At 73.9% G+C, this 56,478-nt stretch carries 51 protein-coding genes and 1 pseudogene (2 of these 52 running past the window's edge); 22 read left to right on the forward strand and 30 right to left on the reverse strand.

The features are described 5' to 3' along the window. The 8 genes from ACIQZN_RS09045 to ACIQZN_RS09080 all read right to left on the reverse strand — a co-directional run. Positions 1–92, reverse strand: the 5' portion of a protein-coding gene (locus ACIQZN_RS09045; RefSeq protein ID WP_073964902.1) for a LysM peptidoglycan-binding domain-containing protein. 598 nt of this gene lie to the left of the window's left edge; 92 of the gene's 690 nt are visible here — the first part of the coding sequence; it begins with the start codon at positions 90–92; its stop codon lies beyond the left edge, outside the window. Between the two features lie 85 nt (positions 93–177). After that, entirely contained in the window at positions 178–603 is a 426-nt protein-coding gene (locus ACIQZN_RS09050) for a phage tail protein (protein ID WP_403989768.1), read from the reverse strand. Positions 604–619: 16 nt separating this feature from the next. Next, positions 620–3,733, reverse strand: coding sequence for a hypothetical protein (locus tag ACIQZN_RS09055; RefSeq protein ID WP_403989770.1), 3,114 nt, complete (start codon positions 3,731–3,733; stop codon positions 620–622). Positions 3,734–3,737: 4 nt separating this feature from the next. Then, positions 3,738–3,896 (reverse strand): DUF6760 family protein, encoded by a 159-nt coding sequence (locus ACIQZN_RS09060; protein WP_018101391.1) that lies wholly within the window; start codon positions 3,894–3,896, stop codon positions 3,738–3,740. Then, positions 3,893–4,384: a hypothetical protein gene (locus ACIQZN_RS09065; protein ID WP_403989772.1), complete on the reverse strand. Its 492-nt coding sequence runs from the start codon at positions 4,382–4,384 to the stop codon at positions 3,893–3,895. Before ACIQZN_RS09065 ends, ACIQZN_RS09060 begins: the two co-directional genes overlap by 4 nt. Beyond that, entirely contained in the window at positions 4,381–4,821 is a 441-nt protein-coding gene (locus tag ACIQZN_RS09070) for a phage tail protein (protein ID WP_018101393.1), read from the reverse strand. The genes ACIQZN_RS09065 and ACIQZN_RS09070 overlap by 4 nt, the downstream gene beginning before the upstream one ends. A 66-nt stretch (positions 4,822–4,887) precedes the next feature. After that, a complete protein-coding gene (locus ACIQZN_RS09075) occupies positions 4,888–6,414 on the reverse strand; it encodes a phage tail sheath family protein (RefSeq protein WP_403989774.1) in 1,527 nt (508 codons plus the stop codon). 470 nt (positions 6,415–6,884) lie between these two features. Then, a complete protein-coding gene (locus ACIQZN_RS09080; RefSeq protein WP_403989921.1) occupies positions 6,885–8,192 on the reverse strand; it encodes a hydrolytic protein in 1,308 nt (435 codons plus the stop codon). 224 nt (positions 8,193–8,416) lie between these two features. Between ACIQZN_RS09080 and ACIQZN_RS09085 the strand changes: the two genes are divergently transcribed. From ACIQZN_RS09085 to ACIQZN_RS09110, 6 genes are all read left to right on the forward strand, one after another. Beyond that, a complete protein-coding gene (locus ACIQZN_RS09085) occupies positions 8,417–9,163 on the forward strand; it encodes a LuxR C-terminal-related transcriptional regulator (RefSeq protein WP_403989776.1) in 747 nt (248 codons plus the stop codon). A gap of 181 nt (positions 9,164–9,344) precedes the next feature. Continuing rightward, positions 9,345–10,751 carry a DUF4157 domain-containing protein gene (locus ACIQZN_RS09090; RefSeq protein ID WP_403989778.1) on the forward strand — a complete coding sequence of 469 codons (1,407 nt, stop codon included), beginning with the start codon at positions 9,345–9,347 and terminating at the stop codon, positions 10,749–10,751. Between the two features lie 127 nt (positions 10,752–10,878). Beyond that, positions 10,879–14,064, forward strand: a complete 3,186-nt coding sequence (locus tag ACIQZN_RS09095; protein WP_403989780.1) for a hypothetical protein — start codon at positions 10,879–10,881, stop codon at positions 14,062–14,064. After that, entirely contained in the window at positions 14,061–14,774 is a 714-nt protein-coding gene (locus ACIQZN_RS09100) for a DUF4255 domain-containing protein (protein WP_403989782.1), read from the forward strand. Before ACIQZN_RS09095 ends, ACIQZN_RS09100 begins: the two co-directional genes overlap by 4 nt. Further along, positions 14,771–16,876 (forward strand): ATP-binding protein, encoded by a 2,106-nt coding sequence (locus ACIQZN_RS09105; RefSeq protein ID WP_403989784.1) that lies wholly within the window; start codon positions 14,771–14,773, stop codon positions 16,874–16,876. The genes ACIQZN_RS09100 and ACIQZN_RS09105 overlap by 4 nt, the downstream gene beginning before the upstream one ends. A 31-nt stretch (positions 16,877–16,907) precedes the next feature. After that, a complete protein-coding gene (locus ACIQZN_RS09110) occupies positions 16,908–17,486 on the forward strand; it encodes a DUF1707 domain-containing protein (protein ID WP_403989786.1) in 579 nt (192 codons plus the stop codon). Positions 17,487–17,492: 6 nt separating this feature from the next. On the opposite strand, the gene ACIQZN_RS09115 is transcribed toward ACIQZN_RS09110, so the two are convergent. Next, the gene (locus ACIQZN_RS09115; protein ID WP_018101402.1) at positions 17,493–18,275 is read right to left on the reverse strand and encodes a thioesterase family protein; all 783 of its coding nucleotides are present in this window, start codon (positions 18,273–18,275) and stop codon (positions 17,493–17,495) included. A 173-nt stretch (positions 18,276–18,448) separates the two neighbouring features. Here ACIQZN_RS09115 and ACIQZN_RS09120 point away from each other — a divergent pair, with 173 nt between their 5' ends. The 3 genes from ACIQZN_RS09120 to ACIQZN_RS09130 all read left to right on the forward strand — a co-directional run bounded on the left by ACIQZN_RS09120 (position 18,449) and on the right by ACIQZN_RS09130 (position 21,850). Then, a complete protein-coding gene (locus ACIQZN_RS09120) occupies positions 18,449–19,639 on the forward strand; it encodes a flavin-containing monooxygenase (RefSeq protein ID WP_403989788.1) in 1,191 nt (396 codons plus the stop codon). A gap of 64 nt (positions 19,640–19,703) precedes the next feature. After that, positions 19,704–21,143, forward strand: coding sequence for a sensor histidine kinase (locus ACIQZN_RS09125; protein WP_403989790.1), 1,440 nt, complete (start codon positions 19,704–19,706; stop codon positions 21,141–21,143). A gap of 20 nt (positions 21,144–21,163) precedes the next feature. Beyond that, the gene (locus tag ACIQZN_RS09130) at positions 21,164–21,850 is read left to right on the forward strand and encodes a response regulator (protein WP_403989792.1); all 687 of its coding nucleotides are present in this window, start codon (positions 21,164–21,166) and stop codon (positions 21,848–21,850) included. A 42-nt stretch (positions 21,851–21,892) separates the two neighbouring features. Here the strand turns inward: ACIQZN_RS09130 and ACIQZN_RS09135 are convergent. The 3 genes and pseudogenes from ACIQZN_RS09135 to ACIQZN_RS09145 form a co-directional block, all read right to left on the reverse strand. Beyond that, positions 21,893–22,534: pseudogene (locus ACIQZN_RS09135) on the reverse strand (phosphatase PAP2 family protein); the annotation flags it as partial. A gap of 90 nt (positions 22,535–22,624) precedes the next feature. Further along, positions 22,625–23,602, reverse strand: coding sequence for a hypothetical protein (locus ACIQZN_RS09140; RefSeq protein WP_403989794.1), 978 nt, complete (start codon positions 23,600–23,602; stop codon positions 22,625–22,627). A gap of 29 nt (positions 23,603–23,631) precedes the next feature. Continuing rightward, positions 23,632–24,945 (reverse strand): MFS transporter, encoded by a 1,314-nt coding sequence (locus tag ACIQZN_RS09145; RefSeq protein WP_403989796.1) that lies wholly within the window; start codon positions 24,943–24,945, stop codon positions 23,632–23,634. Positions 24,946–25,090: 145 nt separating this feature from the next. On the opposite strand from ACIQZN_RS09145, the gene ACIQZN_RS09150 reads away from it, so the two are divergent. Next, positions 25,091–25,423 (forward strand): hypothetical protein, encoded by a 333-nt coding sequence (locus ACIQZN_RS09150; RefSeq protein ID WP_403989798.1) that lies wholly within the window; start codon positions 25,091–25,093, stop codon positions 25,421–25,423. A gap of 10 nt (positions 25,424–25,433) precedes the next feature. Here ACIQZN_RS09150 and ACIQZN_RS09155 read toward each other — a convergent pair whose 3' ends face one another. Continuing rightward, entirely contained in the window at positions 25,434–26,711 is a 1,278-nt protein-coding gene (locus tag ACIQZN_RS09155; protein WP_403989800.1) for an MFS transporter, read from the reverse strand. 103 nt (positions 26,712–26,814) lie between these two features. Between ACIQZN_RS09155 and ACIQZN_RS09160 the strand changes: the two genes are divergently transcribed. Next, a complete protein-coding gene (locus ACIQZN_RS09160) occupies positions 26,815–27,807 on the forward strand; it encodes a GlxA family transcriptional regulator (RefSeq protein WP_403989802.1) in 993 nt (330 codons plus the stop codon). Between the two features lie 13 nt (positions 27,808–27,820). Here ACIQZN_RS09160 and ACIQZN_RS09165 read toward each other — a convergent pair whose 3' ends face one another. The 3 genes from ACIQZN_RS09165 to ACIQZN_RS09175 form a co-directional block, all read right to left on the reverse strand. Then, positions 27,821–28,291 carry an ATP-binding protein gene (locus ACIQZN_RS09165; protein WP_403989804.1) on the reverse strand — a complete coding sequence of 157 codons (471 nt, stop codon included), beginning with the start codon at positions 28,289–28,291 and terminating at the stop codon, positions 27,821–27,823. Between the two features lie 384 nt (positions 28,292–28,675). After that, positions 28,676–29,197 (reverse strand): EF-hand domain-containing protein, encoded by a 522-nt coding sequence (locus tag ACIQZN_RS09170; RefSeq protein ID WP_403989806.1) that lies wholly within the window; start codon positions 29,195–29,197, stop codon positions 28,676–28,678. Between the two features lie 93 nt (positions 29,198–29,290). Further along, a complete protein-coding gene (locus ACIQZN_RS09175) occupies positions 29,291–29,665 on the reverse strand; it encodes an STAS domain-containing protein (protein ID WP_018101410.1) in 375 nt (124 codons plus the stop codon). A 236-nt stretch (positions 29,666–29,901) separates the two neighbouring features. On the opposite strand from ACIQZN_RS09175, the gene ACIQZN_RS09180 reads away from it, so the two are divergent. Both ACIQZN_RS09180 and ACIQZN_RS09185 read left to right on the forward strand, forming a co-directional pair. After that, positions 29,902–30,489, forward strand: coding sequence for an RNA polymerase sigma factor (locus ACIQZN_RS09180; RefSeq protein WP_403989808.1), 588 nt, complete (start codon positions 29,902–29,904; stop codon positions 30,487–30,489). Then, entirely contained in the window at positions 30,486–31,742 is a 1,257-nt protein-coding gene (locus ACIQZN_RS09185) for a zf-HC2 domain-containing protein (RefSeq protein ID WP_403989810.1), read from the forward strand. The genes ACIQZN_RS09180 and ACIQZN_RS09185 overlap by 4 nt, the downstream gene beginning before the upstream one ends. Before the next feature lie 9 nt (positions 31,743–31,751). On the opposite strand, the gene purU is transcribed toward ACIQZN_RS09185, so the two are convergent. Both purU and ACIQZN_RS09195 read right to left on the reverse strand, forming a co-directional pair. Then, entirely contained in the window at positions 31,752–32,621 is an 870-nt protein-coding gene (gene purU / locus ACIQZN_RS09190) for a formyltetrahydrofolate deformylase (RefSeq protein ID WP_403989812.1), read from the reverse strand. A gap of 28 nt (positions 32,622–32,649) precedes the next feature. Further along, positions 32,650–33,096 (reverse strand): hypothetical protein, encoded by a 447-nt coding sequence (locus ACIQZN_RS09195; protein WP_403989923.1) that lies wholly within the window; start codon positions 33,094–33,096, stop codon positions 32,650–32,652. Between the two features lie 174 nt (positions 33,097–33,270). Here ACIQZN_RS09195 and ACIQZN_RS09200 point away from each other — a divergent pair, with 174 nt between their 5' ends. Continuing rightward, entirely contained in the window at positions 33,271–34,551 is a 1,281-nt protein-coding gene (locus tag ACIQZN_RS09200; protein WP_403989814.1) for an ABC transporter substrate-binding protein, read from the forward strand. A gap of 37 nt (positions 34,552–34,588) precedes the next feature. Here the strand turns inward: ACIQZN_RS09200 and ACIQZN_RS09205 are convergent, their stop codons facing one another. Next, a complete protein-coding gene (locus ACIQZN_RS09205; protein ID WP_403989925.1) occupies positions 34,589–35,983 on the reverse strand; it encodes a hypothetical protein in 1,395 nt (464 codons plus the stop codon). 220 nt (positions 35,984–36,203) lie between these two features. Next, positions 36,204–37,586: a transcriptional regulator gene (locus ACIQZN_RS09210; RefSeq protein WP_403989816.1), complete on the reverse strand. Its 1,383-nt coding sequence runs from the start codon at positions 37,584–37,586 to the stop codon at positions 36,204–36,206. Positions 37,587–37,908: 322 nt separating this feature from the next. Between ACIQZN_RS09210 and ACIQZN_RS09215 the strand changes: the two genes are divergently transcribed. From ACIQZN_RS09215 to ACIQZN_RS09225, 3 genes are read left to right on the forward strand one after another with little or no spacing between them, the layout of a single operon-like run. After that, positions 37,909–38,568 carry a bifunctional DNA primase/polymerase gene (locus tag ACIQZN_RS09215; RefSeq protein WP_403989818.1) on the forward strand — a complete coding sequence of 220 codons (660 nt, stop codon included), beginning with the start codon at positions 37,909–37,911 and terminating at the stop codon, positions 38,566–38,568. A gap of 42 nt (positions 38,569–38,610) precedes the next feature. Continuing rightward, positions 38,611–39,423: an ABC transporter ATP-binding protein gene (locus tag ACIQZN_RS09220; protein WP_403989820.1), complete on the forward strand. Its 813-nt coding sequence runs from the start codon at positions 38,611–38,613 to the stop codon at positions 39,421–39,423. Continuing rightward, positions 39,420–41,072 (forward strand): transporter, encoded by a 1,653-nt coding sequence (locus ACIQZN_RS09225; protein WP_403989822.1) that lies wholly within the window; start codon positions 39,420–39,422, stop codon positions 41,070–41,072. Before ACIQZN_RS09220 ends, ACIQZN_RS09225 begins: the two co-directional genes overlap by 4 nt. A 25-nt stretch (positions 41,073–41,097) precedes the next feature. On the opposite strand, the gene ACIQZN_RS09230 is transcribed toward ACIQZN_RS09225, so the two are convergent. Both ACIQZN_RS09230 and ACIQZN_RS09235 read right to left on the reverse strand, forming a co-directional pair. Further along, positions 41,098–41,985 carry an alpha/beta fold hydrolase gene (locus tag ACIQZN_RS09230; RefSeq protein WP_403989927.1) on the reverse strand — a complete coding sequence of 296 codons (888 nt, stop codon included), beginning with the start codon at positions 41,983–41,985 and terminating at the stop codon, positions 41,098–41,100. Positions 41,986–42,493: 508 nt separating this feature from the next. Next, a complete protein-coding gene (locus ACIQZN_RS09235; RefSeq protein ID WP_403989824.1) occupies positions 42,494–43,186 on the reverse strand; it encodes a metal-dependent transcriptional regulator in 693 nt (230 codons plus the stop codon). A 184-nt stretch (positions 43,187–43,370) separates the two neighbouring features. On the opposite strand from ACIQZN_RS09235, the gene ACIQZN_RS09240 reads away from it, so the two are divergent. Continuing rightward, entirely contained in the window at positions 43,371–44,126 is a 756-nt protein-coding gene (locus tag ACIQZN_RS09240) for an SIS domain-containing protein (RefSeq protein ID WP_018101423.1), read from the forward strand. A gap of 3 nt (positions 44,127–44,129) precedes the next feature. Here ACIQZN_RS09240 and ACIQZN_RS09245 read toward each other — a convergent pair whose 3' ends face one another. After that, entirely contained in the window at positions 44,130–45,467 is a 1,338-nt protein-coding gene (locus ACIQZN_RS09245; protein ID WP_403989826.1) for a PAS domain-containing protein, read from the reverse strand. Positions 45,468–45,822: 355 nt separating this feature from the next. Continuing rightward, the gene (gene pdxH, locus ACIQZN_RS09250) at positions 45,823–46,458 is read right to left on the reverse strand and encodes a pyridoxamine 5'-phosphate oxidase (RefSeq protein ID WP_403989929.1); all 636 of its coding nucleotides are present in this window, start codon (positions 46,456–46,458) and stop codon (positions 45,823–45,825) included. 131 nt (positions 46,459–46,589) lie between these two features. Here pdxH and ACIQZN_RS09255 point away from each other — a divergent pair, with 131 nt between their 5' ends. Next, positions 46,590–47,693 (forward strand): citrate synthase 2, encoded by a 1,104-nt coding sequence (locus ACIQZN_RS09255; RefSeq protein WP_403989828.1) that lies wholly within the window; start codon positions 46,590–46,592, stop codon positions 47,691–47,693. A 72-nt stretch (positions 47,694–47,765) separates the two neighbouring features. On the opposite strand, the gene ACIQZN_RS09260 is transcribed toward ACIQZN_RS09255, so the two are convergent. After that, positions 47,766–48,116: an acyl carrier protein gene (locus ACIQZN_RS09260; RefSeq protein ID WP_403989830.1), complete on the reverse strand. Its 351-nt coding sequence runs from the start codon at positions 48,114–48,116 to the stop codon at positions 47,766–47,768. A 203-nt stretch (positions 48,117–48,319) separates the two neighbouring features. On the opposite strand from ACIQZN_RS09260, the gene ACIQZN_RS09265 reads away from it, so the two are divergent. From ACIQZN_RS09265 to ACIQZN_RS09275, 3 genes are read left to right on the forward strand one after another with little or no spacing between them, the layout of a single operon-like run. Further along, positions 48,320–49,081, forward strand: coding sequence for a thioesterase II family protein (locus tag ACIQZN_RS09265; protein ID WP_403989832.1), 762 nt, complete (start codon positions 48,320–48,322; stop codon positions 49,079–49,081). A 35-nt stretch (positions 49,082–49,116) separates the two neighbouring features. Further along, the gene (locus ACIQZN_RS09270) at positions 49,117–49,695 is read left to right on the forward strand and encodes a hypothetical protein (RefSeq protein ID WP_403989834.1); all 579 of its coding nucleotides are present in this window, start codon (positions 49,117–49,119) and stop codon (positions 49,693–49,695) included. Beyond that, entirely contained in the window at positions 49,692–50,426 is a 735-nt protein-coding gene (locus ACIQZN_RS09275) for a 4'-phosphopantetheinyl transferase (protein WP_403989836.1), read from the forward strand. The genes ACIQZN_RS09270 and ACIQZN_RS09275 overlap by 4 nt, the downstream gene beginning before the upstream one ends. Here the strand turns inward: ACIQZN_RS09275 and ACIQZN_RS09280 are convergent. The 5 genes from ACIQZN_RS09280 to ACIQZN_RS09300 all read right to left on the reverse strand — a co-directional run. Then, positions 50,399–51,646, reverse strand: a complete 1,248-nt coding sequence (locus ACIQZN_RS09280; protein WP_403989838.1) for a cytochrome P450 — start codon at positions 51,644–51,646, stop codon at positions 50,399–50,401. The genes ACIQZN_RS09275 and ACIQZN_RS09280 overlap by 28 nt on opposite strands. Positions 51,647–51,724: 78 nt before the next feature. Then, complete coding sequence (locus ACIQZN_RS09285) at positions 51,725–52,471, reverse strand: SDR family NAD(P)-dependent oxidoreductase (RefSeq protein WP_403989840.1); 747 nt, start codon at positions 52,469–52,471, stop codon at positions 51,725–51,727. Beyond that, positions 52,468–53,490: a guanitoxin biosynthesis L-enduracididine beta-hydroxylase GntD gene (gene gntD / locus ACIQZN_RS09290; RefSeq protein WP_403989842.1), complete on the reverse strand. Its 1,023-nt coding sequence runs from the start codon at positions 53,488–53,490 to the stop codon at positions 52,468–52,470. Before gntD ends, ACIQZN_RS09285 begins: the two co-directional genes overlap by 4 nt. Then, positions 53,487–53,705: an MbtH family protein gene (locus tag ACIQZN_RS09295; protein ID WP_403989844.1), complete on the reverse strand. Its 219-nt coding sequence runs from the start codon at positions 53,703–53,705 to the stop codon at positions 53,487–53,489. The genes gntD and ACIQZN_RS09295 overlap by 4 nt, the downstream gene beginning before the upstream one ends. A gap of 158 nt (positions 53,706–53,863) precedes the next feature. Then, positions 53,864–56,478, reverse strand: partial view of an amino acid adenylation domain-containing protein gene (locus ACIQZN_RS09300; RefSeq protein ID WP_403989846.1) — the final stretch only. Its footprint extends 3,886 nt past the window's final position; only the last 2,615 of its 6,501 coding nucleotides appear in the window; the start codon falls outside the window, past its right edge; the stop codon is at positions 53,864–53,866.

Raw genomic sequence — 56,478 nt, forward strand, 5'->3', positions numbered from 1 at the left:
TTGCGCAGCGAGAGCGTCGCCGGGTTGAACTGGAGCGTGAGCCGGGCGAGAGTCCCGCCCGGCTTGGCGCCGACGTCGGACGGCGGCTCCATGATGGTCAGCTGTGCGCGGGCACGGCTCGTGCGGGCTGCGGCGGGCACGGGTTCCCTCCTTCCGGGGCGTTTCTGCGGCGGCGCATCAGGAGGGCACCAGCCCTTCGTGCGCGATCTCCAGCGTCTCGACGGCCGCCTGGGAGTTGGCCGGGTCGAAGGACGGCCCCTGCCAGCGGACCGGGACGATGCCCTGCACCTGCCAGCTGACGATCCGGCTGAGGTCGGGGCGCAGGGCGACGATCTCGCCGTCCTTGCGCTCTACGCGTTGCGTCGTCTCGTTCAGCCAGCGGGCGATCTTGAGCGTGTCGGCGGTGACGGGGCGCGTCAGCGTGATGTTGGTCCAGGTGATCCGCCCCGGCAGCTGCCAGGTGTACCCGTTGTTCCCGCCCTCGGCGTACTGCTCGATCTCCACCTCGGCGCCGAGACCCGAGCAGGTGTGGAACGCGCCGAGGTCGCTGCCGCCGATGGTGAGCTTGAAGAACACGCTCGTCGCGAAGATGTTGTCCGTCATCTGCTGCTTTCTCTCTTCAGCGCCGGCCGTCGTACGGGCGTCCGGAACGTTCCCTGCCCCGCCGCAGGTCCGCCCGGAGCAGCCGGGCGACGGGGTCGATGAGGCGTCGGGCGAGGTCTTCGACGTCGAGGTCCGGGGCGGGCTCGGCGGGCCGCTCGGGCGCGGGCCGCTCGGGCGCGGGGCTCTGGGCGGGCTTGCGCTGGACGACGGTCACCGGCACGCCGGCGAGGCCCGCTTGGGCGACGGCGCGCTGGACGGCCTGCGCGTTGCCCTGCGGGGCGGTCGGCCGTACGGCGGCGGGGCGGGGGGCCTGCGCCACCTCGGGGAGCGGGGGCTCCTGGCCGGCGGGCGGGGCGGTGCGGGCCGGGAGCGGCGCGTGCGGGCGCGGCGGGGCGACAGGGGCGGCGGCGACGCGCTGGACGACGGGGGTGCTTTCCGCGCGGGGGGTGTCGCGCCGCCAGGTCGCCGGTACGACGGGCCGGGTGGTCCCGGCGGACGGCTTGGCGGTGAACCCTTCGGCCGCCCCGGTGCGCACGGCGAGCGTCCGCCCGGTGAGCAGAGCACGGGCGCGCTGCACGGGGGCGGGGCGGGGGGCGCGGCGCGAGGGGACGGGTCGGACGCGGACGGGGGCGTCGGTGGTGCGTTGTACGGCGGGGGCGGCGCTGCGTTGCGCGGCGGGGGCGGTGCGCAGGGGCATCGCGGGCGGCGCGGCGGGGCTGGGCTGCGCGCTCGGCTGGGCCTGGCGCGGTGCGTCGCTCGCGGTGCCGGCGGTGGGCGGGAGGGCGGACAGGGGCGCGCCGAGCCCGCCCCGGGTTCGGGCGTGGGAGCCGGGGCCGGGGCTGGCAGGAAGGGCGCCCGGGTGCGTGGAGCCGGCGCTGTCCGCCGTCTGCCGCTGGACGACGGGCAGCGCGGGGCCCGCTTCGCGGGCGGGCGGGGCGAAGGGAGCCGCGTCTGCGGGGAGTTCACGCAGGGGTTTGCCCAGGGTGGGCCGCGCGGTGCGCCCGGGGGGCGCGGGTGCGCTGGGGGCGGGGCGCACCGGGGTCACGGCGGCGGGTGAGTCCGCCCGGCGCTGGACGACGGGCGGGGTGGGGGCGGCCGGGGCGCCCGGGTGCGTGGGGGCGGACGCGTCCGCCCGGCGCTGGACGACGGGCGGGGTGGGGGCGTCCGCCTGGCGCTCGACCACCGGCGGGGTGGGCCCGTCCGGGGTCGCCCCGGAGGGCCGGCCGCCCAGGGTCGGCCGTACGGAGGAGGGGGCTTCCGCCTGCCGCCGCCCACCCGGCGTGGACGGACCGGCCGCCGGTCCGGTGGACGTGTCCGCCTGGCGCTGAAGCCCGGTCCGGGCACCCGGAGTGGCGGACGTGTCCGCTTGGCGCTGAACCACCGGCCGGGCGGGATCGGCCGGGGCACCCGCGTCTCCGGCCGGCACGGCCACGGGCGGCCGCCCACCCGGCGTGGACGGACCGGCCGCCGGTCCGGTGGACGTGTCCACCTGGCGCTGAACCACCGGCAGGGCGGGAACGGTTGCGCTCGGCTGCCCGTCCGGGGTGGGGCGTACGGCAGGCGCGGCCGGACCCGCCACGGACGGCTGCCCGCCCAGCGTCGGGCGCACGGACGGACCGGTGGACGCGGACGCGTCCGACTGGCGCTGGACCACCGGCAGGCCGGGTCCGTCCGGGGTGGCCGACGGGTCCGTCAGCCGCTCGACCACCGGCAGACCGGGGGCACCCGCCTCTCCGGCAGGGACAGCCCCGGGCAGCGTCGGGCGCACGGAGGGACCGGCAGCCGGTCCAGCCGACGCGGACGTGTCCGACTGGCGCTGGACCACCGGCAGGGCGGGCCCCGCGTGAGCACCCGGCGCGGACTGCCCCGGGGTGCCGGGCGCGTCCATCTGGCGCTGGATCACGGGCAGTTCCGGCCCCACCTGGGCACCCCGCGAGGGCTGACCGCCCGGCGTCGGGCGCACGGACGGGCCGACCGCCGGCGCGGACGCGTCCACCTGCCGCCGCACCACCGGCAGCGCGGGCCCCGCCTGGGCACCCGGCGCGGGCTGCCCCGGGGGGACGGGCGCGTCCACCTGGCGCTGGATCACTGGCAGTTCCGGCCCCACCTGGGCACCCGGAGCGGGCTGACCGCCCGGCGTCGGGCGCACGGACGGGCCGACCGCCGGCGCGGACCCGTCCACCTGCCGCCGCACCACCGGCAGCGCGGGCCCCGCCTGGCCACCCGGCTCGGGCTGCCCCGGGGTGCCGGGCCCGCCCGGTGCCGCCACGGGCGGCTGCCCGTCCAGGGTCGGGCGTACTGAGGTACCGGCGGACGCGGACGGGTCCGCCCGCCGCTGAACCACCGGCAGGTCGGGACCCGCGGGCCCGCCCGAAGGGGCGTCCACGGACGGCGGTTCGCCCACGGGCTCGCCCAGCCCAGGACGTACCGCAGGACCGGCGGACCGGGCCGCCTCGGGCACCCCCGGCACCAAGGGCTCGCCAAGCCCACGACGCACCGCCGTGGAGGCGACAGCCGACACCGTGCGCGGGGGTGTCGCCGGGCGCCGGGCGACGATCAGCGGGGGGCCGGTGCGGCGGGCGCGTACCGGTGTGGAGGGCGCCTGCGGGGGCGCGGGCGTCCCACCGCCCCCGGACGCCGATCCGGGCACGGCGCGGACCACGCGCCGGGACGCACGCGCACCCCGGGCCTCCGGAGCCGAAGGCGCCACGGGCGCCACGGGCGCAGCCGGGCTCGGGGCCGTACCACCGGCGTCCGGGTCCACGGCGCGCAACACCAGCGGCGTCCCCGAGGGCGCACTGCGCGGCGTGCCCGGCGTCCGGGTCACCCCGTGGACGAGCCCCACCGGGGCGGACGGCAGCACCGCGTGGCCGAGCTCGCCGTCGCTGTAGGACACGTTCTGCCAGGACGCGAGGCGGGACCGGAAGCGGAGGCCGTCGCTGACGCCGATCGAGGACCGGGCGACGGTCACCGTCGGCGGCGCGACCCGGCGCCACCCGCCGTCCCAGTCCGCACCGGGACCACCGGGACGCGGGGAGGCGTCGGCCGCTCCCGGGTCCGGAGCGGCCGCCGCCTCCCCGGACTCCGGCCCGCTCGCGGGCCCACGCCGGAACCAGCCCCTCAACTCCACGCCCTCACCCGCTCTCGTTCACGCGGGTGTTGATCCGCGCTATCTCCCTCACCCATTCCTGCCGCTCACCATGCGTGAGGTCGAGGATCTCCTCGCGCTGCCAGTGGAAGTGGTAGGCGATGTACGCGATCTCCTCCCGCAGCCGGGAAGGCGCGTACGTCACGATTCCCCCAGGCGCTCACCCGACAGGTCCACCTCGAACGAGCCCTGGCACAGCGGGCAGGTGACCGCCGCGTGGGTGTGGCCCTCGCTGTTGATGCGGCGGTAGAAGTCCTGGAGGAACGCCACGTCGGTCGCGTACATCCGCTCGACCACCCCGGCGTGCACATCGGTGATCGTGCCGAGGCGGGTGATGACCTGGCTGAGGAGCACCACGCTCAGGTACGCGGGGTTCTCCTTGACCCGGAGGTCGATCTGCGGACGCAGCTCGTCGCGGGCGGTGGCGAGCCGCATGGTCCCGGTCCGGTGGGTCCGGCCCTCGTCGTCCACGTAACCGCGCGGCAGCTCGAAGTCGAACTCGTCCGGACGGCGAGCGGCGGCCGGGGCCGGGGCGGGTGCGGGTGCCTCGGCCGGCGCGGGCGCCGGCGTCGCGGCGGCGAGGGTGTCCAGGACCTGGTCGAGGTCCCCGCCGGAAACGGTCCTGCGCCTCATTCGACCACGATCTCCTCGAAGGTGATGGTCACCGTCTCGGTCGCCGCGCTGGACTCGCCGGCCTTCAGCGAGGGGCCCTCCCAGCGGCTGGCCCAGCCCTGCATCAGCTGGATGCGGCGGACGGTGTCACCCTTCGAGTCCTTGATCTCGATGGTGAGGTTCTGCCGCGCGGTGTCGACGGCGCCGTTGTTCAGCGTCTCCTTGATCCACTTGGTGAACTCGCTGCTCTTGTCGAGTCCCCGGGTGATCGTCACCTCGCCGGCCTGCCGCGCGCCGGGCTGCTTGCGGATGATCTGCTTGCCGGTGGAGGTCACCTGCCGGACCTCCACCACCTCCTCCTCGACGGTGAGGCCGCTGATCTCCTGGATGGACTCCACGAGATAGCCGCCGAGCTGCACGCCGAAGACGTGGGTGGAAAGAGCGTCGCCCTCTGCCATGACTGTCTGTCACCTGTTCCGTTCGCTGTCGTCGTCTGCTGAGTTACTGCGGGAGAGGGACTGCCGTCACTCGTCCACGAGGCTCGTGCTGTCCGAGAACTGGGAGAGGCGGAAGACGACGAACTCCGCCGGCTTCACCGGCGCGACGCCGATCTCGCAGATGACCTGGCCGAGGTCGATGGACGACTGCGGGTTGTTGTCCCGGTCGCATTTGACGTAGAACGCCTCCTCCGCCGTACGGCCGAAGAGCGCGCCCCGGCGCCACTCCTCGGAGAGGAACGCGGTGACGTTGCGCCGGATGCTCGACCAGAGGCGGTCGTCGTTGGGCTCGAAGACGACCCACTGGGTGCCCAGGAGGATGGACTCCTCCAGGTAGTTGAAGAGCCGGCGGACGTTGAGGTAGCGCCAGGCCGGGTCGGAGGAGAGGGTGCGGGCGCCCCAGATCCGGATGCCCCGGCCGGGGAACGCGCGCACGCAGTTGACGCCGATCGGGTTGAGGAGGTCCTGCTCGCCCCGGCTCAGCCGGAGTTCGAGGTCGAGCGCGCCCCGGATGACCTCGTTGGCGGGCGCCTTGTGCACTCCGCGTTCGCCGTCGCTGCGGGCCCAGACGCCGGCGACGTGGCCGCTCGGGGGCATCAGGGTCTGGCGGCCGGTGGCCGGGTCGAGGACCTTGAGCCAGGGGTAGTACACGGTCGCGTACCGCGAGTCGTAGCCGGCGTCGTCGTTGCGCCAGGTGCGGACGCGCTGGGCGTTCATGCCGGGCGGGGTGTCCAGGAGGGCGACCCGGTCGCCCATCTGCTCGCAGTGGGCGATGAGGGCGAGCTGCACGGCGCGGACGCCCTCGTCGTCGATGTCGCCGCGCTGGTGGGCGCTCATCAGGTCGGGGACGGCGACCATGGTGATCTCGTCGATCGCCTCAAGGGCCGCGATGCCGGTACGCGCCGACGCGTCGCCCACGTACTCGGTGGGGCCGGTCCGGCCGGTGGTGGCCGCGTCCGGGGTGGCGGGCGCGAGGGTCAGGCTCTGCTTCTCCGGGCGGGACTGCGCCGTGCCGGGCTGCTCGGTGACCTCGATGAGCTTCGACTGACGGGCCTGGGTGACCAGGTAGCCCTTGACGTTCTTGCGTACGGAGGTGTCGAAGGTCTCCACGACCTTGCCGCCCTGACGGACCAGCAGGCGGAAGCGGTCCTCCGGCGGGTTCTCGCCCTCGGCGTCGGCGACCTCGATGGAGATCCCGTCACCGGCGCCCGGCCGGGCCGAGACCAGGAAGCCGCCGACGGCCACGGAGGGGGCCGTCGCGGGAGCGTCGCCCTGCGGGGCGTCCTCGGCGGGCCCGCCGATGCGCACGATGTACGCGGCGCCGCCGCCGTTGCTGAAGAACCCGTGGACGGCGAGCGTCAGATACGTGTCCGGGGTGAAGGTGCCGAACGCCGAAACGTACTGGTCCCAGCTGGTCACCAGCGTCGGCCGGTGGAAGGGGCCGGTCTCCGCGAAGCCGACGAAGGCGGCGACCGCGGTGCCGACACCCTCGATGGGCCGTGCTCCGGACTGCACCTCCTCCACGTATACACCTGGGGTGAGGTACGACGGCATGCTCGCTCCTTCGGCTGGTCAGACGTTCGCCCGCCCAGTCTTGCCAGCACGTACGCACGGACAGTAGGCCCCAAAGTCCTGGCCCGGGGGCAGGGCCACTGCCTTTCCGGGCCCGCCCGGCCACGACCCCTCGCCGGCGATTAATTTCAGCCAGAAACTACCCGGACCCCGGAGGGGATTCGGCTGGATTTCCACGGTCGTCCGGGGCAACCCGAGGCGGCCCGATCCACTCCGCCCGGTCGGGACGGAAGTGGTCCAGTCCATTCGCCACTTCCGGAAATGCCCGGGAATCACCCGTGAATCACCCCGATTCACCTGCTGCCCGCACTCCGCGCATTTACGCGTCCAGTCGTTCCGGGCGTGTCCGGGTGTGTGGAGGGACACATCCGGATGAACACCGGGTGGCGCATCCCCGCAGGTGGGAATCCCGTCTGTTCACACGTCCGGAATAAACGGAAGGGGACCCGGCGCTATCGTTCGTCTCGCGGGACATCGGTCAGCTCACCGCTGACATTGAGCACTTGGTGACACCCGGAAGCCTGCTTACCGGTGGCCGGAGTCCCAGGCTTCGCGCAGGTCACAGAAACGGTGACCGCCGCCTTCTCCGGTATCTGAATGGGGGTGACCCAGTGATAGTCCTGGTTCCTGAACGTCTCCAGGGCAATGGTGGTGATCTTCCGCTGCCCGAAGGAGATGGTCAGCAGCCCCTCGTCGCCCTGGAAATTGGCCACGACGATGTCCGTGACCCCGAAAGTCTTGCCTTCCGGGACCACATAGGTGCCGGTCTTCCGGCCCCCGGCGGCGGTCTGCACATCAATGGTCGCGGAGCTCTGCTGGCCGTCGCCGTTGCCGGAGCCGCCCGAGCCGCCGGTGCCACCGGTCGAGCCGGAGCCGCCCGTCGCACCGCCGGACCCGTCGGCGCCTCCCGTGCCCTCCCCCTTGCCCTGGGGGTCCTGCTGCCCGCCCCCCGAGGCCGAACCGCCCTGCCGGGGCTGCCGGTTCTCCTCCTGCGCGGCCTTGGCGCCCGCCTCCTTGGCGGTGGAGCGGACGGCCGGGCGCACCAGCGCGAACCAGGCGAGCAGCAGCGCGAGTATCGCCGCGAGCAGGATCAGCAGCCACTTCGGGAACACCGGGATCTGGGCGAACTCGCCCTGAAGCGGCTCCGGTCCGCCCTGCCGGGGGCCCTCGGCCCCGGCGTCCTCCGGCTCCCCGGCCACCACCTCGAACGGCCAGGCGGCCGGCGCACCGAACCAGATCAGCTTCCGGGCCCGGACCTTGAGGCCCGCCTCGGCGGACTCGCCGGGCTCCAGCTTCCGGCGCTCCGGCGTGAACGCGAGGCGCAGTTCCTCGCCCTGCTGCCGGCCCGCGAGGGACACCTCCGTGGGAGCGTTCCCGAGGTTCTGTACGACGGTACGGAAGCGGGCCCCCAGCCAGCCCCGGCGGCGCCCCGGTTCGAGGCGGGCGCGCAGCTCGTGGAACGGCTCGACCACCACCGTCATCTCGGGTACGGCCACCGACTCGGGGTGCTCGGCGGGCAGCACCCGTACGCCCAGGGGCTTCTCACCGGCGCGGACCTCGTGGGACCGGGGCGGCGCGAAGCGCACCGTGACGGTCTCGGAGGTGCCGGGGTAGAGGGAGACCCGGGCCGGTTCCACCGTGGTCCACGCCGCACAGTCGCCGACCACGTCCAGGGTGTACGCCTCGACGATGTCGCCGTCGTTGCGCACGGTGAGCGTGGTCGTCGCTTCGGCGCCGGGCGTCACCGTCACCGTGGGCATTGCGAGTTCGGCAGATGTGGTCACCCTGCGACGTTAGGCCGCACCGCGTCCCCGGCAGCAGGGGCGCGAGGGCAATGTGCGGGCAGGGGCGGTGCCCCGGGGGCACACCCGCGCCGGGTGCCCGCACCGCATCCCCGGGCCAGGTCGCCCTGCGCCTCCCGGACGTTCGCGTGTGACACCGGACGTAACGGAATTCGGCGGAAGCGGCCCAGAAGGACGAGCACATGACCACGATCACGACAGACATGACGACGACGGGGGCGGCGAGGGGGGCGGCGACGGGGGCGGCGCACCCGCGCGCCCTCGCCCCGCCCGAGCAGCCCGCGCCCGGCATACCCGCCCCGGCGTCCGGCCGGGTCTCGGTGGCGGTGTACGCGGAGGACCTGATCCTCCGGACCGGGGTGGTGCAACAGCTGCGCCGGCGCCCGGAGATCGAGCTGATCCCGGACGAGGAGGCGGACCGGGCCCAGGTCTCCCTGGTGGTGGTGGACATGGTGAACGAGCCCGCCGTCCAGCTCCTGCACCGCCTCCAGCGCAATACGGCGACCCGGACCGGCCTGGTCGTCGGCTATTTCGAGGCGGGCGCCCTCCAGACGCTCATCGAGTACGGGGTGGCCGCCGTGCTGCGGCGCGGGGAGGCCGACCAGGACCGGCTGGTCCATCTGGTGACGGCCATCGCGAAGGGCGAGGGGGTCCTTCCCGGGGACCTCCTCGGCAAGCTCATCGACCACGTCAGCAGCCTGCACCGCTCGGTCCTGGACCCGAGGGGCCTCTCGCTGTCCACGCTCACGACACGGGAGGCGGAGATGATCCGGCTGGTGTCGGAGGGGTACGGCACGGCGGAGATCGCGCAGAAGACCTCGTACTCCGAACGCACCGTCAAGAACGTGCTGCACGAGGTCGCGACCCGGCTCAACCTGCGCAACCGGGCGCACGCGGTGGGGTACGCGATGCGGCACGGGCTCATCTGACACTTCGTCGGGTACCGGGAGGGCAGCGCTCGTTGCCCCCTCGGTGCCCGCGCGCGGCCGTCCGGCCGACGCGCGCGTCCCGGGGCCTGCCCCGGTGCCCCTTGCCCCGGACCGCGCCGGACCGGTCTGGTGGCGGTGACCGTTCGTGGAAAGGCAGACCGTTTCGTGGAAAGGCAGACCGTTGTCCCAGCGTGAGCACCGTACCGACCGGACCGCCGAGACCCGGTCCGCCCCTTCACGCGGCCAGTCACCCGCCGAACGGGCCGAACTCCTCGAAGTCCAGCGCACCCTGGGCAACGCGGCCGCCCTGCACCTGCTGCGGCAGGCGCGGGAGGAGCCCCCGGAGCAGCCCGCGCAGCCCGCCGTCCAGCGCTCGGCCGTCCACGACGTGCTGAACGGCAGCGGCAGGCCCCTGGGGGCTTCGCTGCGCGCGGAGATGGAGTCCCGGCTCGGCGCGGACTTCTCGGACGTACGCGTCCACGACGACGCGGCGGCCCGCGCGTCCGCCGCCGGGGTCGGGGCCCGCGCCTACACCAGCGGCCACCACGTCGTCATCGGCGAGGGCGGCGCCGACAAGCACACGCTGGCCCATGAGCTGACCCACGTCATCCAGCAGCGACAGGGGCCCGTCTCCGGCAGCGACAACGGCTCCGGGCTGCGGATCTCCGACCCGTCCGACCGCTTCGAACGGGACGCCGAGGCGAACGCGCACCGGGTGATGCGGGGCGCGGCCGCGGCCGCGCACGAGGGCCACGCGCACGAGCAGGAGCACGCCCACACGGCCGGGGACGGCGTCGTCCAGCGGGCGCCGGAGCAGACCATGGGCCGGAACATCGCCGCGGGCCTCGGCCAGTACGGGGCGCAGATCGGTGAACTGGCCGCCAGGATCGGCACGACGAGCGAGAACGTGATCAACGCCCTGCTCGATCCCGCGTACGACCCGATGGGCGCGCACGACATTGCACCCGAGATCCTGGACAGCAACCTCAAGGACCCGATCGAGTACGCGGCGTGCTTCCCCACCGCACACGACCTCTTCCCGGTGCTGACCGACCCCGCCGTGAACCCGCCCCGGCAGGGGCCCAACCCGGAGCGGGCCGCCGACATCCAGGAGTTCCAGGCGGCGGTGCACACCCTGACGGACTCGATCCGGGAGGCATGGTCGGAGGGCCTGCAGTCGGTGTTCCGCATCGAGTACGCGGGGCACGGCTTCACCCTGGTGATCCGGATCGCCGAGGACCAGCAGCCGCACATCGAGCTCATCGAGAGCCTGGCTCACGCGGCCGGCATCACCACGTCGCTGAGCAACGCGCCGGGTATGACGGTGGACCATGTCCTCGACGCTCTGACCGCGATGTCCTCCGGTGACGTGACCGAGCGGGTGCGGGGCGCGGGCCTGCTCGGCTGGAACGCCCACGCCCTGTACCTCGGGGATCCCCAGCCGACCGAGCAGGAGCGCTTCCCGCAGACCCGGATGAAGTGGTGGCGGCAGCCGCTGTCCCCGCAGGCCGGTGACAACTGGCACACCCAGTTCAAGCTGCGCTTCAACTTCGTCGCCCAGACCTATGGCACCACACAGCTGACCTGACGGGACCGCGGCAGCCCCAAAGGGCAGCCGGGCTTCCCCGTTTCCGGGACTCCGGGCCCTGTCCGGGAGCCCGTTCGGACCGCATGCTCATCGTGGAGAGCCATCGACCCAGACTGTGAGGTGGACCGTGGGCGGTCCTGCTGGCCCGGCAAGGGGAGCCCGGCTGCGCCGGCTCGGCGGTGCCGTGTTGCTGCTGACGCCGTTGCTGGTGGCGGGGTCCGTGTCCGCCCCGCAGGGCGCCCAGCCGGCCGCCGCCGCGTCGAAGGCGGTGGCCGACACCGGGCGGATCGCCTTCGCCGGTACGGGGCACCGCAGCCTCGGCCGGGTCACGTCCGAGAACGACACCGCGGATCTGTTCGGGGGCCGCGTCCCGGCCCACTACGACCAGGACGCGTACGGGCGGGGCGACGCGCTCGTCTTCACCAGCCTCCGGGACGAGACGCGCCCCCAGGTCTACCTGCGCCGCGCGGACGGCGGCGTACTGCGCCTGACCCGCGGCATGGACGCCGCGCACCCCGAACTCTCCCGCGACGGGAAGACCGTGGTCTTCGACTCGCCCGGCAACGGCGGCCGCCGGGACCTGTGGTCGGTGGCCGTCGACGCGCCCGGGAAGCCCCGGCAGCTGACGGACACCCCCGCCGAGGAGACGTCCCCGACGCTCTCCCCGAACGGCAAGCGCATCGCGTACGCGAGCGACGGCGGGCCCGAGCCGGGCACCCAGGTCTACGCCCGCGACCTGGACGGCGGCCCGGTGACCTGCCTCAGCAACAGCGCGGAGGGCGACGCGGACGAGCCGGAGTGGAACCCGGTGAACGACGGCGTCCACGGGTCCCGCGTCTCGTACACGCTGCACGTCGAGCCGGCCTCCGACACGGACACCGGGCACCGGCTGCGGGTCACCGACGGGCCCGGGACCGCGCGGCCCGTGCTGACCGCTCTCGGCAACGACTGGGGCTCCCGCTCCTCGGCCTGGCTGCCGGACGGCGAGGGCCTGCTCTTCCTCAGCCCCAACACGGACTGCGGCTGCTCCGTCTACGACCACGTCTACCGGATCGTGTCCCTCGGCGACCCCACCCCGCACATGGTGCTCGACGAGGACCGCGAGGTCGGGCCCCCGGCGGCGCTCGGCTCCCCCGACTCCTGGTCCGTGGTCGTCACCCGCAGGACCACCGAGGACGGCGACCTCGTCACGCTCCAGGACATGCGGCAGGACGGCTCCGACCCGCGCGACCTGCGGATCGACGTCCTGCGCGAGGACCCCGAGGCGAAGACCAACACCAGCGACGACCCCGCCGACGACCCGCTGTTCCACCCGCGCCCCGGCTACGACGCCTGGACCGAGCGGCAGACGTACACGCCCGACGGGCGGCGCATCGCCGTGACCCGGTTCGAGACCATCGACGGGCAGCGGGTCCAGCGGATCTGGCTCGCCAACACCGACGGGACGCGCCCGTCGGCCATGAAGCTGGACGGGCGCGGCCCCCGGGACCGCGACACCGACCCCTCGTTCTCGCCGGACGGCACCCGGCTCGCCTTCACCCGGTCCACGCCCGGCACGGACGGCTCCTGGAGCAGCCGGGTCCTCGTCGCGGACGTGGCCTCCGGGCGCATCACCGGTGAAGTGGTCCCGCCCGAGGGCGAGGTCACCGGCGCCGACGCGCAGCCCACCTGGTCCTCGGACGGCACCCTGCTGGCGTTCACCCGGGCCGAGGTCATCCGGGGCCTCGGCGGCATCAAGCACGTCTGGACCGCGCCGCTGAAGGCGCTGGGGCAGCAGCAGGACCTCAGCCGCATCGGCGGCTGCCCCGGCGAGTGCAAGGTCATCGACGACAGCCCCGCGTTCTCGCCGGACGGCAGGTCTGTCGCCTTCAACCGCAAGGACCGCGCGGACCAGATCAACCAGCGCGCCAGCGTCGTCGTCGTCGCGCCGGACGGGACGGACTGCCGGGTCGTCCTGCCGACCGGCCGGAGCGACGACCCCACCGCGTGCGCAGCGCCGATCCCGGACGTCGAGACGACCGGCCCGTACCAGCCGCGTGACGTGGCCTGGTCGCCGGACGCCTCCCGGCTGGTCCTCAGCCACCGCCGGGACCGGGCGCCCAGCTCCCCGGAGCAGCTCTCCGAACTCGACCTGGCCACCGGCACCCTGACCCCGCTCACCGCGGAGCTGCCCGGGCGCCAGAAGGAGCCCGCGTTCCAGCAGAAGGTGGACCTGGCCGTCACCGCGCCGCCCACCGCACCCACCGTGGAGACCGGCTCCTCGGTGACCGTCACGGTCACCGTCACCAACAACGGACCCGCCTCGTCCCCTGGCACCACGCTGGTCGCCGACCTCCCGCCGGGCGTCCGGCTGGACGGCATGACCACGCCCACGGGCCCCTGCGCCACCACGTCCCCGGCCTGCGACCTCGGCGTGCTGGCGCCCGGCGACGAGGTGCCGGTCACCGTGCGGCTCATCGGCGTCACCAACGGGCCCTGGCAGCTGGGCTGGTCGGTCAACGGGTCGGTGGTCGACCCCAACCCCACGGACAACGCCACCGGCACGACCGTACGCGTCCGCACCCTCCCGGACCTGCCCAGCCCGCCGCCCTCCGGACCGGCCACACCGCCCAAGCTGCCGCCGCCGGCCGCACAGCCGCCCGCGCAACCGCCCCTGCCGCCCGCGCCCGAGGCCGGTCCCGGCGTCGTCGTCCGCGCGCAGCCCAGCCCCGGCTATGTCGGCGGCCGGGTCGTGGTCACGTACACCGTCCGCAACGGGGAGAACGCCCTGGCCACCGGCCTCCGGCTGCGGCTCGGGCTGCCCTCCGGCATCCCCGTGGCCACGCTGCCGCCCGGCTGCACCGGCGAGGTCTGCGAGGTCCCCGACCTGGCGCCGGGCGCCTCCTCGGTGCTGCGGGTCGTGCTCGCCCCCGACCACGCCCTGCGCACCCGGATCACCGGCACGCTGACGACCACCGGCACCGACGCGGACCGGGGCGACAACGTCTCGCGGATCTCGCTGCGCATCCTCCAGCCCCGGATCATCTCGGTGCCGGAGATCGGCAAGCCCGGGTTCGTCACCTCGGTGCGCGGCAAGGACTTCCCGCCCGGGGTGCCGGTGAAGCTGGCCTGGAAGCCCGGGATCACGGCCGCCGCCGCGCCCACCCTGCCGGGCCGGGACGGCACGTTCATCGCCCAGCTCCTGATCCTGGTCAAGGACCGGACCGGGCCGCGCACGATCACCGCGTCAGGCCCCGGCTTCTCGCCGGTGAAGACGGACTTCCTCGTGGTGACGGGCAACCTGGTGCCGCCGGACGAGATGGGTCGCCGGTGATCCACGAAGTGGACGAGGCGCTGCGGCTGCTGCTGGTGGACGCGGGCCTTGAGGACAGCGGCGTGGACCTGGTCTTCGACGCCCCGACGAAGGACTGGTCCGCCCGCCGCAACGCGCCCACGGTGAGCGTCTTCCTGTACGGCATCCGCGAGGACGCGACGCGCCGCCGCAGCGGCACGTCCGAGGAGTACGACGCCGAGGGCCTGGTCACCGGCCGCCGCACGCCCCCGCGCTGGTTCGAGCTGACGTACCTGGTGACGGCGTGGACCAATCGCCCCCAGGACGAACACCGCCTGCTCTCCGAGGTGTTGCGCTGCCTGATCCGCACCCGCGCACTGCCCGCGAGGATGCTCACGGGCAGCCTCGCCGACCTCGCCCTCACGGTCGAGATGGAGGCCGCTTCGGCCGGCTCGGGCGACCGCCCGTCCACGGTGGACGTCTGGTCCGCGCTGGGCGGCGAACTGAAGGCCGCGATCGACGTACGCGTCTGGGCCCCGCTCTCCGGCGAGGTGGAGCCGGCCGGGCCGCCGGTCACGGAGGGCCTGCTCGTACGCACGTCCGCCGCCGTGGACGGCGAGCCGACGGACCCGGGCCGCCGCCTGCGGTACGAGGACGGCGCCACGGCCGCGTCCGGCGCGGGCTTCGCGGCGGAACGGGAACGCCGACTGCCGCCGGGTCGGCGGAAGCGCGGGGGCGGGGTCGCCCGGTGACCACCGCTCAGCGGCTCTCCGCCTCCGACACCGCCCTCGCCGAGCTGTGGGAACGGCTCGGGCACGTCGAGCGGCGGGTGCGGGTCGCCGTCGCGCTGCGGCACGAGGGGGACCCCGCACCGGACGATCCCCTGCGCGGCCAGTACCTCACGCCCGCCGGTGTCGAGCGGGTCCTGGACTCGCGCGACGCGTTCCTCCCCGTACCGGACCTCGGTCCCGCCGCGCAGCCCGAGAACGGGCGGATCGCGGAGCTGGCCGAACGGTTCGGGCTGACCGGGCCCGATGTGGAGCTGCTGCTCGTCGCCATGGCGCCGGACATCGACGCACGGTTCGAGCGGCTGTACGGGTATCTCAACGACGACCTGACCCGGCGCCGCGCCACGATCGGCCTCGCCCTGGAACTGTGCGGGCTGCCCGGCGCGGGCCCCGGCCGGTTCCGGTTCGCGCCGTCCGCGCCGCTCGTCGCGGCCGGTCTCGTGGAGGTGCTGGAGCCCGAACGGCCCCTGCTCTCCCGGGTGCTGCGCGTCCCGGACCGGATCACCGCGCACCTCCTCGGCGACGACGAGGTGGACGCCCGGCTGCACGGCCTGGTCCGGGTCGCGGACCCGGACGACGAGCCGGACGGCGGCCCGGTCGCCCGGCGCGTCGCGGCGGCGGCCGGCGCCGGGAGCGGGTTCACGCATCTGCTGGACCGGGGCGGCGACCCGGCCCGCCTCGCCGTCGCCGCGCTCACCGCGTCCGGGCTGCGACCGCTCGTCGTGGACCCGGCGGCCCTGACGGCGGCGCCGGAGCCCCTGCAGGCGGTCAGGATGCTGGCGACCGAGGCCCGGCTGAGCGGCGGCGGGCTCGTCCTCGGCCCGCTGGAGACGCTGGCGCCGGAGCAGCCCAAGGGCGCCGCGCTCCTCGGTGCGCTGTGCGCGGCGGTCGGCGGCGGCTCGCCGTTGCTCGTGTACGGGCGCAAGCACTGGGACCCGTTGTGGGCCGGGGAGAGCCCGGTGACGGTCGCGGTCCCGCCGCCGGACCCGGCGGACGCGGTACGGCGCTGGCACGGCGCGCTCACCGTGGCCGGGGCCGCCGCCGCCGGGCTCGCCGCCGGGACGGAGGAGGCGGACGCCCTGCTCGCGGACGCCACCCGGGCGTACCGGCTGGACTCCGGCCAGATCCGCCGGGCCGCCGACGTGGCCGTCCGGCTGGCCGCGCAGGAGGGCCGCCCGGTGGGCGCCGCCGACCTGCGGACCGCCGTCCGGGCGCAGAACGGGGCCGGGCTCGCCCGGCTCGCCCGGCGCATCGAGCCCACGGTCGGCTGGGACGACCTCGTGCTGCCCCCGGCGACCCGCCGCCAGCTCTCCGACCTGGCCCTGCGCGCCCGCCACCGCGACCAGGTCCTCGGGCGGTGGCGGATGCGGCCGGGCGGCGGCCGGGGGCGGGGCATCGTCGCGCTGTTCGCCGGCGAGTCCGGGACGGGCAAGACCATGTCGGCCGAGGTCGTCGCGGCGGACCTGGGCATGGAGCTGTACGTGGTCGACCTGTCGTCCGTGGTCGACAAGTACGTCGGGGAGACCGAGAAGAACCTGGAACGGATCTTCGTGGAGGCGTCCGAGGTCAACGCGGTGCTGCTGTTCGACGAGGCGGACGCCGTCTTCGGGAAGCGCTCGCAGGTCAAGGACGCCCAGGACCGGCACGCGAACGTCGAGTCGGCGTACCTGCTCCAGCGCGTCGAGTCCTTCGACGGCATCGCCGTACTCACGACCAATCTGCGGGCCAACCTGGACGAGGCGTTCACCCGCCGCATCGACGTGGTCGCCGACTTCCCCGTACCGGACGCGCAGCAGCGCCTCGCCCTGTGGGAACGCTGCCTCGGTACGGAGATCCCCCGCGCCCCGGACCTCGACCTGTCGACGTGCGCGGACAGGTTCGAGCTGACCGGCGGCTCGATCCGGGCGTGCGCGGTCACGGCCGCGTACCAGGCGGCGGAGTCGAGCCGCCCGCTGGACACGGAACAGCTGGTCGGGGCGGTGCTCGCGGAGTACCGGAAGCTCGGACGGCTGGTCCTGGAGAGCGAGTTCGGCCCGTGGCTGGAGCGTACGAGGCGGCGCGGATAGCCCGGACGACCCGTCTCCTATCATCAGGTGCATGACTGCCGAGCCCGCCCGTTCCGCCGCCCGTATGCGCGCATCCGACGCCGACCGCGAGGCGGTGGTGGAGCAGCTGCGGGAGGCCGCGGCGGAGGGCCGGATCGACCTGGACGAGCTGGACGAACGGCTCAACCTGGCGTTCACGGCCAAGACGTACGGTGAACTCGCTCCGATCACCGAGGACTTGGGCGGCCCGGCCGTACTCGATGCGGGCGAGCCGCTGACGGTGCGGGGCGGCATGCACAAGGTCCAGCGGACCGGCGGCTGGAAGGTCCCCGCGCGCATCGTCGTGTCGGGCGGCCTCGGCGGCGCCCTCCTCGACTTCAGCGAAGCCGAGTGCCGGGTGCCCGTGGTCGAGTTGGACGTGGACGCGCAGATGGGCGGGGTCCGGATCGTGGTGCCGGACGGCTGGGGCGTGGACACCGACGCGCTGGACCTGGCGCTCGGGGGTCTGAGGTCCAAGATCAAGAACGAACAAGAGCCGGGCGCACCGCTGTTGAGGATCACCGGCTCCTGCGGCGTGGGCGGCGTCCGCATCCGCCGCCCGGGCCTGCGCGAACGCCGCAGGAAGCGCTGAGGCCGGTCAGAGCGGGCGGACCGTGAGAATCTGCTCCGCCCGGCCGATGGGGCCCTTGACGTCGTGCAGGACCGTGCTGGTGAGGCCCTGGCCGGTGGGGCCGAAGACGACCGTGGTGTCCAGGCCGGTCCAGCGGCCCTCGGGCTGGCGGTGCAGATGGATCGTCAGGTCCACGTTGGGGAACATCCACTCGGTCGGCTGCTCGCGTACGGCGATGCCGTTGGCGGTGTCCACGAGCGCCACGTACGAGGCCAGCGGCCCGGCGCTCTCGCCCGCGACCAGGTCGAGCGGCGTGGAGATCCAAGCGGTCGTGCGGCCGGGCAACGGCGGGGCGAGCGGGCGTACGTCGAGCGACGCGATGTAGCCGCCGGGCCAGAGGTCGGCCATCGGCCAGGGGGCGAGCGCCTCGGGCGGGGTGAGCCGGTCGTCCTCGCCGTCGGCGACCTCGGTCGTGTCGACGGGGGCGAGCGACCAGGCCCTGGCCCGTACGACCGGGCGGCCCGCGATGAGGGCGACGGCCTCCACCAGCTCGATGGTGCGGCCGGGGCGGACGGTCTCGACGCGGATCTCGCACTCGTCCAGCGCGAGCCGCCCGAGGATGTCGAAGCTGATCCGGGACAGCAGCAGCCGCTCGCCGGGCCGCTCCGCGAGGTGCCGTTCGACGGCGTGGACAAGGAGCCCGCCGAACGGGCTGAAGTGCACCTCGTCCGTGCTCCACGCGCCGCTCGCATGGGCGGTCGGCTTGTAGCGGTGGGCGTCGATGCGCTCGTAGTAGCTGCCGGTGTTCAACGGATCGTTCCCTCACGGCCGTACGGATCGGGCACCCCCAGCGTGCCACCGGGGGCGATCCGGCCGACGCGCGGGTACCGAGCCCCGCACCCGCGTTCGAGCGTGATCAATTCGCAATCGATTCCGGTCTTGACCGAGACCCATCAAGGAGTCACGCGATTACGCTCCGATGCATGTCCGACAGCGCACCTACCGCCGGTAGCACCTCCCCGGCCCCCACCGACCTCACCGAGGACCGCCCCGTCTACGTCATAGGCGGCGGCCCGGGCGGACTGGCCGCGGCGGCCGCCCTGCGCGCGCGGGGCGTCCGGGCGGTCGTCCTGGAGAAGTCCGGGAGCGTCGGCGCCTCCTGGCGGGGCCACTACGACCGGCTGCACCTGCACACCACCCGCCGCTGGTCCGCGCTGCCCGGGCTCCCGATGCCGAGGAAGTTCGGCCGCTGGGTCGCCCGGGACAACGTCGTGCGGTACCTGGAGAAGTACGCCGAACACCACGAGCTGGAAGTGATCACCGGCGTCGAGGTCTCCCGCGTCGACCGCGCGGCGGACGGCACCGGCTGGCGGCTGAGCGCGAGCGGGGGCCGCGAACTGACCGGGCGGGCCGTCGTGGTGGCCACCGGCTTCAACCACACCCCGCGCCTGCCGGACTGGCCCGGCCGCGAGACCTTCAGCGGGGACCTGCTGCACGCCTCGGACTACCGCTCCCCGGCCCCGTACGCGGGCAAGGACGTCCTGGTCGTCGGCGTCGGCAACACGGGCGCGGAGATCGCCGTCGACCTCGTGGAGGGCGGCGCCTCGCGCGTACGGCTCGCGGTGCGCACCGTCCCGCACATCGTGCGCCGCTCCACGGCGGGCTGGCCCGCGCAGGCGACCGGCATCCTGGTCCGCCGGCTGCCCGTCGCCCTGGTGGACCGGGCGGGCCGCCTGATGGCCCGCGCCGCCGTGCCGGACCTCTCGGAACACGGGCTGCCCCGCCCCGACACGGGTCTGTACTCCCGCGTCAAGGAGGGCGCGATCCCGGTCCAGGACGTCGGCCTGATCGACGCGGTGAAGCGCGGCCGGGTCGAACCCGTGGCGGCCGTCGAGGCGTTCGACAAGGACGCGGTGGTCCTCGCGGACGGCACCCGGGCCACCCCGGAGGTCGTGATCGCAGCCACCGGCTACCACCGCGCCCTCGAACCCCTGGTCGGCCACCTCGGCGTCCTGGACGACCGGGGCCGCCCGGTCGTCCACGGCCCCCGCACCCCCAAGCAGGCCCCCGGCCTCTACTTCACCGGCTTCACCAACCCCATCAGCGGCATGCTCCGCGAACTGGCCAGGGACGCGGAGAGGATCGCGAAGCGGGTGGCCCGCAAGGGGCGTTGAGGGCCTCTCCGGTGCATGACTTTCGGCAGTGCCGCCGCCGCTCCGGGGTGCGTACGGTCGCGGGATGAAGAGAGCGATGACCGGCGGCGCGGTCCGGCGGGCGGCCCCGGCGGGGAACCTGCTGACCGTGGCGGCGGCGGTGTGCGTCGCCCTGAGCACCGTCAGCCCGTGGTGGGCGCTGCCCGCCGCCGTGACCGCGTTCCTGGCGGGGCGGGAGCCGGGCAGGACCGGGCCGACCCTGCTCGCGCTCGTCGCGGTCGTCGCGGGCGGGGTCGTGGCGGTCGCCCTCGTGCCGTCCTGGGTGCTGATGGCGGGGCGGTTCGTCGCGGTCGTCGCGGTGGCCGCGATGCTGCCGTGGTGCGCGGGACGGTTCTGGTGGCAGTACCAGGAGCTCGTACGGGCGGGCTGGGAGCGGGCGGAGCGGCTGGAGCGGGAGCAGCGGCTCGTCGCGGAGCAGGCCCGGGCACGTGAACGGGCCCGGATCGCCCAGGACATGCACGACCTCATCGGCCACGACCTGAGCCTCATCGCCCTGTCGGCGGGCGCCCTCAAGCTGGCCCCGGGCCTCGACGGGGCGCACCGGGAGGCGGCCGGGGAGATCCGGGCCCGGGCAGCGGCCTCGATCGAACGGCTCGGCGAGGTCATCGGCCTGCTCCGCGAGGACGGCGCCCGGGCGGTCGAGGAGCCGCCGGGCCCGCCCGGCACCGGCATCCGCCGACTGGTCGCGGATGCCGCCGCCACCGGCCTCCCGGTGACCCTGCACGCGGAGGGGGACGCGGCCGCGATGCCGCCGCAGGCGGCGCGGGCCGCCCACCGCGTGGTCCAGGAGGCCCTGACCAACGCCGCCAAGCACGCCCCCGGCGCCCGGGTGGACGTCCGGCTGACCCACGGGCCCGGGACGACGACGGTCCGGGTCGGGAACGGCCCCGCACCGGCGGGGCGACAGGGCTGCCCCGGCACCGGGCGGGGCCTGCCCGGCCTGGACGAACGGGTGCGCCTGGCGGGCGGCACGTTCACACACGGCCCGCACGGGGAGGGCTTCGCGGTGACGGCGCGTCTGCCGCACACCCCGCCCACCCGACTCCCGGCCGCCACCGCGTCCCAGCAGGCACCCGGGGCGCTTCCCCCTGAGCACCGGCACGCGCGGGGGCGTGCCCGGCGGGCGCTGGCCCTCGCCGTCGTGCTGCCCCTGGCCGCGTGGGCCGTGCTGAGCGCCGCCCTCCTGGGCTGGGACGTCCACTCCGCCCGGCAGTCCGTCCTGGACCCCGGCGACTTCGCCCGGCTCCGGGTGGGCCAGGACCGGGCGTCGGTCGAGCGCGTGCTGCCCGCGCGCGAGACGACCCAGCGGCCGGTGGCCGGGGAGCCGCAGGGTCCGGGCGTCGGCTGCGCGTACTACGCGATGACGGCGGACCGCTTCGACGACCGCTCCGGGGACGCCTACCGGCTGTGCTTCCGGGACGGCAGGCTGATGTCCAAGGAAGCGCTCACCCCGGGCCCGGAGTGAGCACGACGGAGGAAGAACCCATGATCCGCGTCCTCGTCGCCGACGACGAACCGATGATCCGGGCGGGCGTGCGGGCCGTCCTCGCCACCGACCCGGGCATCGAGGTCGTCGCGGAGGCGCCCGACGGACACGAGGCGGTGGAGCAGGTGCGGCTCCACCGCCCGGACGTGGCCGTGCTCGACATCCGGATGCCCGGGACGGACGGCATCGAGGCGGCCGCCGAGATCCGTCGCACCGTGCCGGGGACGGGCGTCGTGATGCTGACGACGTTCGGCGAGGACGACTACATCCTGCGGGCCCTCGGTGGCGGCGCCGCCGGATTCCTGATCAAGTCCGGCGCACCCGAGGAGCTGATCGCCGGGGTCCGCGCGGTCGCGGACGGCGCCGCCTACCTCTCACCGAAGGTCGCGGCCCGGGTCGTCGCCCACCTCTCGGCGACCGGCGCCGGCGCCCTGGCCGGCCGCCGCACCGCCGCCCGGGAACGGATCGGCGCGCTCACCGCCCGGGAACGCACCGTGCTGGTCCTCCTGGGCAGCGGGCTGTCCAACCGCCGGATCGCCCGCCAACTCCACCTGGTCGAGGGCACGGTCAAGGCGCACGTCAGCTCGATCCTGGCCCGGCTCGGCGTGGAGAACCGGGCCGCGGCGGCGGTCGTCGCCCACGAGGCCGGCATCGTCCCGCTCACCGGACCGGCCGAGGAGCGCTGACACCGCCGCCCCGGCCGACGCCCCCAACGCGAGGAGCAGCGCCGCGACCACCGCGCCGCCGAGGACCGCCCCGGCCAGCACGTCGTGCGGGTAGTGCGCGCCCACGAGCACCCGGGACACCGCCGCCACCCCCGCCACGGGCAGCGCGAGGGCGGCCGGCCCCGGCCGCAGGAGCGCCACGCCCACCGCGAGGCCGGCGGCGAGGGTGGCGTGGTTGCTGGGGAAGGACCAGTCCCCGGGCGCCGGGCACTCGGCGACGGCGTTGTGGACCAGGACCCGGCAGGGGCGCTCCTCGTCCACGACGAGTTTCAGGGCCTCGCTGGCCGCGTACGCGAGTACGGTGCCCACGCCGGTGAGCACCGCTCCGGCGACGGTGCGGTGATCCGCCCGGCGCACGGCGCTCCAGCAGACCCAGGCGAGCAGCAGCCCGAGCGCCACGAGCGTCCCGTCGCACACGGCTTCCAGCAAGGACCCGGCCCAGGAGGGCGCGCCCTCCAGCGCGTCGGCCACCGCCCGGTAGGCGTCCGCCGAGACCCCGTCCGTCACCGCCACGGCCCGTTCCGTCCCCAGCCCGCCGGGCGCGAGGCCCATGACGACGGCCCCTCCCGCCCCGAGGACGGCGCCCGCGAGCCAGGGCCGTGCGCTCGGGGTGCTTCTTGCGGTGTCTCGTCCGTTACGTCTCATGGGCCCCGACCGTAGGAGCGCGGCCGAGCGCGCACCCGAGGCCAACGGCAGGCGTGCCCCCTGACCAAAGTGGGGGGCGGGCGCGGCGGGTCAGCGGGTGAGGGTGTACACCCCCGGGGCGTCCAGATCGCCGTACAGGCGGACCAGCTTCGGGTGCTCCCGCGTGCCGCTGATCAGCCAGCCGGAGTCGACGTACTCGTTGAAGTCGTCGAAGCCGCAGCGTTCGATGCTCACGTTCAGGCGCTGGTCCCAGGTCGTGGCGTCCCCGGGTTCGTACACCCAGGTGCCCGGCCCCGTGCAGCGGTACTTCGCGCGGTCGGCGTCCGCGTTGTCCTCATACGCGGATTCGTGGTCCGTCAGGCCCTCGGCGTGGGCCGTGCCGTCGGCGTTCAGGCTCAAGGTGCCGCCGTGCCCGTCGGCCCAGGTACCTGCCAGCAGGGCCGCGTTGACCTCCGGCGGGCGGTACTCGGTGAGCAGCCCGATCCGGAACGCCGTGATGCCGATGCCGAACACGACGGCCACCGCCACCGCCCCGTAGCCGAAAATGCGCGGATGGAGCCGCTTCCCGTGCAGCCCGGCCTCCCGTGCCAGGAGGGCGGGCCCGGCGATCAGCGCTTCTCCCGCCGTCCAGGTCAGGGCCAAGGCGTCGGGCCCGGGGTGCAGAGTGACCGCGACGGCGATCGTGATCAGGCCGGCCGGAACCACGGCCATCGCCGGCACCCACCACCAGGCGTCCCGCCCGTGCAGCCGGCCGCTCACCCGGCGGGCCGTCCAGACCACGGGCAGCACGACCGCCAGGTTCAGCCACAGGGCGACCGGGACACCGCAGCACATGGAGAACGGCAGCGCGAGCAGGCCTCCCCCGATCCCCTCCGGCCGTGCCCACGACTCGAAGGTGGCTTCCGCGAAGGAGTACACCTCGAAGGCGAGCATCAGGCCCACGTACAGCGCCGCCGCCCCCGCCACGATCAGTCGCTCCGACCACACGGGCCGCGGCCCGACCGGCACGTCGGGCGGTCGCCAGTTCCCCCACGGTCTCTGCGTGTCCCACCCAGTGTTCTTGGGCATGCGATCCCCCTCCCGCACGCATTCTGGCCCTACGCCACCAACCGCACCTCCGCCGCCCCCCGCCGAATCACCAGCACCATCAGCGTCGCCACCGCGCACAACGCCCCCGCCGCGTACCAGACCACGTCGTACGTACCGAAGTAGTCACGCGCCACCCCGCCGAGGAAGGCGACCAGCGCCGCGCCGACCTGGTGCGACGCCAGCACCCAGCCGAAGACGATCGCGCTGTCGTCGCCGTACTGCTCCCGGCACAGGGCCAGGGTCGGCGGGACCGTGGCGACCCAGTCCAGGCCGTAGAAGACGATGAAGAAGACCATCGGCGGCTCCACCGTGGGGTGCATCAGGAGCGGCAGGAACAGCAGCGAGATGCCGCGCAGCCCGTAGTACACCGCGAGCAGGCGGCGCGCGTCGAAGCGGTCGGTGAGCCAGCCGGAGAAGATCGTGCCGACGATGTCGAAGATCCCGATGACCGCGAGGAGCGACGCGGCGGTGGTGATCTGCATGTCGTGGTCGTGTGCCGAGGGCACGAAGTGCGTACGGATCAGGCCGTTGGTGGAGGCGCCGCAGATCGCGAAGGACCCGGCCAGCAGCCAGAACGGCCCCGTGCGCGCCGCGTCGAACAGCACCCGGACGGCCCGGCCCGCCGCCCCGCGCACGGGCACCGGCTTGTCGGTGTACTCCCCGCCGTACGGGGCGAGCCCCACGTCGGCCGGGTGGTCGCGCATCAGGAGCCACACGAACGGGACGACGACCAGGGCCGCCAGCGCCACGGTCACCGAGGCCGGACGCCAGCCGTGCCGGTCGACGATCCACGCGCAGAGGGGGAGGAAGACCAGCTGGCCCGAGGCCCCGGCAGCGGTCAGGACACCGGTCACCAGGCCGCGCCGGGCGGTGAACCAGCGGTTGGTGACCGTCGCGGAGAACGCCAGCGCCATCGAACCCGTGCCGAGCCCCACGAGGAGGCCCCAGTAGAGCATCAGCTGCCAGGCGGCCGTCATCCACACGCTGGCCAGCGCCCCGGCCGCGACCATGCTCAGCGCCACGGCCACCACCCGGCGGATGCCGAACCGGTCCATCAGCGCGGCGGCGAACGGCGCGGTGAGCCCGTACAGCGTCATGTCGATGGAGACGGCGAGCCCGATCTGCCCGCGCGACCAGCCGAACTCGTCCTGGAGCGGATCGAAGAGCAGACCGGGCAGGGAGTTGAAGGCGGCCCCGCCGATGATCGTCACGAAAGTGACGGCGGCGACGATCCAGGCGCGGTGGATACGCCACCGACCGGGCTTCCCGGGGGCGTTCGGAGCGGGGGCGACGGGAGCGACGCTCTCGGTTGTCGGATTCACCCGCCCAGCATCCGGTCGCGGGCCCGATACCCACGAGTGGCCCGAGGGCCACGCTTCGCAAGAATCGGGCCACCACTCCGGGACCCATCCGCATACGCGTACGATCTGGCGCACACCACACCGTCCATGTCCCCGGGGGAACTTCATGCAGTGGGCCGAACGCCAACACTTCAACCACGGGTCCCAGCTGATGCAGGGCTGGGGCGCCCTGCTCCTGCTCATCGCCTGCGTCCTGTGGGTCTGGGTCGGCTTCCTGATCTGGGACACCGAGAACACGCTGTACTGCTACCGCGCCGCCTTCAGGTGCGAGCTGGACACCACCATGCCCAAGCAGCTGACACTGCTGGGCATTTCGGCCCCGCTCTCGGTGGTCGGTACGGGGCTGCTCGTCGCCGGAAGCGTGCGCCGCCAGACCAGCGCACACGTCCTGCGGGTCATCGAGATGCAGCAGTCGGAGGAACGGGCGCGCAACAAGTAGCCCTCAGGGGTCAGCCGATCCGTTCCAGGCGGCGGATCGGGCGGGCCGCGAGGAGTACGCCCACCGCCCCGATGTTGACCACCGCACCCGCGAACAGCACCTCCGGCGCCCCCAGTCGGTCCGCGAGCGGGCCCGCCAGGGCGCGGCCCGCCGCCACCATGAGCAGCGAGCCGGCGACGTCGTACGCGTGCAGCCGGTTCAGGGATTCGGGCGGTACGTGGGTCTGGACGGTGGTCGACCACATCACCAGCCAGAACGCGGAGGCCGCGCCCGCCACGAACTGGCCCGCGCCCAGGGCCGGTACGGAGAGCCCGAGGCCCAGCACGACGAGGTTCGCGCAGACGCCGGTGAGCGCGACCGCGCCCGCCGCGAGGGGGCGGCGCGGGCGCAGCCGCAGCGCGAGCAGACCGCCGACGACGCTGCCCGCGCCGTTCACCGCCATCATCGCGCCGTACGTCCCCGAGCCGTGCGCCTCGGTGACCCGGACGGCGGTGAGCGGGAGCATCGGGCCGAGCACGGCGAAGCCGTACACCGTCCAGACCGCGATCACGCCCCAGAGCCAGCTGCGCGCGGTGAACTCGCGCCAGCCGTCGACGAGTTCGGCGAGGAACGAGCCGCGCGGCGCCCCGTCCGAGGGGGCCGGGGCCAGCCGGAGCAGGAAGAGGCACACCCCGGAGACCAGGAAGGTCGAGGCGTTGGCCGCGTACACCGCGCCCGCGCTCGCCAGGCCGACCAGGACGCCCGCGAAGGCGGGGCCCGCCATGGTCATCAGCGCCTCGGAGACGCGCAGCACGGCGTTGGCGCGCTGCACGTCCGTGGCGACGCGCGGCACGGTGGACGCGACGCCCGGCTGGAAGAGGGCCGCGCCGACACCGGCGACCGAGCTCAGCGCGTACACCGCCCAGAGCGGCGGGTTGCCGGTCGCGAAGGTCACGGCGAGCACGGAGGCGCCGACGAGCCGGAGCACGTCGGCGATGATCATCATGCGGCGCGGCGTGAACCGGTCCGCGAGGACGCCGCCGAAGAGGACGAACACGGCGAGCGGGCCCATCCAGCAGGCCAGCGCGTAACCGACCGAGGAGGCCGGGCGGCCGGCGCCGAGGAGCCCGGCGGTGAGGGCGACGGGGATCATGCCGTCGCCGAACAGCGCGGCGGTGCGGGCGACGAAGAACAGCCTGAAGTTACGGTTCCAGAGCTGCCTGCCGGACTCCTCGAACAGGGGCGGCAGGGGCGGGAGAGGGGACGGGCCACCGAGGGCGGCCTGGGGGTCCGTGGCGGGAATGCGCACGGATTCTGCTGAATTTTCCTTCACACCGATGACATGTATCAGCTTATGGTCTATACCAGCTAGGGGCTTTTCGCGGGCCCCGGCCGGCCGAAGGGAGTCCGCTGTGCCGCACCGGGTCGTCGTCCTCGCCCTCGACGGGCTGCTCCCCTTCGAACTGGGCATCCCCCAGAGGATTTTCGGGCTGGCCCGCCCCCCGGAGCCGCAGGACCGGGAGGTGAAGCTGTACGACGTGGTGACCTGCTCGGTCCGGCCGCCGGGGCCGGTCCACACCGACTCGGACTTCTCGATCATGGTCGGACACGGGCCCGAGGCGCTCGCCACGGCGGACACGGTCGTCGTCCCGGCCAGTTACGAGCTGGGGCCCGTCTACGACGAGGGCCGGCTGACCGACGAGCTGGCCGCCGCGTTCGCGCACATCCGGCCGGGCACCCGGATGGTGTCCATCTGCACCGGCAGCTATGTCCTGGCCGCCGCCGGCTATTTGGACGGGCGCCCCGCCACCACGCATTGGGCCTCCGCCGACCACTTCCAGCGGCTCTTCCCCCGCGTCCGGGTCGACCCGGACGTCCTGTTCGTCGACGACGGGGACGTGCTGACGTCCGCCGGGGTGGCCGCCGGGATCGACCTCTGCCTGCACATGGTGCGGCGCGACCACGGGACCGCCGTCGCCAACGACGTCGCCCGGCGCACGGTCGTGCCGCCGCACCGGGACGGGGGCCAGGCGCAGTACATCCAGCGGCCCGTGCCGGACACCCAGTACGCCACGACGACGACCGCGCGGGCCTGGGCGCTGGCCCGGCTGGAGCGGCCGATCCTGCTGCGGGACATGGCCCGGCAGGAGTCGATGAGCGTACGGACGTTCACCCGGCGGTTCCGCGAGGAGGTCGGCGTCAGCCCCGTGCAGTGGCTCACCCAGCAGCGCGTGGAGCTGGCGCGCCGGCTCCTGGAGTCCACGGACCTGTCCATCGACCAGGTCGCCCGGGACGCCGGCTTCGGCACGTCCACCTCGCTGCGGCAGCACCTCCAGGCGGCGCTGGGCGTCTCGCCGACGGTGTACCGCCGCACGTTCCGCTCGGCGGCGGGGCGGAGCGCCTAGGGCCCGTCCGGCCCTAGACCGCGTGGCTGGGCTCGGCGCCGTGGGCGCCGGGCTGGAGCCGGCCCTGGATCAGCGGGACGCCGCGGTCCACCTCGCACCAGATCCGCTTGCCCGCGCCCTCCGGCTGCCAGCCCCAGCGGTCGGCGAGGCCGTCGACCAGCTCCAGGCCCCGGCCGCCGGTGTCCTCACCCCGCGCGTGCCGCTGCTGCGGGGGGCGGCAGCTGGCGTCGGCCACCTCCACGCGCACGGTCCCGGCGCCGCCCGGGGCGCCCGCCGGGCCGAAGAGCATGCGCAGCACGGCCGGACAGCCGGTGTGCACGACCGCGTTGGTGACCAGCTCCGAGATGAGCAGGATGAGGGTCTCGGCCAGCGGCTCGTCGTCTCTGACGCCGGAACCGGCGAGCCGTGAGCGCGCCCATCTGCGGGCCCGTCCGACCTCCGCGGGGTCGGGCCCGACCTCCAACTGAACCTGAAGCACCTGCACCGCTCACACCATCCGAACCGGCGGACACATCGCCTCGCGCCTCCAAAGGGTCACGGAACGTGATTCCCTTGCACGACAGCATGGTTGACGTACAGTCACCGCAACAAGCGCTTCGGGCATATTCCAGCGCGAAGGAGTACGCGTAGTGCATACTGTGCGACGCACATTGCGGAGAGTCGAACAGCACCTCACCCGGACCCGACGCGCCGCACAGGCCGCGTCCGGACTGACAGGTTCCAGAACCACTCGCATCCCACGGAGGGTACCCGAGGCGGGCGCCGACTCCACGCCGTGACGAATCACGCAAAGGACACAAGCCGGTATCGGTGACCGACGGTCGCGCTGCGTCACGCCCAGGGGCGCGGTGCCCCCGGGCGCCATCCGCTAGTCCGGTTCGATGACCGTCACGTACGTCGCCAGCGCGGCCACCGCGTCCTCCTCGACGACCCCGCCGTCCCGGTCCGTGTCCAGGCTCTGCGCGGCGAACGCCGCCGCGTCCGGGCTGGCACCGAGGACCCGCAGGGCCCGCTCCACGGCCGGCACCGGCGCCCGGCCGTCGCCGGACGGCCCCGCCGCCACCGCGAGCGCCGCGCGCAGGAACGGGCGGGCGATCTCCGCGAACCGCTCCGGGTTGTCGCGCAGCCGCTTCACCGCGCCGCCGATGAACTCCTCACGGGTGACGCGCTGGTCCCCGTCCACGTCGGCGATGCCCGCCATGCCCTGCCAGAACGCCTCGGCGCCGCTGTAGAGCGCCTGGCCCTTGTCGCAGCGGGCCGTCGTACCGAACTCGGTCAGCAGACGGGCCGCGGCGGCGTTGAAATCCGCGCGATCGATGTATCCGTTGCCGTCCTGGTCGAAGGCGGCGAAGCGGAAGGCGATCTTGCGCTCATACTCTGCGCTGTCCATGCGGGGAGCGTACGACGCCTTCAGGCGTCACGTGTCACTTACGGGGCTCAGCTCCGTGACAGCTCCGCACGAGCCGGTGCGGCGACGGCCGTTTCAGGCCGTCAGCGGCTCGGCCTCCTCGTCCACCGCCGCGTCCCAGTCCGGGAAGACATCGAACAAGCGCCGCACGCCGAGGGCGGCGAGCACGCGGTTGACGTGGGAGCCCTCCTCCGCGCCCCGGGCGGGCAGGATCAGGCGCAGCCGGCCGCCGCAGGACCGCATCAGGCGGCGCAGGGCGATGAGCACCCCGACCCCGCTGGAATCGCAGAACTGGACACCGGACAGGTCCAGCACCACGTCGTGGCGGCCCACGGCCACCACCTCGTGGACGGACTGGCGGACGGTGGCCGAAGTCAGCAGGTCCAGTTCGCCGCCTATGTGCAGCACGGTCCATCCGCCCCGCTCGGTCTCAGAGACTTTCAGGGTCACGCGACTGGGCCTCTCGTTCCGGGGATTCCGGGGCAGCCCGGAGATCCGGAAGTTTGCGTTCCTCCCTGGCGGCTGCCCCCGCACGTCCCTCGCGAAACACGCGTCTCGCAAAGAGGGCGTGTTCCCAGGACGTACTTGTCGTAAAGGGGCGTGCTTCTCCGGAGGCGGGGACTACATTCGGACAGGACGAGTGGGACGGGGACGTACAGGTCCGACGGCGGAGGGCAGGGGGGCAGATGGCCGAAAACGCACCACCCCGCTGGGACCGCAGGATGCAGCAGCGGCTGTCGCGCGGCGAGGCCGCCGCCCTCGGCGAGATGTACGACCGGTTCGCCGCCCTCGTCCACAGCCAGGCCAACCGGATGCTGGACGACGAGGACGCCGCCGACGTGGTCACCCGCGAGGTCTTCGGCTACGTCTGGGAGAACCCGGACATGTACGACCCGAAGCAGGGCTCCATGCGGGCCTGGCTGGCCTTCCTCACGCACCGCGAGTCCGTGCGGCGGCTGCGCGGCGCGGCGGACGGCGAGGACCCCGACGATCCCTACGGCCCCGAGGACCCGGCCGCCCTCGACGAGCGGGTCCGCCGGGCCACCTCCGCCGCCCGGGCCGACTACATCGTCGCCTCCATGCCGGCGCCGCTGCGGGCCGCTCTGGAGCTGGCCTACGTACAGCGCCGCGACTACCGGCAGACGGCGGCGGACCTCGGCGTCACGGAGGACGAGGCGCGGCGCCGGCTGCGGCTCGGGCTCCAGCTGCTGTCCACCGCCCGGACCCGGCCGGTGGAGGGCGCCCCGCCGCCCGGATACGGCAGGGCGCTGTGAGCGGCGGCGCGGGCGGCGACCGGGACGAGGAGGGCCGCGACGAGGTGCGCGGGGCCCGGCGCATACCGGGCCCCAGGCCCGCCGCTGACGACTACGGCGACCTGGGGCCCGTGCCGCCGGCGCCCGTACGACCGGAACCGGAACCGGAGCCCCCGCCGGTCCTCCCGCACCGCGTGCTCCAGGCCCTCCTGGGCGCCTGGGCGCTCGCCGCGTGCTCCGCCGAGGAGACCGAGGCCGTGGAGGCGCACCTGACCGGGTGCGCGCCCTGTGCCGAGGAGGCGCTGCGGCTGCGGGACGCGGTGGGGCTGCTGCACACCGACCGGAGCCTGGATCTCGATCCGCTGCTGCGGGCCCGGGTGCTGGACAGCTGCCTGGCCCGGCGCCCCGCGAAGATCCCGGTGCCGGACTGGGCCGCGCCGTACGACGCCGAGACGGCGCGGCTCGACGCGCTGCTGCGGGACATCGACGCCGCCGAGTGGCACGCCCCGGTGCGGCTGAAGTGGTTCGAGGACGAGCGGCAGGCGGGCCGCCGGACCACGGTCGCCGGGGTGATCGGGCACCTGATGAGCGTGGACGCCCTGGTGGGCGCCGCGCTCGGTCTGGACGACCCGCTCCCCGACGCCCCGCTCACACCGACCGCGCGCACCGAGGCGTACTGGTCGTCGGCCCGGCGCCCGCCCACCCGGGCGGTGCGTGAGCCGTGGCGCGAGCAGAGCCACACGCTGATCAGGACCGTGTCGTTCGCGCGGCGCGGCGCCTCGGAGCTGTCCGTGCCGTACGGGGGCTTCGCGCTGCCGTTGCAGGACGCGATGCTCGACCGGGCCTTCGAGTGCTGGGTGCACGCGCGGGACATCGCGAAGGCGGTGGACTACCCGTACGAGCCGCCGTCCGCCGGGCATCTGCACCGGATGATCGACCTGGCGGTCCGGATGCTGCCGGGTGCGCTGGCGGTACGCCGCCGGGCGGGGCTCGCGGGACCGGCGAGGCAGCTGGTGTCGGCCGGGGCGCCGGGGCGCTCGCTGCACCTGGAGATCGAGGGCTCGGGCGGCGGCGACTGGTACATCGCGCTGGACTCCCCCGCCGCGCGCGGGTCCGCCGACCACGTGGTGGCGCAGGTCGCGCTGGAGGGCGTGGAGTTCTGCCGGCTGGTCGCGGGACACGTGCCGCCCGTGGAGGCGGCGGCCGGGCAGCGCGGGGACCGCGAGGCGATCAGCGACGTACTGTTCGCGGCCGCCTCGCTCAGCCGGCTGTGAGCGCGCCGCTCAGTCGAAGACGACCGTGCGGCGGCCGTTGAGCAGGATGCGGCGTTCCGCGTGCCACTTCACCGCGCGGGCCAGCGCCTGGCACTCCACGTCCCGGCCGATGGCGACGAGCTGGTCGGGGGTGACGCCGTGGCCGACGCGCTCGACCTCCTGCTCGATGATCGGGCCCTCGTCCAGGTCGGCGGTGACGTAGTGGGCGGTGGCGCCGATGAGCTTCACGCCGCGCGCGTGCGCCTGGTGGTACGGCTTGGCGCCCTTGAAGCTCGGCAGGAAGGAGTGGTGGATGTTGATGATCCGGCCGCTGAGCTGCTTGCACAGGTCGTCCGAGAGGACCTGCATGTAGCGGGCCAGGACGACCAGCTCGACGTTCTCCTCGCGGACCAGGTCCAGCAGCTCCGCCTCGGCCTGCGCCTTGTTGTCGCGGGTCACCGGGATGTGCCGGAAGGGCACGTCGTACGAGGCGACGAGCTCGGCGAAGTCCGCGTGGTTGGAGACCACGGCGGCGATCTCGACCGGCAGGGCGCCGATCCGGGACCGGAAGAGCAGGTCGTTGAGGCAGTGGCCGAACCTGCTGACCATGAGCACGATCCGCATGCGCTCCGACGCGCGGTGGATCTGCCAGTCCATGGCGAAGGAGTCACCGATCGCGGCGAAGCTGGCCCGCAGCTTGTCGACGGTGACCGGGGTGCCCGCCGAGAAGTGGACGCGCATGAAGAACAGACCGGTGTCGTGGTCCCCGAACTGCTGGCTGTCCTCGATATTGCAGCCGGTCATGAAGAGGTAGCTCGACACGGCGTGCACGATGCCCTGTTTGTCGGGGCAGGACAGCGTGAGGACGTACTGGTCGGGGGCAGGCTGCGGCGCGGTCATCCCCGTAGCGTGCCACAACCTCGCGACGTCAGGCGGACCTGGTCAGAATGCGGAGGACGTCCAGGGAGCGCGGCGGGGTGTCGGGGTCCTCGCCGTCGTTGGAGGCGAGCAGCACATGCGCCTCGCGGGCGGCCGCGACGGCCTCCGGCCAGCCGGGGTGCTCCAGGTAGACGGAGACGTGGGCGTCCGCTCCGACCTGGTGCAGGATGCGCAGCACCCGGAGCACGGCGGCGTCCACGAGGGCGGCCTCGGTGGCGTCCCGGAAGATCGTGCCGACGTACTTCTCGGCGGACCAGTTGTCGAGCCAGGTGTCCTCGACCAGGCGGTACACGGCGTCGGTGACGTCGCCGTATCCCTCCCGGCCGGCCAGCCAGCACTCGCGGTGGAAGACGGGGTCGGAGAGCATGTGCAGCGCCGAGCGCACGTTGCTGCGCCAGCGCCACCACGGAAGGTCGTTGAGCGGCATGCCGCCCATGGTGGAGGAGCGACGGCCGCGACGGGAAGAGTTCTCGGAACCTTGCTGCACGATTGTCGATCGTACGTTCCCTTTTCGGTGCCCTTGACCGGCCCCTGGCGTTCACGGTGACGTCACCCGCCGTTGACGACGGCACACCACGGCGTTACCCGGGGCGGGGAAAGGTCTCGGTCCATGACCGGACGGCGACGCCCCCTTCCCACCCGCCCCTACGGATTGCTCACCGGTGCGGTGACGGCCGGGGCCCTGCTGCTGTCCGGCTGCGGCGCGCTCCCTGGGGGTTCGGGGGACTCCAGGGAGCCCGTCACCGTCATGACCTGGGCACCGAGCGGCGCCTCGGCCCCGGACGCCGAGCACATGGCCGGGATGACCGCCATGGCGAAGGCGTACGGGCGCTGGATCAACGCCCGGGGCGGGATCGACGGGCACGAGCTGCGCGTCATCACCTGTGACGAACAGGACGCCTGGACCGGCGCGGGGGCCTGCGCCCGCAAGGCCGTCGAGGAGAAGGCGATCGCGGTCGTCGGCTCGTACAGCCGGCACGGGCGGGCTTACATGGCCCCGCTGGAGGTCGCCGGGATCCCGTACATCGGCGGTTACGGCGCCTCCGAGGAGGAGTTCCGCAGCTATGCGTCCTACCCGGTGACCGGGGGCCAGTCCGCGCTGCTCGCCGGGACCGCCGAGCAGCTGTCGCACGACTGCGAGCGGGTCTCGCTGGTGCGCCCGGACACGCTGTCCGGCGACAGCCAGGCGTGGCTGCTGCGCACCGGTCTCAAGGAGGCCGGGCGGCCCGTGCCGCTCGACATACCGGCCGCCGAGGACGCCACCTCGTACGACGCGGAAGCGGAACACGCCCTGTCCGGCGCGGGCACGACCGGCGGGTGCGTGACGTCCGTGCTGGGCGACCGCACGGAGACCTTCTTCGACTCGTTCCGGCGGCTGGAACCGGAGGGCGCCGCCGTGCGCGTGGCCTCCGTGCTCGGCAGCGTGGACCAGCAGCTCATCGACCGCACCGGCGGCCGGGACAGCCCGTTCGAGGGGGCGTACGTCACCGGCTGGTACCCGCCCCCGGGCGACGCCAGGTGGAACCCGATGCGGAAGGTGATCAGCACGTACGCCTTCGGCGACAACCGGATCGACCCGGACGACACGGGCGTGCAGACCACCTGGATCGCGTATACCGCGCTGAAGTCGGTCATCGAGTCGATGCACGAGTCCGGGATTACCGCGGCGAAGCTCACCCGGGCCCTCGGCCAGGGCGTCCGCGCCGACACCGGGGGCCTCACGCCCCCGCTGCGCTGGCGCTACGAGGACATGATCGGCTCCCGGTCCTACCCGCGCGTCGTCAACAGCAAGGTGACGTTCCAGGTGGTGCGCGACGGGCGTCTTGTCGCGGCGCGCAAGGACTTCGTGGACGTCACGGAGACCATGGCCGAGGCCAGCGCGACCCGCTGAACCGGCGCGGGCGCGCCGGTCCGGCGGGTCCGGGGGATCAGAGCGCGGTCGCCTCGCGCTTCGTCAGGCCGTACTTCTCGGCGATCTTGTTCCACAGCGCGGCCGCCTGCCGCTTCGCGGTGCTGGCCTCGCCGCTCTTCACGGTCGCCTGCTGGGTGTGCGAGGTGGTCTTGGCGTGCCCGTGCTTGCAGACCTTCTTGCTCTTGGCCTGTGCCGCCCAGGCCGCGTAATGGTCGTCGGCGGACGCGGACGCCTGCCACGCCTTGGTGAGCTCGGAGGTGAGCCGCTCGTGGTCCGGCAGCTTGTCGACGGAGAGCGCCTGGAGCCGGGTGACCAGGTCGCGGCGCTGCTTGGCGGCGCCCTTGAGGTCGGCGACGGCCTTGTCCAGGTCGGTGCAGGTCTTGGTCTTCTCGACCGCCCCGATCACCGCGGCGCGGCTGTTGTTGCTGTCCGCGAGGAGCTTGTCCAACTCCTCGGCCTGCGGCTTCGCCGGGTCGGCCGCGGGCTGCTCCTTCTCCTTGGACGGTCCACCGGCGGCCGGTGAACTCGCGGACGCCACCGGCTGCTTGTTGTCCTTGTCGTCGTCGCCGCCGCTCATCAGCGCGCCTGCGCCGAGCCCGATGACCGCGCAGCCGACGACGACGGCCGCGATCAGCGGCACCGCGCCGGACTTCTTGCGCCGCCCGCCGTCGCCCTCGTCGAACCCCGGCCCGTCCTGCGGACCGCTGTACGGGGGCGGCTGCTGGAAGCCCTGCTGCGGCGGCGGGCCCGCCTGGTACGGCTGCTGCGGGCGCTGCTGGTACGGGGGCTGCTGCTGGGCCGGGTCGAACCGGGGCATCTGCTGCGTCGCGCCCTCGGGTGCGTCGCTGCGGAAGAGGTTGTCGAACTCGGCGGGAGGCTGCCGCTCGCCGGGCGTCCCGGGCCGGATGCCGTAAGGGGCGCCGCCGGGCACCGGCGGGATGTACTGCGTCGCCTCGGCGTCCCCGCCGCCCTGGGGGGCCTGCGCGGCGCGGCCCAGGAACTGCGTGGACTCCGCGGGGTTCTCCGGCGGCAGCCCGCCGGGGACCGGGCCGCCGGGTATCGGCGCGATGTACTGCGTGGCGTCGGCGTCCCCGCCAGGAGCCGCCCCGCGCCCGGCCTCGGGCGGCAGCGGCTGCGCGTACGGCTGGGGCTGCTGATGCTGCGCGGGCGGCAGAGGCGCGGCCTGGCCGTACGCGTCCTGTCCGTACCCGCCCTGCTGCGGCCCGCCCTGCTGCTGCCCGTACGGGTCCTGCTGCTGCGGGTACGACTGCTGCGGCTGCTGCCCGTACGCGTCCTGCCCGCCGCCGTTCTGCGGGCCCCACGCCTGGCCCCACGGCTGTCCGCCGGCCGGGGTCGCCTGGTCCGCCGCTCTGCCCGGCGTCCAGGGCTCTCCGCCGTCCGAGGGCAGCACGACACCCTCGTGCGCGGGTCGTACAGCAGGGTGCTGCTGCTCGTCGCCCTGTCCGCTCTGTGTCACCGGGACTCCTACGTGCGTGTCAACTATGGAATCGTCGGCCCACGCTATCGGGTGGCAGCCGCGGTATGCCAAGTGCCCGCGGTCCGCAGCACGCCCGTGACACACGGTGTAACACCGCGACCTCTTGAGACGCAGTTAAAGCCTTTCGTTCGGATCAGGCCGCCTGGAGTTCGAGGCGCGCCCCGAACTCCCGTACCGCGGGCTCGTCCCCGTACGGCAGCAGGCGCTGCTGGAGGTCCTCCAGATACTCCGCGCCCCGGGTCGAGCGCACCGTGCCGAGCAGCTCCATCGCCCGGGTCCCCGTGTGGCACGCCTGCTCGACCTCCCGCAGCTGCACCTGGGCCGTGGCCAGCAGCGCGAGGCCGATGCCGCGGCGCCGGGCCCGGGACTCCGGGTGGCCGTCCAGGGACTCCTTCGCCCGGCGCGCGGCGGCCTCCGCCTGCCCCAGGTCCCGGTGGCAGTGGGCGAGTTCGTCCGCGAGGTAGGCGTGGTCGAAGTGGGCGATCCAGTCCGGGTCGTCCCCGCTGTCCGGATCGGCCCGCTCCAGGGCGGCCTCGGCCCGGCCCGCGATCTCCAGGCAGGTGCGGGCGTCGCCGAGCAGCGCGTGGCCGCGCGCCTCCGCCGCGTAGAACATCGCCTCCGCGCGCGGGGTGACCCGGCCGCGCGCCCCCTCCTGCGCGGCCCGCGCCAGCTGGGCGATCTCGCGCGGGTTGCCGAGCTGGGCGGCGAGGTGGCTCATCGACGCGGCCAGCACATAGCCGCCGTAGGCCCGGTCGCCCGCCGCCTGCGCGAGGCGCAGCGCTTGGATGTAGTAGCGCTGGGCCAGGCCCGGCTGACCGGTGTCGATGGCCATGTAGCCGGCGAGTTCGGTGAGCCGGGAGACCGCCGCGAAGAGCTGACGGCCCGTCGATTCGCGGTACGCCCCCGAAAGGAGCCCGGAGACCACGCTGTTGAGGTAGTGCACGAGGACCGGGCGGACATGGCCGCTGCCGAAGCGGTGGTCGAGGTCGACCAGCGCGGCCGTCGTCGCCCGCACCGCCTCCACGTCCGCCATCCCGACCCGGGACCCGGAGACCCGGGCGACCTGCGGGTCGGCGCCGGTGATCAGCCAGTCGCGGCTGGGCTCGACGAGCGCGGACGAGGCGACCGCCGAGCCGGTGAGGAAGTCGCGCCGGCCGACGTCGCTGCGCCACAGCTCGCAGACCTGCTCGATCGCCCCGATCACCGTCGGCGCGAACTGGAGGCCGACGCCCGAGGCGAGGTTCTTGCCGTTGGCCATGCCGATCTCGTCGATCGTGACCGTGCGGCCCAGCTTGCGGCCCAGCGCCTCGGCGATGGTGCCCGGCGCCCGGCCGCGTGGCTGCTGGCCGCGCAGCCAGCGGGCGACGGAGGTCTTGTCGTAGCGGAGGTCGAGGCCGCGTTCGGCGCCGACCATGTTGACCCGGCGGGCCAGGCCCGCGTTGGAGCATCCGGCTTCCTGGATGAGCGCCTGAAGCCGTTCGTTCGGCTGACGTGCGACGAGTGGCCTGGCTGCCATGTGTATCCCCCTGAGGCCGCAGTGATAGGTGGCGGGATCACTGCCCGACATATGACTGAGAAATGCGCCGATTCATCGTGTTGGTCACTTTCCGCGCGACTTACCTCATTCGTCACGGCCGGTCACTAAAATGCCGCGCCGGACCGCACGGGACGACACCGGCCGGACGTCCCGTAACCAGCTACCCGCCCAGGGCCCGTGCCTCTCCCACGCGCCCCCGCCCGTGCATCCGTGCGCCCCGTATGCGGAACCGCGCACCGGGCGGCCGTAACTCTTCGTGAAGCCCGTAGTTGAGCTGGACGTGGAAGAGCCCATCGGAGTCATGGAAGCCGCACAGGTCCCCCGGCAGCGCGTGGAGCAGCTGCTCGACGCCGCCGTGCGGTACACGGAGGAGAGGCACTGGGACGTGTGCCCGGGCACCTGGCTGGAGCCGTCCGGCGGCGGTCGGCGGTGCTCGTGCGGCGAGGAGGCGTGCGCCGCGCCCGGCGCCCACCCCACCGGGGAGGACTGGGCGGACGGCGCCACCGGCAGCGGCGCGGCGGCCCGCCGGATGTGGACCCAGCGGCCCGGGGCGGCGGTGCTGCTGCCCACCGGGCGCGCGTTCGACGCCGTCGACGTGCCGGAGTCGGCGGGCTTCCTGGCGCTCGCCCGGATGGAGCGGATGAGCCTGCCGCTCGGCCCGGTCACCCGCACCCCGGACCGCCGCATGCAGTTCTTCGTGCTGCCCGGTGCCGCGGCGAAGGCGGACGACCTGGTCCGCCGGGCCGGGTGGAACGCCGCGTCGATCGGCCTGCGCGGCATCGGCGACGGCGGTTACGTCGTCGCGCCCCCGACCCGGGTCGGCGGGGTCGGCGCGGTGCAGTGGGCCCGGTCCCCCACGACCGCCAACCGCTGGCTGCCCGAGGTCGAGGAGCTGATCGGGCCGCTCGCGTACGCCTGCGGGCGCGCGAAGGCCGACGCGCGCCGGAAGCGCCTTTCGTAGGGTGGTCCCCGCGTACGTACGGGGACTTCGAAAGGCGTGCAGATGCCGGACCGGATGCAACACGACGGAACAGACCTGCCGCGGGCGACACCGCCCGCGGTGCGCGTCCAGGGGCTGTGGAAACGGTTCGGCGAGCAGACCGCGGTCGCCGGCATCGATCTGGAGCTGCCCGCGGGCAAGTTCATCGGCCTGGTGGGGCCCAACGGGGCGGGGAAGACCACCACGCTCTCGATGGTCACCGGTCTGCTCCGGCCCGACCAGGGGCGGATCGAGATCGGCGGGCGCGACGTCTGGGGCGACCCGGTCGAGGTGAAGTCCCGGATCGGCGTCCTGCCCGAGGGCCTGCGCCTCTTCGAGCGGCTGTCCGGCCGTGAACTCCTCGCCTACACCGGCCGGTTGCGCGGGCTGCCCGGCCACGAGGTGGACAGCAGGGCCACCCAGCTGCTCGACGTGCTGGACCTGGCGGGCTCCCAGCACAAGCTGGTCATCGACTACTCGACCGGGATGCGCAAGAAGATCGGGCTCGCCGCCGCCCTGCTGCACAACCCCGAAGTGCTCTTCCTGGACGAGCCGTTCGAGGGCGTCGACCCCGTCTCGGCGCAGACCATCCGCAAGGTCCTGGAACGCTATACGCGGTCCGGGGCGACCGTCGTCTTCTCCAGCCATGTGATGGAGCTGGTCGAGTCGCTGTGCGACTGGGTGGCCGTCATGGCGGCCGGCGCCATCCGCGCCCAGGGCCCCCTGGCCGAGGTGCGCGGCGAGGCGTCCTCCCTCCAGAACGCGTTCCTGGAGCTGGTCGGCGCGGGCGACCGCGACACCGGCGAGACCCTGGACTGGCTGGGCGGCGACCGATGAGCGTGCTCGACGCCCCCGCCGGCACCGGCCCCCGGACCGGGGCGACGACGGGTGCGACGGCGCTGATCCCCGTATTCGCACGGCTCAAGCTGGCCCTGCTCCGCAACGGGCTGCGCCAGTCCAGCGGGCGCAAGACCGTCTACCTGATCTCGGTCGTGGGCGCCCTGCTCGCCGCGGCCGCGCTGCTGCTGGGGCTCGTCCTGCTGCGCGGCCACGACCACGCGGCCTCGCTGGTGGTGCTCCTCGCCGGGGTCCTGGCCCTCGGCTGGGCGGTGATGCCGCTGTTCTTCTCGGCCGGGGACGAGACCCTGGACCCGACCCGCCTGGTGATGCTGCCGCTGCGGCCCCGGCCGCTGATCGTCGCGCTGCTGGTCTCCTCGCTGATCGGGCTCGGTCCGGTGTTCACACTGTGCCTGGCGGCCGGATCGGTGGTGGCGCTGGCCGAGGGGGCGGGCGCGGTGGTCTTCGCGGTGCTCGCCGTCCCGCTGACCCTGCTGGTCTGCGTGGCCCTGGCCCGTGCGGTGGCCGCCGCCAACACCCGGCTGCTGACCTCGCGCAAGGGCCGGGACCTGGCCGTCCTCAGCGGCCTGCTGATCGCGGTGGGCATCCAGGTCGTCAACTTCGGCGCCCAGCGCCTGGGCCGGAGCGGTGGGCTCGCCCCGCTCGACCCGGCGGCGGACGTGGTGCGCTGGCTGCCGCCCGCCTCGGCCGTCGGCTCCGTGGACTCCGCCGCCCAGGGGGCGTACGGGCGGGCCGTCGTCCAGCTGCTGATCGCGGCGGCCGCCCTGGTGGTGCTGCTGTGGCTGTGGCAGCGCAGCCTGACGAAGCTGATGACCGCGCCGGACGGTTCCACGACCGCCGCCGCCGGCCCGGACCGCGAGAAGTCCGGGCGGATCGGCGCGGGCCTGTGGGCGCTGCTCCCCGAGGACCGCACCGGCACGGCGATCCAGCGGTCCCTGCGGTATGTGGCACGGGACCCGAAGACCAAGGCCGCCTGGGTGACCGCGCTGGCGATCGGGCTGATCGTCCCGCTGATCAACGCCCTCCAGGGCCAGGGCACGGTGTACTTCGCCTGCTTCGCCGCCGGGATGCTCGGCATGCAGATGTACAACCAGTTCGGGCAGGACACCTCCGCGTTCTGGATGGTCGCGCAGACGATCTCCTCGCCCCGGGACGCGTACCTCGAACTGCGCGCCCGGGCGCTGGCGCTGCTGCTGTTCACCCTTCCGTACACCGTGCTCGTGGCGGTGGTGACGGCGGCGCTGCTCGGCGACTGGAAGCTGCTGCCGGGGGTGATCGGCCTGTCGTTCGCGCTGCTGGGCGCGATGCTGGCGACGGGCTCGGTGGCCTCGGTGAGCTTCCCGTACTCGATTCCGCAGGAGGGGGCGTTCAAGAACGTGGCGCCGGGGCAGGCCGGGATCGCCTGGATCTCCATCCTCGGCGGCATGGTCTCGGCGGCCCTGCTGAGCGCCCCGGTGATCGCCCTGACGATCACCCTGCACGTCACGGACCGCACGGACCTGCTGTGGCTGCTGCTCCCGGTCGGGGCGGTGTACGGGGCACTGATCGCCTGGGGCGGTCTGCGGCTCGCGGCCCCGCGCATGGCCATGCGGCTGCCGGAGATCCTGACGGCGGTCAGCAAGGGCTGACAGCCTGCGGGCTTACGGGGACGGCTTACGGGGATACGGGCTCGCGGTCGTCCCGCGCGTCCTCGGAGAGCTGTTCGAGGAAAGGTTCGACCGCGGCGCGCCAGCCCTCCGGCTGGTCGAAGTGCACGAGGTGGCCGGCGTCGGCCACCTCGGCGTACTGACCGCGCGGCAGGACCCGGACCATCTCCTGGGCCTCAGCCCGGCCGAGCTCGCCGTCCAGGCCGCGCAGCACCAGCGTCGGGCATCTGACCTGGGCCAGCTCCTCCCAGTGCGCGTCGAACACCCAGGTGGCGCGGGACTCCAGCATCTGGCGCCGGGAGAACACGGGCCACCAGCCGCTGTCCCGCTCGGCCATCACCTCCGCGTAGAACGCGCCCCGGGACGGGCTGGGGCCCTCCGCCCAGGGGTCCTCCTCGCCGAACCACCGCCGCACGGCGTCGGGCGAGGCGAAGGGGAGCGGCCAGCTCCCGAACCAGTCCTCCCACTCGCGCTGCGAGGCCGCGCCGAGCGCCGAGGCGCGCATGTCGCAGACGACGAGCGCGCGGACCAGGTCGGGGCGCTTGGCGGCGAGCTGCCAGGCGGTGAGCGCTCCCATGGAGTGGCCGACGAGGGTGACGGGGGCGAGCCCCAGCTGTTCGATCACCGCCTCGGCGTCCGCCACGTAGGCGTCGCGGGTGTAGGGGCCGTCCGCCGGCTTCCCGCTGTCGCCGTGGCCGCGCTGGTCGAGGCCGACCGGGCGGTGCCGCTCGGCGAGCCAGCCGGCGGTGGAGGCCCAGTGCGAGGCCCGGCCCATCAGGCCGTGCAGCAGTAAGACGGCGGGGGCGCCGTCCGCGCCCGCGCGGGGCGGGTCGGCGAACTCCCAGGCCGCGAGGCGTACGCCGTCCGATCCGGTCACTTCGATGCGCCGCGCCATAGCTTCTGGCACCCCCTTCTCTCCCTGAGACACCGGGTGGGTCACCGGCTGGGTCACCGGGTGGTCATGTCGGCCAGACTATCGAACCTTTATTCGAAAACCGGGATCTGCCGTCCAACACCGCTCGTTCGAGTGACTGCTTCCCAGGATTGACGGCGGCGGCTGCGGGGAGATCTTCTGCGGGAGGCGGGCCACTCGGGGATGAGGGCTCGCGGGACCGACCTCGGGAGCTCGGGGCTCCAGGTCGGGAACAGGGAGGGACAGGCCCCGGCGCCTCGCGGCGCCGGGGCCATCCGCTTGTCTGCGTACGACGGGTGCATCGCAGCTCCCCTCCCGGCGGCGGGGCGGCGACCGACACGCTCAGCCACCCCTCCGCCACAGCCTGGCACGGTCCGCGCCGGAACGCTGCGGTTCCGGACGGAAAAAGAGAACCGGACGGAAAAAGAGAAACCGGGCACCGGTGGCTGCCGGTGCCCGGTTTCCCGGAAGGCGGGTCTCCCTCTTCGGTCTACCTCTTCGCCACGAAGACGTGCGAGGCGATCTCGGAGTCCAGCTCCGCCGCCTCGCCGCTGCTGCCGACCAGCACCCCGCCGGGCGACTGCGTCACGCTGACCACGGCGCCGGGCTGCACGCCCGCCCGCCGCAGCGTGTACATCAGCTGGGCGTCCGTCTGGATCGGCTCCCCGATCCGGCGGACCACCACCGTCTTGCCGTCGCTGCCCGGGTCGAGGTCGGACAGGCTGACCATGCCCTCGTCGAGGAACGGGTCGGCCTCGGCCTTCTCGCCCAGCTCTTCGAGGCCCGGGATCGGATTCCCGTACGGCGACTCCGTCGGGTGGCGCAGCAGCTCCAGCACCCGGCGCTCGACCGCCTCGCTCATCACGTGTTCCCACCGACACGCCTCGGCGTGGACCTGCTCCCACTCCAGGCCGATCACGTCGACCAGCAGGCACTCGGCCAGCCGGTGCTTGCGCATGACGCGGGTCGCCAGGCGGCGGCCCTCCTCCGTCAGCTCCAGGTGCCGGTCGCCCGCGACCTGCACCAGGCCGTCGCGCTCCATGCGCGCCACGGTCTGGCTCACGGTCGGACCGCTCTGGTCCAGCCGTTCCGCGATCCGGGCGCGCATGGGGACCACGCCTTCCTCTTCGAGTTCGAGGATGGTGCGGAGATACATCTCCGTGGTGTCGATCAGTCCGGACATTCGTGCCCCTCGATGCAATCGTGCGCTGGCCCTGACCCCAATTCTGACGCATCGCGCCGGTAACCGTGCCGTGCCGTCGTCACCGGGGCCTCGCGGTATTGACAGGTCACTGGTCCAGACCGCAACGTGATCGGCGTTACGGACGCCCCATGGACATCCCACCCCGCCGGAAAGGTCCTCCCCGATGAGCGAAAGCAAGCTGGCCGGTCAGTTCTTCGATGCGGCGATCGGCCTGCTGGGGAGGGTGCGGGACGAGGAGGCCGGGAACATCGCGGCCGCCGGTGCCGCCATCGCCGACACCGTCGAGGCGGGCGGCCGGCTCTTCGCCTTCGGCGCCGGGCACTCCTCGCTCGCCGCGCAGGACGTCGTCTACCGGGCGGGCGGGCTCGCCCTGATGAACCTCATGGTCGTCCCCGGGGCCCTCGGCGTGGACGTCATGCCCGCGACGCTGGGCTCCGCCCTGGAACGGGTGGACGGCCTCGCGGGCGCGGTGCTCGACTCCAGCCCTGCGAAGTCCGGCGACGTCCTCGTGATCATCTCGCTCTCCGGGCGCAACGCGCTGCCCGTCGAGATGGCGCTCAACGCCCGTGCGCTGGGCCTGAAGGTCATCGGCGTCACCTCGGTCGCGTACGCGGAGGAGACCCGGTCCCGGCACAGCTCGGGCGGCTTCCTGCGGGACCACTGCGACATCGTCCTCGACAGCAAGATCGCGATCGGCGACGCGGAGCTGGAGGTGGACGGCATCGAGGCGCCGTTCGCGCCGGCGTCCACGGTGGTCACCAGCGCGATCATGCAGGGAATGATGGCCGCGGCGGCGGAGCGGTTGCTGGAGCGCGGGATCGAGCCGCCGTTGCTGCGGTCGGGGAACGTGGACGGCGGGCATGAGTGGAACGGGCGCGTGATGTCGCAGTACGCGGACCGGATTTTTTACCGGCATTAGGGATTACGGGGCGGCCGGGCCGCCCAGCTGGTGCAGGTCCACCGACGCGGCCACCCGGGCCGCCACGCTTTCCGCGTACATCGCGTCCGGGCGTTCGAACGCGGTGCGGTGCGCGGAGCGGAGGAACGTCACCACGCCCAAGGTGCGGCCGCGGCTGCGCAGGACCGTGGAGAGGGCGTGGACCGCGTCCGGGGGCCACTGCCGCTGCCGGGCCCACTCGCCGTCCGTACGGCCCGCTCCCGCCGACGTACGCACCGAGCCCGTGCGGTCCACCGCCTGGAGGGCCGGGTGGCCCGGCGCGTACCGCAACGGGATGCCGCCGCCAGCCACCGGGAGGCAGGGGCCGGGGGCGTCCGCCGGGGTGGCCGCGGCCCGGACCAGCCGCTCCCCCGCCACCAGGTCGACCAGCGCGTGGTCGGCGAACCCGGCCAGCGCGAAGTCGAGCGACGCCATCGCGGCCTCCATCGGGTCCTCGCACTCCGCGGCGGACCGGGATGCGCGGTGCAGCTGGTTGGAGCGGAAGCGCAGCCGGTCCGCCTCCTGGGCGGCGAGCCGGGCGTCCGTGACGTCCTGGAAGACCCAGCCGGCGCCCAGCGGCACGGGCTCCTCGGTGAGCGGGGAGGCGAGCCGCAGGAAGCCGCTGCGCCAGCAGCGGCGGCGGGTGCCCTCACCGCCGCGCAGCGTCACCCACAGCTCGGCGGGCGGCGCGTCCGGCGCCCCCTCGGCGAGGACGTGCTGAAGGGCGCCCTCCAGCTCCTCGACCCCTTGCGCGATCAGCTCGCCGAGGGGCCGGCCCAGCATCGTCGTACGGCCGCCGCCCAGAGCGCGCGCGGCGTGGGCGTTGACGACGGTGGGGCGCAGGTCCACGTCGACCAGGACGACGCCCCAGGAGGCGTCCTCGAACAGGGCCTCGCTGAGCGCGATGGCCCGTTCCAGGTCGATCTGGGCGTGCACCTCGCTGAACGCGCAGTACACCCCGGCCGGCTTCCCGTCCGCACCCCGGACCCCGGCGGACTGGGTGCGCACGAGGACCCGGCCGCCGTCCTTGCGCAGCAGCGCGAACTCGTGGACCTGGCGCCCCGGCGCGTCCATGACCGCCATCAGCCGCCCCTGCACCTCGTCCGCGTCGGCCCGGCGCACCGCCCAGCCGGTCAGCCCGGGCCGCCCCACGGCCTCGTCGGCGGACCAGCCGAGGACGCGCTCGGCCTCGCGGTTCCAGTGGGTGACGGTGCCGTCCGCGTCGAACGCGCAGAGCGCCGCGTCCATGCCGTCGAGGAGCGCCGCCAGCAACTCCGCCCCGGGAATGGCACCGGCCGTCCCCCTGCTCATGGAAGCGCTCATCCCGGACCCCCTGCGAGACGTGTCCGCCATAGCCGCACGTCAGACCATTGAACTCGAACGTGACCCAGGGCACAGCGACTTCCCGGAAATCGGTCCCCCGTTAATTCGGTTGTGCGGGCCCGGAGGGGTTCCTAAGCTGTCCGTACACGTCGAAAGGAGGTGATCCGAAAAGTGCAGTCTTATCGGATTCGTGAGGTGGCTGCGGGCTGACAGCCCGTCGTCGCACATCGTGCACCTCGGCGGACTGTCTGCCGAAACCCAAGCAGTCACCGACCCGCAGGCTCGCCGGTAGATCCGGCCGGCTCCTCCGCAAGGAGGGACCAGAGCCTGCGGGTTTCCGCATGTCGGGGGCGATTTACGGGCACAGCCGCTCGACGCGCCACGTGCCCTTCCCGCCGCCCTCGCGGACGTAACGCAGCCGGTCGTGCAGCCGGTTCTCGTGGCCCTGCCAGAACTCGATCGTCTCGGGGACCACGCGGAAGCCGCCCCAGTGCGGGGGCGCCGGGACCTTCTCGCCCTCCGGGTAGCGGGCCGACAACTCCTCGTAGCGGGCGGTCAGCTCCTCGCGGCTGTCGATCACCGTGGACTGCTCGCTCGCCCAGGCGCCGAGCTGGGAGCCGTGCGGGCGGGTGCGGAAGTAGGCGACGGTCTCCTCGCGGGGGACGCGGGCCGCCGTGCCGGTGACGATGACCTGGCGGGCCAGCGGGTGCCAGGGGAAGAGCAGCGAGACGTACGGGTTGGCCGTCAGCTCGCGGCCCTTGCGGGAGCCGTAATTGGTGAAGAAGACGAAGCCGCGCGCGTCGTACATCTTCAGCAGCACCGTGCGGGAGGAGGGGCGGCCCTCGGGGGTCGCCGTGGAGACCACCATGGCGTTCGGCTCGTGGAGCATGCCGCCGGCGGCGACTTGGCGGAACCAGCGCGCGAACTGGTCCATCGGATCGGGCGCGAGCGAGTCCTCGGTGAAGGTCTCGGATCGGTATTGCTCGCGCATCGCGGCCGGATCGGTGGTGGAATCGAAGGAGGAGTCTGAGGAGTCTGGGGTGGGCACGGTGCCATCCTGCCGCAGGGCCGGACGGGCCGGAGGTCCGCCCGGCGCAACCGTCGAACCGAGGGAGCCGCCTGATGTCCGACTTCGTACCCGGACTCGAAGGAGTCGTCGCGTTCGAGACGGAAATCGCCGAACCCGACAAGGAGGGCGGTTCGCTCCGGTACCGGGGCGTCGATATCGAGGATCTCGTCGGCCATGTCTCCTTCGGCCATGTGTGGGGGCTGCTGGTGGACGGGGCGTTCGAGCCCGGCCTGCCGCCCGCCGAACCGTTTCCGCTCCCCGTGCACTCCGGGGACGTCCGGGTCGACGTGCAGTCCGCGCTGGCGATGCTCGCCCCGGTCTGGGGGCTGAAACCGCTGCTCGACATCGACGCGGAGACCGCCCGCGAGAACCTGGCGCGGGCCGCCGTGATGGCGCTGTCGTACGTGGCGCAGTCGGCGCGCGGACAGGGCCTGCCGATGGTCCCGCAGCGGGAGATCGACAAGGCGGAGTCCGTCGTGGAGCGGTTCATGATCCGCTGGCGGGGCGAGCCGGACCCGCGCCATGTGAAGGCCGTCGACGCGTACTGGACGTCCGCCGCCGAGCACGGCATGAACGCCTCCACGTTCACTGCGAGGGTCATCGCGTCGACCGGGGCGGACGTGGCGGCCGCGCTGTCCGGCGCGGTGGGCGCCATGTCGGGCCCGCTGCACGGCGGCGCCCCGTCCCGGGTCCTCGGCATGATCGAGGAGATCGAGCGGACCGGGGACGCCACGGCGTACGTGAAGAAGGCGCTGGACAAGGGCGAGCGGCTGATGGGCTTCGGCCACCGCGTCTACCGCGCCGAGGACCCGCGCGCCCGGGTGCTGCGGCGCACCGCCGAGGAGTTGGGCGCGCCGCGCTTCGAGGTGGCGCGGGCGCTGGAGAAGGCGGCGCTGGAAGAGCTGCACGCGCGCCGCCCGGACCGGGTGCTCGCGACGAACGTGGAGTTCTGGGCGGCGATCATGCTGGACTTCGCCGAGGTGCCGGCGCCCATGTTCACGTCGATGTTCACGTGTGCGCGCACGGCGGGCTGGTCGGCGCACATCCTGGAGCAGAAGCGCACGGGCCGCCTGGTGCGCCCGTCGGCGCGTTACGTGGGCCCGGGTGCGCGGAGCCCGCGTGAGGTTGCGGGGTACGGGGAGTTGAACGGGCGCTGATCCCGGGCGAAGCCGCATGCCGTGTGCGGGGGACAGCACGGCATGCGGCCGTTCTGGGGGTGGCGGGAGGCCTTACGCGGCCTGCGGTGCCCACTCGACGCCGTAGCGGGCGAAGATCAGCTGGATGTCGTCGTCGTTGGGCAGGTGTCCGGCGCCGCCGTCGAGTTCGGCGGCGATGAGCCCGGTGACGTCGCCGACGCTCTCCAGCGACATCGCCTTCTCCGGCGGGAGCGGTTCGAGTCCGAACAGGTCCTCCAGGGTGAAGGCGAGTTCGGCCAGGGCCAGCGAGTGGTAGCCCAGGTCGGAGATGAGGCGCTGCTCGGGCTCGCTGTGCTCGTTCTTCTGGGGGGCGACGAGCAGCACGAGCCTGCTCACCAGCTCCTCCACCGAGCCGGAGTCGATCACGGTGCTGCTGTCAGTCATGGGACTTCTCCACGTTCGGGTGCCGTGCCGGACACCGGTACGGATGCGCCGGGTTCATGTTCCGGGCAGTGATCACCGGGAATCCAGGCAACAACTCCGGCAAGGGCGCGGCAACTCCGCATGCCGGAACCGTTGCCTGGAGAGGGCACCGGGGCCGCTGCCACAATGCTGTCCGACCGTGACGGACAGCAGAGGTGGACCGCATGAGTGTGACGGCACGGCCGCAGGACGAACGCTGGGTCTCCGGCCGGCTCGCTGTGGGCACCGCGCACACCCGGCTGATCTGCGTACCGCAGGCGGGCGCCGGCGCCGGGGCGTTCGCGGGGTGGCGGCGGCACATCCCGCCGGGCTTCGAGCTGGCCCCGGTCGAGCTGCCGGGCCGGGGCACGCGGCAGGACGAGCCGATGCCGGACGGCTTCGACGAGCTCGCCGAGCGGCTGCTGGCCGGGCTTGAGCCCGAATTCACCATGCCGTACGCCCTGTTCGGGCACAGCTTCGGCGGGGCCCTGGTCTACGAGCTGAGCCGCCGGATCGCGGCGCGGGGGCTGCCCGCCCCGGTCGCCACCCTCGTCTCCGGCTTCCGGGCCCCGCACACCCCGCCGCCCGCGACCATGTCCCAGGCGTCCGACGAGGGGCTGCTCGACTGGCTGCTCCGCAACGGCGGACTGCCCGAAGAGCTCCTCGCCTACCCGGAGTTCCTGGCCCAGATCATGCACACCATGCGCGTCGACCTCCGGTTCGCGGAGAGCTACCTGCTCGCCGGACCGGACCCGCTGCCCGGCCCGCTGCACGTGTTCGGCGGCGCCGACGACGAGGTGACGCGCGCCGACGGGCTGCCCGAGTGGCGGCACTGCGCCGGCGCCGGCTTCTCGCTCACGCTGCTGCCCGGCGGTCACCACTACCCCCACGCCGACCCCGCCGCGATGGTGGCCGCGCTGACGGACGCCCTCGCGCGCACCGCGTAACCCGTACCCATCCCCCCAACCCCAAGGGAACGCCCATGCTCAGCCTGCTCGCCCTCGGCTCCGCCGCCCCCACCGCGCAGCTCGCGGCGGTCCATGTCGACGGGAGCGGCGACTTCGCCGTGGTGTTCAACACCGTCCTCGTCGTGGGGATCACGGTGGGGGTGCTGGTCACCCAGTTCACCGCGCGTGAGGTGACGCCCCGGATGTACTTCTGGTGCGCGCTGCTCGTGGCGCGGGGCTGTGTGCCGCCGGGTCCGAGCGAGGCGACGAAGGGCGGGATCGGCTTCCTGGTGCTCGCGCTCGCCATCTCCGTCGTGTTCGGCGCGCTGCGCGCCCGGTCGATGCCGATGTGGCGGGACACCGCGGGCAAGGTGATCCGCAAGGGCGGCATGACCACCATGTGGCTGTGGCTGGCGACGATCGCGGCGCGGCTCGTGGTGGGCGCCATCGCGCACATGACGACCGGTGAGCCGATCAACGTGAACGCGCTGTGGCTGGGCATGGGTGTGACGCTGCTCGTCCAGCAGTACTTCCTGGGCCTGCGGGCGAAGGACTCCACCCTGCCGGTACGGGAGTCGGCCGCACCGGCCGCCGGTCCCCGGACCTCGGAGTGACGATCGCCGGGCTGCTGCCCGCCGGGGTGATCCTGGTCGAGTCCTTCGGTGACACGGGGGACGCGGCCGGGATCCGCCTTTTTCCGGCGGAGGAGGCGCTGATCGCGGGCGTGGTCGAGGAGCGGCGGCGCGAGTTCACGACCGTACGGGGCTGCGCCCGCGAGGCCATGCGGCGGTTGGGCAGGGAACCCGCGCCGCTGGTGCGGCAGGGGCGCGACGGACCGGCGTGGCCGGAGGGCCTGGTGGGCAGCCTGACGCACTGCGTGGGCTACCGGGCCGCCGCCGTCGCGCCCGCCGGGGCGTTCCGGGCGGTCGGGATCGACGCGGAGCCGGACGCGCCGCTGCCGCACGGGGTGGACCGGCGGGTGCTCGGAGCCGGGGAGCGCGAGGCCGTCGCGGAGCTGGGGCGCGCGGGGGCGCCGGTGGCGTGGGACCGGCTGGTTTTCTGCGTGAAGGAGGCCGTGTACAAGGCGTGGCATCCGCTGACCGGGCTGCCGCTGGGGTTCCTGGACGCGGAGGTGTCGCTGTCGGCGGACGGCACCTTCACCGCGCGGGTGCCGGGCGGCCCGGTGCCGGGCGGGCCGCCGTTCCCGGAGCTGCTGCGGGGGGCCTGGGCGGCCGGGCGCGGGATGCTGCGGGTGGGCCTCGCCGTAGCGGCCCCGGTACCGGACGGCGGTACGGGGCCGGGTTCCGGTGCGGCGGTTCAGGCGGAGGTCAGGGCGGCGGGCTGAGGGGTCAGGGTCACGGGCAGGCTCGCGAGGCCGTTGAGGAAGTTGGAGTAGACCCGGCTCTCCTCGCCGGTGACCGCCAGCTCGGAGGCGTACTCGCGCAATCCCTCGACCACGGCGGAGAGTTCGGCCCTGGCCAGGTAGGCGCCGATGCAGAAGTGCGCCCCGTGGGCGAAGCTCAGGTGCTTGTTCGGGGTGCGGGCCAGGTCGAAGCGGTGGGGGTCCGGGAAGACCGTCTCGTCGAAGTTGGCGGAGGCGTTCCAGACGGTGACGACGTCACCCTCCTCGATGAACTGACCGCCGAGGAAGGTGTCCTGGGTGGCGGTACGGCCACTGTGCAGGGCGGGCGTGGTCCAGCGCAGGATCTCCTCGACGGCCCGGTCCACCGGGACGTCGTCCGCGCACAGCGCCCGCCACTGCTCCGGGTGGTCGACCAGGGCGCGGAAGCCGCCGATCATGGCGAGCCGGGTGGTCTCGTGGCCGCCCATGATGATGCTGTAGCAGTTGAAGATGATCTCCTCGTGGGTCAGCGGGCGCCCGTCGACCTCCTTGCTGACGAGCAGGCTGACCACGTCGTCGTACGGCTTCTCGCGCCGCGACTGGGCCAGTTCGGAGAAGTAGAGCAGCAGATCGTTGCGGGAGGACCAGGTGCCCTCCTGGGTGGGGGCGCCGTCGGTGGAGGAGAGCGCCGAGGACGTCAGCTCGATGATCAGGCCCCGGTCCTTCGGCGGTACGCCCAGCAGGTCGCAGATCGCGGCGAGCGGGATGTGCGCGGCGACGTCGGTCGCGAAGTCGCAGCTGCCGCGCTCCACGGCCTGCCGGATCAGCTCGCGGGTGGAGCGCCGCACACTCTCCACGACGACGTCCAAGGAGCGCGGCGAGAAGGGCTTGCTGAGCACGCCCCGGAGCGCGGAGTGCGGGCGGCCGTCGGTGACGGCGAGCATCCGGCCGGCGGCGGAGTCCCCGCCGTGGAGGAGGGTGTCGAGCACGTTGCCGCGCTCGGAGGTGAAGGTGCGGCTGTCCTTGTAGACGGCGGCGACGTCCTCGTAACGGGTCAGGACCCAGAAGCCGTCGGCCTGTCCGGCCGGCGGGTGCCAGTGCACCGGGGACTCGGTCCGCAGGTGGCTCCACAGCTCGCGCAGGTCGTACGTGGCGTGCAGCCGGGGATCGGACAGGTCGGCCGTGTCGAGGTGCGCCGGGTCGAACACGGGGCGCTCGGTCATGATCGTTCCATTTCTGCGGTCGTGGTCGTGGGGGGCCGGGGCCGCCGGACGTGAGGGTCCGGCGGCCCCGGCGCGTGGCTATCCGGTGTGGCCGGGGAAGAAAGCCGTCGTGGCACCGGCGGTCTCGCCGCCGTCCACGACGAGTTCCTGCCCGGTGATGAACCGGGCCCCGTCCGACGCCAGATAGTGGAAGGCGGCGGCGATCTCCTCCGGCAGGGCGTGCCGCCGCGCCGGGATCCGCGCGTTGACCTCGTCCAGCATGGCCGGGGTGTACTCCGCCTCCTGCATCGGCGTCAGCACCGCCCCCGGGGTCACGCACGCGGTCCGGATCAGCGGGCTCAGCTCCATGGCGAAGGTCTGGCAGAGCGAGGCGACCCCGGCCTTGGAGGCGTTGTAGTCCGCGTAGAGCGGGTAGCCGCGCGAGCCGTTGACGGACGCGGTGGCGAGCAGCACGCCGTGGCCCTGGCGGACCATGTGCCCGGCGGCGTGCCGCCACAGCGCCAGGACGCCCATGAGGTTGACGTCGAGGGTCCTGCGCGCCTCGGCCTCCGTGAGTTCGAGGACGCCGTGGCGGATGCTGATCCCGGCGTTGGCGATGACCACGTCGAGGCGGCCGGTGGACTGCTGGACGGCGGCGACGGCCTCGCCCACGGCGTCCCAGTCGGCCACGTCCACGTCGAGCCACCGGACGCCGGGGAACTCGCCGTCCGGCTTCGCCACGTCCAGGTTGACGACGTGGTCGCCGTCCAGCGCGAAGCGGGCGGCGACCGCGCGGCCGATGCCGCTGGACGCGCCGGAGACGACGACCGTACGGCCCCCGGTCACAGGATGACCCGGTGGCTGTCCGTGGTGGACGTGCTCAGGCCGCGCCGCAGGTTGCGGCTGACCAGCTGCTTCTTCAGCCAGCGGTCGGTGCCGTCGTAGCGGGCCCGGAACGAGCGGCGGCCGTGTGCGGCCAGGTAGTTGTCCACGACGAGCAGCGAGCCCTGCTCCACGACCACGTCCTGCTGGACCCGCTCCAGCTCCGCCATGAGCCGGTCCAGGGCGGCGACGGCCCGGGGGTCGTCGTCCACGCAGCGCATGAAGGGCCGGTCGATGCGCAGGTACGGGCTGAGCCGGTCGCCGAGCAGGACGGCGCTGGGCACCGGCCGCTCCAGCATGCGGCGGGCCTCGGCGAGCGCCGGGTGGTGCGGGTTCCACGCCTCCAGCTGCCGGATGTGCTCGGTGTCCGGGAGGATGTGGAAGCTCTCGGAGGCGAGGATGTCGCGGTCCTCGTCGGAGAGCCGGATGTCGCGGACCGAGGCGACGATGGTCGGCACCCGGTCGTGGTTGCGCAGGCCGAGCAGCATCAGGTAGTCGCAGCGCTGCGGGTGGAAGCCGTCCTCGGTGTGGAACTCCAGGAGTGATTCGCTGCCGTAGCCGCTCTGGTTCTCCTCGTCGCCCGCGATCGGCAGGACGTTCTGGACGAGCCGGCCCTGCTGGAGGGTGGCCCAGGCGAAGGGCTCGCCGAGCACCATTCCGCAGAGGGCGAGGGCGAGTTCCTGGTCGAGGGCGTTCTTGACGGTGATCGCCTCGCTCCAGTGCGCGGGGGTCGCGCCCAGGGCCTCGTCATCGACGGGGAAGCCGTGGACCAGGCAGGCGGCGGACTGCTCGGTGCGCCGGAAGTCCTCCAGGAAGGCGCGCAGCCCGGTCGGCAGGACCTCGACGGCCTGCCAGGAGTGGTCGTAGAAGTCGGGGAACGACGGGTCGCCCGCGCTGTCGCGCAGCGAGGCGAGCCCTTCCCCGAGCTCGGCGGCCTCGCGGCCGGTGAGGGTGTACGCGGTGACGCTCTCCAGGACGGTCATCGGGTGCTCCCCTCGGTGGCGGCGACCAGGCTCTTGGGCCGCATGTCGGTCCAGTTGGCCTCGATGTACGCGAGCGCCGCCGCCCGGTCGGACTCCTCCAGCGCGGTCGCCCAGCCGGCCGGGACCTCGGCGAAGGACGGCCACAGCGAGTGCTGCCCCTCGTCGTTGACCAGGACCATGAAGGTCCCCTCTTCGGCGTCGAACGGATTCGCCATCGTCGTGTCCTCTCTCTGGCCGGCCGGGGCCGGTCGGGTCCGGTCCTGTTGCGGCCCCCTCGGCCGCGGGTGGTGCCGCCCTCGGACCCGGCCGAGCAGGGTCCCTGCCGGGTCGTCGTGGGGCGTGGTCCCCGGCGCGCGGGCGCGCCGGGGAGGTCTCAGGCGGAGTCGTCGTCCCACTCCGCGGTGAACTCGTCCAGCTCGTCCTGGTCCAGGGCGACCAGGGGCTCCTCGGGCGCCGCGGCGGGCTGCCGGGCCTCCGAGCCGAGCCGCTTGGCCAGCGCGGCCAGTCCGGCCACGGTGCGGCCGGCGAACACATCGCGCGGGGCGATCTCGTACCCGGCCTTGCGCGCCCGGGTGACGAGCTGGATGGAGGTGATGGAGTCGCCGCCCAGGTCGAAGAAGCTGCTGTCGGCACCCGCCCGGTCCACCTGGAGCACGTCCTGGAAGAGCGCGCAGAACAGCTCCTCCGCCTCGCCGCGCGGGGCGCGCCCGGCCGCGGCGGCGCTGAAGTCCGGGGCGGGCAGGGCGTTCCGGTCGAGCTTGCCGCTCGGGGTGACCGGCCAGGCGTCCAGCTCGACCACGGCGGCCGGGACCATGTAGTCCGGCAGCACCGCGCCGACCCGCTCCCGCAGGGCGGCCGGGCTGACCTGCTGGCCCGGCGCGGCGACGACGTAGCCGACGAGGCGCCGGATGCCGGGGGCGTCCTCGCGGGCGACGACCACGGACCGGTCCACGGAGGCGTCGGCGGTGAGCGCGGCCTCGACCTCGCCGGGCTCGATGCGGAAGCCGCGGACCTTGACCTGCTCGTCACTGCGGCCCAGGTATTCCAGCTGCCCGTCGGCGGTCCACCGGGCGAGGTCGCCGGTGCGGTACATCCGGGTGCCGGGGGCGCCGTACGGGTCGGCGACGAAGCGCTGCGCGGTGAGCGCGGTCCGGCCGAGGTAGCCGCGGGCGAGCCCGGCACCGGCGATGTGCAGTTCGCCGGGGACTCCGGGCGGGACCGGGCGCAGCGTCTCGTCCAGCACGTAGACGCGGCTGCCGGCGACCGGGCGGCCCATGGGCGGGGCGGTGCGCCCGGCCAGGGGGGCGCTCATGGTGGCCATGACGGTGGACTCGGTCGGCCCGTACGCGTTGACCATGCGGCGTCCGGCGGACCAGCGGGCCACCAGGTCGGGGGCGCATGCCTCGCCGCCGACGACGAGCGTGACACCCTCGGGCAGCCCGCCCTCGGGGACCACGGCCAGCGAGGACGGCGGCAGCAGCAGGCAGTTCACCCCGTACCGGGCGACGGTGTCCACGAGCGGCTGTCCGGGCAGGAGTTCGCCGGCCGGTGCGACGACGGCGCAGGAACCGGTGAGCAGCGCGGTGCACAGCTCCCACACGGAGGCGTCGAAGCTGGGCGAGGCGTAGAGCAGGACCCTGCCCAGCGGCTTGGCGTCGAGCCCGTCGGCCTGGGCGGCCATCATCGAGGCGAGCCCGGCGTGGGTGACGAGGACGCCCTTCGGGGTGCCGGTGGAGCCCGAGGTGTAGATGACGTACGCGGCGGACGCCGGGCGCAGCGGGCCCGTCCGGTCGGCGTCGGTGAGGTCTGCGTCGGAGGTGCCTTCGGGGACCGTCAGCTCGTCCACGTACAGCCGGGTGGGGCCGTCCTCCTCGGCGGGCAGGCCCTCGGCGGCCTCGCGGGTCGTGAGGACGAGGTGCGGGGCGGCGTCGCGGAGCATGAAGGCGATCCGGTCCGCCGGGTAGCCGACGTCGAGCGGCAGGTAGGCGGCGCCCGCCTTGAGCGCGGCGACGATCGACACCACGGAGTCCGTCGAGCGCGGCATGGCGACGACGACCAGGCGTTCGGGCCCTGCGCCGTGGGCGGCGAGGACGCGGGCCAGGCGGTTGGCGCGGGCGTCGAGTCCGGCGTACGAGAGGGTGCCGCCGGGTCCGGTGACGGCCGGTGCGTCCGGGCGGGCGGAGACCTGCCGGGCGAACAGCTCGGGGAAGGTGGCCGGGGTGGCGGCCCGGGCGTCGGCGCCCCGGTTGGGCTCGGCGACCAGGCGGTCGAGCTCGGGTGCGGAGAGCAGGCCGATGCGGCCCGTCGGCAGGTCCGGGGTGGCGACGAGGGCGTCCAGGACTCGGCCCACCACGGCGAGCAGCCGGTCCGCCTCGTCGTGCGTGAACAGGTCGCCCCGGTAGTTCAGTTCGAGGCTCAGGCGCTCGCCGGGGACCACGACCAGGCTGAGCGGGTAGTGGGTGGCGCCGGGGGCGGCGGTGTCGTCCACGGAGATCCGGAGGCCGGGCACCTGCTCCTGGACGGCGGCGCGGTCGACCGGGGTGTTCTCGAACCCGAGGACGGTGTCGAAGAGTTCGCCGTGTCCGGCGCTCTGCTGCACGGCAGCCAGGGAGACGTGGTGCGCCTCGCCGAGGGCGGCCTGCTCGTCCTGGAGCCGGGCGAGGACGCCGGCCAGGGTCTGGCCGGGCTCCCAGCGCACCCGGACCGTGATGGTGTTCATCAGCATGCCGACGACGGACTCGGAGCCGGGCAGCTGCGGGGCGCGTCCGGCGACGGTGGCGCCGAAGACGACGTCGCGGCGGCCGGTGAGGCGGCCGAGGGCGACGGCCCAGGCGTACTGGAGGACGGTGTTGAGGGTCAGCCCGTGGGCGCGGGCGGCGGCGGTGAGCGCACGGGTCTCGTCGGCACCGAGGCGGTGCGCGACGAGGTCCGGGACGACGGCGGCGGCCGCGTCGGCGCCGGGGGCGACCAGGGTCGGCCCGTCGAGCC

The sequence above is a fragment of the Streptomyces sp. NPDC097595 genome, from assembly GCF_044761525.1.
Taxonomy (GTDB): Bacteria; Actinomycetota; Actinomycetes; order Streptomycetales; family Streptomycetaceae; genus Streptomyces; species Streptomyces drozdowiczii_A.

Coding starts and splice junctions, on each gene's coding strand:
- ACIQZN_RS09050 (WP_403989768.1), bottom strand. CDS start 603: ATGACGGACAACATCTTCGCGACGAGCGTGTTCTTCAAGCTCACCATC.
- ACIQZN_RS09065 (WP_403989772.1), bottom strand. CDS start 4,384: ATGAGGCGCAGGACCGTTTCCGGCGGGGACCTCGACCAGGTCCTGGAC.
- ACIQZN_RS09070 (WP_018101393.1), bottom strand. CDS start 4,821: ATGGCAGAGGGCGACGCTCTTTCCACCCACGTCTTCGGCGTGCAGCTC.
- ACIQZN_RS09075 (WP_403989774.1), bottom strand. CDS start 6,414: ATGCCGTCGTACCTCACCCCAGGTGTATACGTGGAGGAGGTGCAGTCC.
- ACIQZN_RS09080 (WP_403989921.1), bottom strand. CDS start 8,192: ATGCCCACGGTGACGGTGACGCCCGGCGCCGAAGCGACGACCACGCTC.
- ACIQZN_RS09085 (WP_403989776.1), top strand. CDS start 8,417: ATGACCACGATCACGACAGACATGACGACGACGGGGGCGGCGAGGGGG.
- ACIQZN_RS09110 (WP_403989786.1), top strand. CDS start 16,908: ATGACTGCCGAGCCCGCCCGTTCCGCCGCCCGTATGCGCGCATCCGAC.
- ACIQZN_RS09120 (WP_403989788.1), top strand. CDS start 18,449: ATGTCCGACAGCGCACCTACCGCCGGTAGCACCTCCCCGGCCCCCACC.
- ACIQZN_RS09125 (WP_403989790.1), top strand. CDS start 19,704: ATGAAGAGAGCGATGACCGGCGGCGCGGTCCGGCGGGCGGCCCCGGCG.
- ACIQZN_RS09130 (WP_403989792.1), top strand. CDS start 21,164: ATGATCCGCGTCCTCGTCGCCGACGACGAACCGATGATCCGGGCGGGC.
- ACIQZN_RS09140 (WP_403989794.1), bottom strand. CDS start 23,602: ATGCCCAAGAACACTGGGTGGGACACGCAGAGACCGTGGGGGAACTGG.
- ACIQZN_RS09150 (WP_403989798.1), top strand. CDS start 25,091: ATGCAGTGGGCCGAACGCCAACACTTCAACCACGGGTCCCAGCTGATG.
- ACIQZN_RS09170 (WP_403989806.1), bottom strand. CDS start 29,197: ATGGACAGCGCAGAGTATGAGCGCAAGATCGCCTTCCGCTTCGCCGCC.
- ACIQZN_RS09180 (WP_403989808.1), top strand. CDS start 29,902: ATGGCCGAAAACGCACCACCCCGCTGGGACCGCAGGATGCAGCAGCGG.
- purU (WP_403989812.1), bottom strand. CDS start 32,621: ATGACCGCGCCGCAGCCTGCCCCCGACCAGTACGTCCTCACGCTGTCC.
- ACIQZN_RS09195 (WP_403989923.1), bottom strand. CDS start 33,096: ATGGGCGGCATGCCGCTCAACGACCTTCCGTGGTGGCGCTGGCGCAGC.
- ACIQZN_RS09200 (WP_403989814.1), top strand. CDS start 33,271: ATGACCGGACGGCGACGCCCCCTTCCCACCCGCCCCTACGGATTGCTC.
- ACIQZN_RS09210 (WP_403989816.1), bottom strand. CDS start 37,586: ATGGCAGCCAGGCCACTCGTCGCACGTCAGCCGAACGAACGGCTTCAG.
- ACIQZN_RS09215 (WP_403989818.1), top strand. CDS start 37,909: ATGGAAGCCGCACAGGTCCCCCGGCAGCGCGTGGAGCAGCTGCTCGAC.
- ACIQZN_RS09220 (WP_403989820.1), top strand. CDS start 38,611: ATGCCGGACCGGATGCAACACGACGGAACAGACCTGCCGCGGGCGACA.
- ACIQZN_RS09225 (WP_403989822.1), top strand. CDS start 39,420: ATGAGCGTGCTCGACGCCCCCGCCGGCACCGGCCCCCGGACCGGGGCG.
- ACIQZN_RS09230 (WP_403989927.1), bottom strand. CDS start 41,985: ATGGCGCGGCGCATCGAAGTGACCGGATCGGACGGCGTACGCCTCGCG.
- ACIQZN_RS09235 (WP_403989824.1), bottom strand. CDS start 43,186: ATGTCCGGACTGATCGACACCACGGAGATGTATCTCCGCACCATCCTC.
- ACIQZN_RS09240 (WP_018101423.1), top strand. CDS start 43,371: ATGAGCGAAAGCAAGCTGGCCGGTCAGTTCTTCGATGCGGCGATCGGC.
- ACIQZN_RS09245 (WP_403989826.1), bottom strand. CDS start 45,467: ATGAGCGCTTCCATGAGCAGGGGGACGGCCGGTGCCATTCCCGGGGCG.
- pdxH (WP_403989929.1), bottom strand. CDS start 46,458: ATGCGCGAGCAATACCGATCCGAGACCTTCACCGAGGACTCGCTCGCG.
- ACIQZN_RS09255 (WP_403989828.1), top strand. CDS start 46,590: ATGTCCGACTTCGTACCCGGACTCGAAGGAGTCGTCGCGTTCGAGACG.
- ACIQZN_RS09260 (WP_403989830.1), bottom strand. CDS start 48,116: ATGACTGACAGCAGCACCGTGATCGACTCCGGCTCGGTGGAGGAGCTG.
- ACIQZN_RS09265 (WP_403989832.1), top strand. CDS start 48,320: ATGAGTGTGACGGCACGGCCGCAGGACGAACGCTGGGTCTCCGGCCGG.
- ACIQZN_RS09270 (WP_403989834.1), top strand. CDS start 49,117: ATGCTCAGCCTGCTCGCCCTCGGCTCCGCCGCCCCCACCGCGCAGCTC.
- ACIQZN_RS09280 (WP_403989838.1), bottom strand. CDS start 51,646: ATGACCGAGCGCCCCGTGTTCGACCCGGCGCACCTCGACACGGCCGAC.
- gntD (WP_403989842.1), bottom strand. CDS start 53,490: ATGACCGTCCTGGAGAGCGTCACCGCGTACACCCTCACCGGCCGCGAG.
- ACIQZN_RS09295 (WP_403989844.1), bottom strand. CDS start 53,705: ATGGCGAATCCGTTCGACGCCGAAGAGGGGACCTTCATGGTCCTGGTC.